The organism is Paracoccus sp. KR1-242, assembly GCF_049446195.1.
Classification (GTDB): domain Bacteria; phylum Pseudomonadota; class Alphaproteobacteria; order Rhodobacterales; family Rhodobacteraceae; genus Paracoccus; species Paracoccus broussonetiae.
Genome location: NZ_JBMSED010000018.1, coordinates 1 through 56,185 on the forward strand (window position 1 = coordinate 1; position 56,185 = coordinate 56,185).

Sequence of the window (56,185 nt, forward strand, 5' to 3'; positions counted from 1 at the left end):
AGTTCCGCCAGATCGCCCGCTGGATCGTCGAGGTCGTCGACGGCCTTGCCGCCAATGGCGAGACCGGCAATGCCGAGGTCGAAGCCAAGGTCAAGGCCGAGGTCGAGGCCCTTTGCGCCCGCTTCCCCCTCTACCAGGGCATGTGAACAAAACCGCAGCGCGGGACTATAAAAGCCCGCGCTGCGTCATCCGGCAAGCTGGGCGGGGACGAGACCGCGCAGCGAATTTCCAATCCACAGCCGGGCGCGGGCCAGATCCGCGCGTGGCAGGATCGCCTCGGCACATTGGCCGGTTTCCAGCAATTCCGCGCGAAGCGTGCCCGGCAGCAGCCCGCAATGCAGGGGTGGCGTGCGCATGCCCTGGCCGAGATCGAAGAAGACATTCGTGATCGTGCCTTCGCAGACCTCGTCCCGTTCGTTTGCCAAAAGGAATTCGTCGATCCCGGCGGGCAACGCGGCCCGCGCGGCGTCATGAACGGGTCGGCGCGTCGACTTGACCCGCAACCAGGGATCGCCGGAATAGAGGTGCCGGTCCGACAGGGCGACCCGCCAAACCGTCAGCGCCGGGGGCAAGTTGGCGGCGACGACCTCCATCCGGCCGGTTTCGTCCATCGTCAAGCGCATCCGCGCCGGACCATCCGGCGTCGCCGCCAGAAGTGCCGCACGCGCCCCTTGCAAATCGCAACGCCAGCCGAGACGCGCGGCCGAGGCGGCCAACCGCTCAAGGTGCCGGGGCAGGTGGGACAGATCACGGCCGTCCCACAGCAACGTCTCGATCAGCCGCAGATCCGGGCCGGATCCGCGAAGCGCGCCTTCCATAGCGCCTCCTCCCATTCACCATCGGCGGTGGAATCGTGGATCACGCCACCACCCACGTTCACCATCAGCCGGCCGTCGTCGAACAGCCGCAGCGTGCGGATCGCGACGTTGAAGGCCGCGCGGCCATCCGGCGCCATCCATCCGATCGAGCCGCAATAGACGCTCCGCGCATGTGGTTCCAACTCGGCAATGATTTCCATCGCGCGGATCTTTGGGGCACCGGTGACGGACCCGCAGGGAAACAGCGCCTGCATCAGGGCTGACAGGCGTGGTCTTTCACTCAACTGGCCGATGATGCGCGAGGTCATCTGATGGACGGTCCGCAGGGTCTGGACGTGGAACAGCTCGGTGACGCGCACCGAGCCCACACGGGCGATGCGCGCGATATCATTCCGCAGCAGGTCCACGATCATCAGGTTTTCGGCGCGGGTCTTTTCATCTGCGGCCAGCGCGCGGGCCAAGGCATGATCGCGCGCCGGGTCGGGGTCGCGGGGGGCCGTGCCCTTCATCGGCCGGGTCTCGATCATGCCGTCGGCATCCAGCGCAAAGAATAACTCGGGTGAGCGCGACAGGATCGCGGGTCCACGACCCAGATCGACAAATGCGCCGTGCCCGACCGGCTGGACGCGGGCCAGAGCGCCGTAAAGCCCCGCTGCGCTGCCCTGCAAAAGCTGGCCCTGCATCGGGAATGTCAGGTTCACCTGATAACAGTCGCCCTGCGCGATATAATCGGCAAGGCGGGCAAAGCTGGCCCGATACTCCTGCTGGCCGATCAACGGCTGAAAAGGGGCAATGCGGACCCCGGCAGCCTGAGCGTCTGCCTGGGTATGGAATTCCCGCGCGGACAGGGGCTGTCGATAGACGCCGAAAGCCAGCAAGGGTTCATCCTGTGGCTGGCGCAGCAGCGGGCGCAGGCGCGATTCCAGCGCCATCCCAGCCTCATACCCGGCCCATCCGGCGATCCACGCGCCTTCGGCATGGGCGCGGTCCAGTTCCTCAAGCGCTGGCAGAACTTCGTCAGGGGTTTCGGCCAGGATCAGCCGGTCGGCGTCCCGAAAGATCGCGGGCCGGCCTTCAGGCCCGTTTTCCACAAGGATCATCGCCGTTCCCGATCTCGTTTGCCCCGAAATGCGCTTATCCCACCGGAAGCACCTGCTTTTCAAGCGCCGCCGATGGGCCTTTGGATCAATCAATTGACGCACTAGTATTTTAGTGTAACTTGACCTCGCGCCGTGACGACATCGCCGATGCAAGGCGCGATGCGAGGAGACGGCATGAACATCCAGAACCTGGCGAGGCTTGCCCGCGCTGCCCTGCCGGCTTCAAATCCGTCTTGCCGGGTTTGCCGCGACGGTCATGCCGCACAGCATGACGGGAGCATCTGAAATGGCGGGACAGCGCAGGATGGCGGTTCTGGCGATCCTGCTCGCGACCGTTCTGGCGGGGCTGGATGCCGTGATCGTGCGGACGCTGGCGGGCGGAGTCCATCCATTCATGATCGCCTTCTTTCGCGCCTTGTTCGGCCTGATCGCGGTCCTGCCCTGGATTCTGCGGCGGGTGGATCTGCGCGCCTCGCCCTATCGCGGATTGCATGTGCTGCGCGCGGCGCTGAAACAGGCCTCGCTTGTGTCGCTGTTCCTGGCTTTTACCCATGCGCCGCTGGCCGATGCGACCGCGATCACCTTTACCGCTCCGATCTTTCTGACCCTGGGGGCCGTGCTTTTCCTGGGCGAAAAGATCGGTCCTGCGCGCATCGCTGCCGTAGCGATTGGATTTCTGGGCATCCTGGTGCTGATCCGTCCCGGCGCGGCCGGGTTCGATCCCTGGCTGCTTTGCGCGCTGGCTGGGGCGATGCTGACCGCGACGATCCAGCTGGTCCTGCGCGGAATGACCCGCCACGACACCGCCGAAAGACTGGTTGCCTGGAACCTGCTTGCGATGGTGCCGCTGGGACTGGTGGCAGCCCTGCCGGTCTGGCAGATGCCGACATCGACGCAACTTCTGCTGCTGGTCCTGCAAGGGGTGCTGGGGGCCGCCAACATGTCGCTGGTCACGCGCGCCTTTTCGCTGGCCGAGGCCTCGTTCCTGGCGCCGTTCGATTTTCTGCGCCTGCCGGTGGTGGCGGTACTGGCATTTCTGTTCTTCGATCAGCTTCCCGCCTGGACCACCTGGGCAGGGGCGGCGGTGATCGTCCTTGCAACCCTGATCGGCAGCATCGGCGGGCGCGAGCCGAAGCGCGAGAAATAAGGTTCACAAGAATTCTAGATATACTAATATATCACATAACGGGTTCCGATTCGGGACCCCGCTGAAGAGCGACGGAGGGCGCTCTTCGCTGCCACAGAGCCGAAAGGCGATGCCGCAAAAGCGGAGGCGGCTCCTGCAAGGGACCGCCGCCACCCGAAGGGAGGAGGGTGCCCCATGAATTCATTCATCGGCAAACGAGCATTGGCCAGCGGGGTGTCGCTGGTCGGGCTTGTGATCCTGGTGTTTTTCCTGTCGCGCCTGACCGGCGATCCGACGAACCTATACCTGCCGCTGGACGCGACGACCGAGATGCGCGACCAGTTCCGGGAATTGCACGGCTTCAATGATCCGCTCGTCGTGCAGTTCGGCCGCTATGTCGGCGACTTGGTGCGCGGGGATTTCGGCGACTCGATCCGACAGGCGCGGCCGGCGATGGACGTCGTGCTGCAAGCCTTCACCTGGACCCTGTGGCTGGCCTTCATCACCATGAGCCTCGTTACGGTCGCGGCCATCGTCATTGGCTCGCTGGCCGCGTTCAAGGTCGGGGGGGTGTTCGACAGGATCGCGACCTTCTTTTCGCTGATCGGGGCCTCGGCGCCCGATTTCTGGATCGCAATCGTCGCGATCGTCATTTTCGCCGTGAACCTGCACTGGCTGCCGACATCCGGGACGGGAACGGCGCTGCATTGGGTGCTGCCGGTCGCGGTGCTGTTCATCCGTCCCTTCGGCCTGATCCTGCAGGTCGTGCGCGGCTCGATGATCACGGTGCTGTCCTCGGCCTATGTCAAGACGGCGAAGGCCAAGGGCGTGCGCACGCGGCCGATCATCTTTGTGCACGCCCTGCGCAATGCGATGCTGCCGGTCATCACCGTGATCGGCGATCAGGCGGCGGCGATCCTGAACGGCGCCGTGGTGATCGAGACGATCTTCGGCTTTCCCGGCATCGGCAAGCTGATGATCGATTCGATCCTGCTGCGCGACTTCTCGGTGGTGCTGGCCGCGATCATGGTTTCGGCGCTGGCGATCTTCATCATGAACTTGCTGATCGACCTGGCCTATGCCGCGCTCGATCCCCGCATCCGGTATTGAGCGATGTCCATGTCAGAAACACAGACTTTGACCGAATCCAAGGAACGCGGTGCTTTCTCGCGCTGGATCTCGATGCTCTGGGCCGACAAGCTGGCCTTCTTCGCGGCGTTGTTCCTGCTGATCGTGGTGCTGTGCGCGCTGTTCGGCCCCCTGCTGATGGAGACGCTGGCGACCAAGCAGAACCTGCGTGGCCGCAATGCCATGCCCTTCGATCTCAGCCGGGGCTGGGCCTATGTGCTGGGGGCCGACGCGCTTGGCCGACCGCTGCTGGCCCGCATCGTCGTTGCAGCGCAGAACACCATCATGGTCGCGGCAGGCGCGGTACTTGGCTCGGCGGTGATCGGCTGCGGGCTTGGCCTGATCGCCGGCTACAGCCGCAAGCGCGCCGCGCAATGGATCATGCGGCTGGGCGACGTCATCATGTCGTTCCCGTCGCTGCTGCTGGCGGTGATCGTGCTTTACATGCTGGAGCCTTCTGTCGGGAATATCGTGCTGGTTCTGGCGATCACGCGCATCCCCGTCTATCTGCGGACGACCCGCGCCGAGGTGCTGGAGATCCGCGAGCGGATGTTCGTGCAGGCCGCGAAGGTGATGGGCGCCTCCGACCGGCGTATCGTGTTCCGCCATATCCTGCCGGTGGTGCTGCCGACGCTGGTGACCATTGCCACGCTCGACTTCGCCTTCGTCATGCTCGCCGAAAGCTCGCTTTCATTCCTGGGGATCGGCATTCAGGCGCCTGAGATCACCTGGGGCCTGATGGTCAGCCAGGGTCGGCAATACCTGACGACGGCGTGGTGGCTGTCCTTCTGGCCGGGCCTTGCGATCATCCTGACCACCCTGTCGCTGAACCTGCTGTCGAACTGGTTGCGCATTGCGCTGGACCCCGCCCAACGCTGGCGGCTGGAGATGAGGGGCCGCAAGAATGGCTGAGCACCTGTTGGAAGTCCGCGACCTCTCGGTCGAATTCCACACCGCCGCGGGCACGGTGAAGGCGGTCCAGAATGTCAGCTGGCATCTGGACCGGGGCGAGACGCTGGCGATCCTGGGCGAAAGCGGATCGGGAAAATCGGTGTCTGCCTCGGCGGTGATGAACCTGATCGACATGCCCCCCGGACGGATCACCAGCGGCCAGATCCTGCTGAACGGCCGCGACATGCTGAAGATGACAGACGAGCAGCGCCGCCAGATCAACGGTGCCAAGATCGCGATGATCTTTCAGGATCCACTGGCGCATCTGAATCCGGTCTATACCGTCGGCTGGCAGATCGCCGAGATGGTGACGACGCATGGCGGTGCGCGTGACAAGGCTCAGGCCCGCGCGTTGGAGCTGCTGCGCCGCGTCGGCATTCCCGAAGCCGAACTGGCGATGGCGAAATATCCGCACCAGTTCTCGGGCGGGCAGCGCCAGCGGCTGATGATCGCGATGGCGCTGGCCTGCAAGCCCGATATCCTGATCGCGGACGAGCCGACCACCGCGCTTGATGTCACCGTCCAGGCGCAGGTGCTGGAACTGCTGAGCGAGCTTCAGGACGAAACCGGCATGGGGATCCTGATCATCACCCATGACCTTGGCGTCGTGGCCGAGATCGCGGACCGCGTCGTGGTGATGAATTCGGGCTGTATCGTCGAAACGGGCAATGCGCTTGAAGTCTATCGCAACCCCAAGAACCCCTATACGCGCAAGCTGATCGACGCGGCCCCCGGCAAGGGAGAGATGCCGGACGAACGCGACCGCTCGGGGCAGCCCCTGCTGCGCGCGGTCGGGCTGCACAAGCATTACGGGGCCTTCCATGCGCTGAAGGGCGTCGACCTGACCATCATGCCGGGCGAGACGGTGGCGGTGGTGGGTGAATCCGGGTCGGGAAAATCCACGCTGGCGCGAGCGATCCTGCGCTTGGACGACCCCGATCAGGGCCAGATCCTGTATCGTGGACAAGACCTGATGCGCATGTCCCCGCGCGAGATTTTTGGGTTGCGCCGCGATCTGCAGATGGTGTTCCAGGATCCCACGCAATCGCTGAACCCGCGCATGACCGTGTTCCAGCTGATCTCGGAAGCGTGGGTTATCCATCCCGACATCCTGCCGAAAGCCCGCTGGAAGGAACGCGTGGCCGAACTGCTGACCAAGGTCGGACTGCATCCCGATCACGCAAGACGCTATCCGCACCAGTTCTCGGGTGGGCAGCGCCAGCGCATCGCCATTGCCCGCGCGCTGGCGATGGAGCCCAAGCTGATCGTCTGCGACGAGGCGGTTTCGGCGCTGGACGTGTCCATCCAGGCGCAGGTGATCCAGTTGCTGGACGGGCTTCGGCGCGAATTCGGCCTGTCCTATCTGTTCATCGCCCATGACCTGCCGGTTGTGCGCGATTTCGCGGACCGCGTCATCGTGATGAAATCCGGCACCATCGTCGAGGAAGGGCCGGTGCGACAGATCTTCGAGGCGCCCCGCCAGCCCTATACCCAGGCCCTGCTGTCAGCCAGCCTTGACCCCGATCCCGAGGTTCAAGCCGCCCGCCGTCAATCCCGCGAAGAAACTGAAAGAGTCCCTGCATGAAGCCCGACGTTCTGGTCGCCTATCCCCTGCGTTCCCCGTTCATGGAGGAGCTTGGCCAGCGCTATACGCTGCATCGCCTGGATCAGGCCGACGACCGTGATGCCCTGTTGGAAAAGGCGGGGCCGGTCTGCACGGCGATGGTCGTCAACGGGCATGTCACCGTGGACAAGGCGCTGCTGGACCGGCTGCCCGCGTTGCGGCTGGCCGCGTGCTCATCGGCGGGGTTCGACCAGATGGATCTGGTCGAGATGACGCGCCGAGGTATCGCGCTGACCAACACTTCGGATGCGCTGGTCGACGAGGTGGCGAACATGGCCGTCCTGCTGGCACTCGCCTGTCAGCGGCGGCTGGTCGAGGCGGATGCCTATGTCCGTTCCGGCGAATGGGGGCGCAAGGGCATGTTCCCGCTGACCCCCTCGACCGTCGGGCGGCGCACCGGGATTGTCGGGCTGGGCAATATCGGCCATTCGATCGCCCGGCGCTGCGAGGCGTTGGGGCATGAGATCGGCTATTTCGGACGCAGCCGCAAACCCGTCGACTACCGCTTCTTCGACGATCTGGTCCGGCTGGCCGACTGGGCGGATATCCTGATCGTGGCGACTCCGGGCGGGGCAGGGACCGAGGGGCTGGTTTCGGCCGAGGTCATCCGCGCGCTCGGGCCAGACGGCACGCTCGTCAATGTGGCGCGTGGCACCGTGGTTGACGAACCGGCACTGATTGCAGCCCTGCAAGGCGGCAAGCTTGGCTCGGCCGGGATCGACGTCTACCTGAACGAGCCAACCCCCGACCCGGCGCTGGCGGCATTGTCGAACGTCATCCTGTATCCGCATCACGCGAGTGGCACGGTCGAGACCCGCGACCGCATGGCGCGCATGGCGCTGGACAACGTGGATGCTTTCTTTGCCGGCCAGCCGCTGCTGACGCCGGTCAACTGATCACCTGCGCCAGTTCAGGCGAAATAGTCCGGATAGAGCTGGCGCAGGTCTTCGATCTTGGCGATCGTGCGGCTCAGGTGGTCGCGCATCGCATCGACCGCACCCCGTGCCGAACGATCGGCAAGCGCATCGACGATCGCCACGTGACCGGCGATGGTGCCCTGCGCCTTGCCCTTTTCGGGCAGATGCAGGCGACGGATGCGGTCAAGATGGCCGGACCTGCCGCGCACCAGCATGTGCAGCCCGCTGCGGTCGACCCCGGCGAAGAGGGTCTGGTGGAAAAGCTCGTCCAGTTCCTGAAACACCACCAGCTGCTCGGGATCGTCGGCGACCGCTTGCTGCATGCGGATCAGCGTGCGCGAGCGGTTCACCACCGTCGCATTGTCCGTGTCCGCAAGCCTGCGCACGACCTCGGTTTCCAGCGCCACGCGCAGGAAATGCGCCTCGTGGATCTGGGGAATGTCGATCCGCGTCACAACCGTGCGCGACTGGGGATAGATGCGGACCAGACCTTCCTGCTTGAGAAGCTGCATCGCTTCGCGGATCGGTGTCTGGCTGACCTCATAGGTCTCGGTCAGGTCGGACCGCGTCAGCGTGGTGTCCGGCGGCAATTGCAGCGAGATGATCCGTCGCCGCAGGTCGTCATAGACACGCTGAACCGTTCCGCCTGCGAGCGTCCCCGCATGAGGTTCGGAAAAGCCGAAGGTCGAGGCGAGCGAAGAGTTCATGGCGTGGTCCTTTGCAACAAAATTCTAGGCGAGGACAGGCTGATATACAAGAATTCAAATAGCCGTTGATATAGGAGGGCAACTAAAATATTAGTATGAATGAGGAGCGCGCCATCATGATTCTGGCGCGGAAGGAGGGAAAATGGCAGCCAAGACACCCAGCGAGCTTCGTTCTGCCCGGTGGTTTGCGCCCGACGACCTGCGCAGCTTCGGGCACCGCTCGCGCATGATGCAGCTCGGCTATTCCGAGGCGGATTTCCGGGACAAACCGGTCATCGGGATCCTGAATACCTGGTCGGAACTGAACACCTGCCATTCGCATTTCCGCGAACGCGCCAAGGACGTCGCGCGCGGCGTGCTGCAAGGGGGCGGCTTACCGGTCGAGATGCCCTCGCTTTCCGTGGACGAAAGCTTCACCAAGCCGACCTCGATGCTTTATCGCAACATGTTGGCGATGGAGACCGAAGAGATGATCCGCAGCCACCCGCTGGACGGTGTGGTGCTGATGGGCGGTTGTGACAAGACCACGCCGGGGCTGGTCATGGGCGCGATTTCGGCCGGTGTGCCGATGATCTATCTGCCTGCGGGCCCGATGCTGCGCGGCAATTACGCGGGCAAGATTCTTGGCTCGGGCTCGGACGCCTGGAAATACTGGGACGAACGCCGCGCCGGGAACATCTCGGACAAGGAATGGCAGGGGGTCGAAGGCGGCATCGCGCGTTCGGCCGGGGTCTGCATGACGATGGGCACGGCCTCGACCATGACGGCGATCGCCGACGCGATGGGGATCACGCTGCCTGGCGCGTCCTCGATCCCGGCGGTGGACAGCAACCACCAACGCATGGGCGCCGATTGCGGGCGCCGCATCGTGGATATGGTGTGGGAAGACCTGACGCCCGACCGGATCATTACCGAGGCCGCATGCCGCAACGCCGCGGTGGTGGCGATGGCGACGGGCTGTTCGACCAATGCCGTCGTCCACCTGATCGCGATGGCGCGGCGCGCTGGCGTCGACCTGACGCTGGATGACCTTGATGCGCTGGGACGCATCACGCCGCTGATCGCCAATGTGCGGCCTGCGGGCAAGGACTACCTGATGGAGGACTTCTACTATGCCGGGGGCCTCCGTGCGCTGATGAAGCAGATCGAGGATCGGCTGGACCTGTCCTGCTTGACCGTCACGGGCAAGACCATGGGCGAGAACCTGGAAGGCGCGCAGGTCTATAACGACGACGTCATCCGGCCCTTGTCCAACCCGGTCTATGCCGAAGGCTCGCTTGCGGTCTTGCGGGGCAACCTGTGCCCGGATGGCGCGGTCATCAAGCCCGCTGCCTGCGACCCGAAATACCATGTCCATCAGGGGCCCGCGCTGGTCTTTGACAGCTACCCCGAGATGAAGAAGGCGATCGACGACGAGCATCTGGACGTGACGCCCGACACGGTGATGGTCCTGCGCAATGCGGGGCCGCAAGGCGGGCCGGGCTTTCCGGAATGGGGAATGCTGCCGATCCCCAAGGCCCTGATCAAGCAGGGGCATCGCGACATGCTGCGGATTTCGGACGCGCGGATGTCGGGGACGTCATATGGCGCCTGCGTGCTGCACGTCGCTCCGGAAAGCTATGTCGGCGGGCCGCTGGCGTTGCTGCGGACCGGCGATATCGTGCGGCTGGACCTGCCGAACCGGACGCTCGACATGCTGGTGACCGAGGATGAGCTGGCCACGCGCCGTGCCGCCTGGCAGGCGCCCGAGCCGCGCTTCGACCGCGGTTACGGCTGGATGTTCCAGCGCCACGTCACGCAGGCCGACCAGGGCTGCGACTTCGACTTCCTGCAATCGGATTTCGGCCGCACTGCCGGCGAACCCGACATTTTCTGAGGATCCCATGACAGAGCACAGCCTTTCGGACGCGACCCGCGCGAAACTGAAGAAGGTCTCGACCGCCTCGGTCGCCACGGCACTGTTCAAGCGTGGCCTGCGCAACCAGTTCATCCAGGGCGTCGGCCCGGTCTCGCCCAAGGATGAGAATATGGTCGGCCCGGCCTTCACGCTGCGCTATATCCCTGCGCGCGAGGACCGCAACCCGATCACCGTGTTCCGCAATCCCGATCACCCGCAGCGCGTCGCGATCGAGACTTGCCCGGCAGGACATGTGCTGGTGATGGACGGGCGCAAGGATGCACGCGCGGCGACCGCCGGCTCGATCCTGATCACCCGGCTGGCGCTGCGCGGTGCGGCGGGTGTCGTTACCGATGCGGGGATGCGCGACGCGGAAGGTATCGGCAAGCTGGACATGCCGGCCTATTTCGCCAAATCCTCGGCGCCCACGAACCTGACCCTCCACGAGGCGCTGGACATCAATGTCCCGATTTCCTGCGGTGACGCGCCGGTCTTTCCGGGCGATGTGATCGTTGGCGACAAGGACGGCGTGATGGTGATCCCCGCGCATCTGGCCGACGAGATCGCCGATGAATGCACCGGCATGGAAAGCTTTGAGGATTTCGTGCTGGAGCAGGTGAAGGATGGCGCCGCCATCATCGGCCTTTATCCCTGCACCAAGGACGAAAACCAGAAGAAATACGAAGAGTGGCGCGCCCGGACCGGCCGGTAACGTCGGGCGCCCTGACCGGGCCGCAGCCTTCCCTGGCGGCCCGGTCATCAGGCCGGACCGCAGGGTTGACAGGTACCGGAGGCCTCCGGACCGGCCTCTTGCTTAGCGGATTTCGCCGGTCGCTTTCCCGCTCAGACAAGAAACGTCGCAGAACCGTTAATTGAAATATTAGCGTTCATGCGTATAAGATAAATGCAGCAGTCCGGGGAATCACACGGTTGAGGAGCCGCCCCCGGCGCCAATCGCCCCGCAGCCGGGGCCCATAGGGAGGAATAGCATGACCATCCACAAGGCCGCCTTCTGGCTTTCGGGCACGATCCTTGCCGCGGGCCTCAGCCCCGCCTTCGCCCAGCAGGGCAATGATGTCACCGTGGTCCTGGCCGAAACCGTCGATGTCGTCGAACCCTGCATGGCCGCCCGCCAGGACGTGGGCCGAGTCATCTCGGAAAACGTGAACGAGATGCTGGTCGAGTTCGATTACGTGAATGGCGGGCTGAAGCCGCGCCTTGCGACCGAATGGAGCCAGGTCGACAACGACACCTGGGAATTCAAGCTGCGGCCCGGCGTCAAATGGCATGACGGCACCCCCCTGACGGCCAAGGACGTTCAGTTCACCATCGAGCGGAACAAGAACCCGAAGCTGTCCTGCGAGACCGGAGGCAAGTATTTCGGCGGGACCGAGTTCAGCTTTGAAATTCCCGACGACAACACCATCCGCATCACCACCAACCCGCCGCAACCGATCCTGCCGCTGCTGATGACAGTGATGCCGGTGCAGTCGGCGGCGACCACGCCCCCGGACGAATTCGACCGCAAGCCCGTGGGTACCGGTCCCTATGTCTTCAGCGACTGGCAGGTCGGGCAATCGATCACCGTAAGCCGCAATCCCGATTACTGGGGCGAGCAGCCGCAAGTCGAGAAGGCGACGTATCTGTTCCGTTCCGACAGCGCCGTCGCTGCTGCGATGGTCGAGGCGGGCGAGGCCGATATTGTGCCCTCGATCGCGCTGCAGGATGCGAACAACAAGGAAACCGATTTCTCCTATCCGAACTCGGAAACCACCTCGCTGCGCATCGATACCCGCGTCGCGCCGACCAATGACCGCCGCATCCGCGAGGCGATGAACCTTGCCATCGACCGCGAGGCGATGGTGGGCACGCTGTTCCCGGCGGATGCCCAGATCGCGACGCACTTGGTTGTGCCGACGACCATCGGCTACAACCCCGACGTTCCGGTCTGGCCCTTCGATCCCGAGAAGGCCAAGGAACTGGTGGCCGAGGCCAAGGCCGACGGCGTTCCCGTCGACACCCAGATCCGCATCATCGGCCGCAACGGGCAATACCCGAACGCGACCGAGGCAATGGAAGCGATCATGGCCATGCTTCAGGATGTCGGCCTGAACGTGAAGCTCGACATGTATGACGTCTCGGTCTGGAACAACTACTTCGTCTCGCCCTTCGTTGCAGATGCCGGCCCGACCCTGACGCAGTCCCAGCATGACAACGCGACCGGTGACCCGGTGTTTACCGCCTTCGTGAAATATGCGTCGGAAGGCAGCCACTCGATGCTGCGCGACCCGGCCGTCGACGAGCTGATCGCCAAGGCCACCGCGGCCACCGGGGAGGAACGGACGAAGCTGTGGCAGGAGCTTTTCGCCAAGGTGAACACCGACATCATCGCGGACATTCCAATGTTCCACATGGTCGGCTTCACCCGCGTCTCGCCGCGCCTCGACTTCAAGCCGACCATCGCGACCAACTCGGAACTGCAGCTTTCGCAGATCAAGTTCAAGTGACGCATCTGCGGGCCGGGGGCTTTCCCGGCCCGCATCTTTGACAAGAGGATCCCATGCCCAGATTTGACCGCGCCGCGTTGCTGAGCTTTGCCGAAACCCTGCTGATCCGGGGCGGGATGGAGGCAGACAAGGCCTCTGCCACCGCCGAAGTGCTGGTTGAGGGCGACATGATCGGCCACGAAACCCACGGTCTGCAACTGATGCACTGGTATCTGGAATGCCTTGCGGATGGCAGCCTGAACGGCAAGGGCAACTATGAGGTCGTGGCCGACAAGGGCGCTGGTTTCGTCTGGGACGGTCGGCTTCTGCCCGGTGCCTGGCTGATGTCGCAGGCGATCGAGCAGGCAATGGAGCGGGTTGGTGACCACGGCATCGTCGGTGCCGCGATCCGCAACTCGCATCATACCTGCGCGCTTTCAGCCTATATGCGCAAGGCGACCGATCGGGGATTGATCGTGCAGATCTCGGTTTCGAACCCGGCCGCGGCACGGGTCGCGCCCTATGGTGGGACCAAGCCTGTGCTGACGCCCAACCCGCTCGCCATGGGGTTCCCGACCTCGGGAGATCCGATCCTGGTCGATGTCTCGGCCTCGATCACGACGACGACGATGACGCAGCTTATGGCCAAGCGGGGCGAGCGCTACCCCGAAAAATGGGGCCTGACCGCCGAAGGCGAGCCGACCGACGACCCGCGCGAGATTACCGAGCACGGCGGCACCATGATGCCGCTGGGCGGCGCGCTGAAAGGGCACAAAGGCTATGGGATGGCGTTGATCGTCGATCTGCTGGGGCAGGGGCTGTCGGGCAAGGGGCGGGCCAATACCGCCCAACCCGGGCCGCTGGCGCAAAGCGCCTTCATCCAGGTGATCGACCCGGACTTCTTCGCGGGGCTTGGCGCATTTACCGAGCAATCGGATTGGCTGGCCGAGGCTTGCCGCAGCAATCCCCCTGCGCCCTGGAACAAGGGGCCGGTCCGGGTGCCAGGTGATAGTGCCACGCGCAAGCGGGCCGAGGCGCTGCGGGACGGCGTGCCCGTTGCCGAGAATGACATCGCGCGCATGGCCCGCCACGCCGAGCGGCTTGGCGTTCCGCTTCCGCAGCCGCTGTCCGCCTGACGGGACGACCATAATCGAACCGGCCCCTGCGTCCTGCGGGGGCCGTGTCGTTTTCAGACCACCTTTACCGAGATTTCCGCGACACCGGCGACCCGGCCGGTGATGAGATCCCCCCGAACCACGGGGCTGACGCCCGCGGGCGTCCCGGCAAATATCACGTCGCCCGGCTGCAATTCGAACAGCCGCGACAGGTACGAGATCATTTCCGGCACCTTCCAGATCATCTGGTTCAGGTCGCCGCGCTGCCGCGTCTCGCCGTTCACCTCGACTTCGACAGAGCCTTCGGCCGGATGCCCGACCTCGGAAACCGGATGAAGGGCCGAGCAGGGCGCAGAGGCTTCAAAGGATTTCGCGGTCTCCCACGGGCGTCCCATCTTTTTCGATACCGCCTGCAAATCGCGCCGCGTCATGTCCAGGCCCACGCCATAGCCGAAGACGCAGTCCAGAGCCTTGTCCAGCGGGATGTCCGTGCCGCCAGATTTCAGCGCGACGACCAACTCGATCTCGTGGTGAACGTCACTGGATTCGGTCGGATAGGGGAAGTCCCCGCCCGGAGGGACAATGGCGTCGGGGTTCTTCTGGAAGAAGAAAGGAGGCTCGCGGTCGGGATCGTGCCCCATCTCGATCGCGTGTTCCGCAAAGTTCCGTCCCACGCAATAGATGCGGCGCACGGGAAAAAGCTTGTCGCTGCCGGCAACCGGAATCGTGGGCGTCGGGGCGGGTGCGAAAACATAGTCACCAACCGTTGTCATGTCGTTCATCATCTTGCTCCTGCGTAATATTCAATGCGTTTCTCTGCCCGTTCCACGATCGACGACAGCACCATCGCCGCCGCGAAAAGGACGAAGGTCAATGCCCAGAAGCGCTCCATGTCGAAGCTTCTGGAGTAAAGTTCGAAAAGCTCGCCATAGCCGATCACGGCGACCAGGATCTGGCCGATCACGACGCCCTTGACGCCGCGGATCAACCCGATGCGGATGCCGGCCAGGATCTCGGGCAGGGCCGACAGGAAGACGATCTTGCGCATGATCGTCGCGGGGGACGCGCCATAGGATGCCGCCATCTCGATCAGCGAGGGCGGGATCTGCATCACACCTGCCCGCGTGTCCAGCACGATGATCCAGACCGCGAACAGGAAGACGGTGACGACGATGGTCGTCTCTCCCATGCCGAACAGGATCATCAGCACCGGCACCAGCGCCGAGAGCGGTGCGCTGACAAACATGTTGACCCAGAGGCCAAGGATATTGTCGATGATCTTCACCCGGCCCATCAACATGCCCACCGGCACGCCCACCGCGATGGCCAGCGCCATTCCGATCGTGAACGAACGTATGGTGATGACCGTGGCCTTTTGCCATGAGACGGTCTGGACCAGATCGATGCCCGCACCAAGGATTGCGCTGATCGGCGGCATCAGGAAGACAAGGTCCAAGCGCCCGACAATTTCCCAGACCAGCGCCCAGACCAGAAGCGAGGCCATCATCGGAATGCGGAAACCCAAGATGGTCATGCTGCTTCACTCCGCATAGTGGCGCAGGCCCTGCCAGATTTCCTGGACCGCGTCGAGATAGCGGGGGTCACGACGGATATCGTCGGGATCCGCGGTGCGGTCGATGCGGGGGTCGATGATGTTGGAAACCCGCCCTGGCCGGGGTGACAGCAGGATGATGCGGTCCGAGACATAGACCGCTTCTTCGATCGAATGGGTGACGAAGATGAAGGTCTTGCCCTCCAGTTCGACCAGCCGCAGCAGATCTTCCTGGAACTTGCGCCGGTTCTGCTCGTCCACCGCCGAGAACGGTTCGTCCAGCAGCAGCACATCGGCATTCACGGCAAAGGCGCGGGCAATGCCGACACGTTGGCGCATCCCCCCGGACAACTCGTGCGGATAGCGGTCCTCGAAACCTTGCAGGCCGACCTGCTCGATATAGTTGCGCGCGATCCGGTTCCGTTCGGCCTGAGCCACGCCCTTCAGCTCCAACCCGAAAGCGACGTTGCGCAGAACCGTGGCCCAGGGCATCAGGGCAAAATCCTGAAAGACGAAGGCGCGTTCCGGCCCCGGCCCGGTCACGGCGCGGTCATTGATGACGATCCGCCCCGATGTTGCCGGAACCAGACCCGCGATGATCTTCAGCAGCGTGGTCTTGCCGCAGCCTGATGGCCCGAGCAGGGTCGTCAGCTTGCCACGTTCAAATTGCAGGTCGATGTCACGCAGGGCTTCGACCGCGCCATAACGCTTGCAAATTCCTTCGACCCTGACGACCGGATCTCGGGTTTCGACCAGTGCAGGGTCGAATGCTTCGGGGGCGGGGGCGGCGACAGCCATCCTATTTCCTCCTCTTTTCGGGGCGCAGGACGTTCGTCTCGACATATTGCAGGCCCGCGAGCGTCAGCGTTGAGGCCGCGATGATCGCTGCGACCGAGGCATACATGTGGGCATAATTGGCCACCGAGCGGTGGTAGGTGATCAGGTCGCCGATCCCCGTGGGCGTGATGAGCAGTTCGGCCAACATCACCCCGATGAAACCGGCGGCCACCCCAAGCCGCAACCCAGCGAAAAGCACGGGTGCGGCATCGGGGATGATGATCTTGAAGATCTGCTGTCGCCTGTTGCCCTGAAAGGATCGGCACATGTCGATCAGTGACGGATTGACGTGCCGCACGGCTTTGTAGGAGTTCAGCACGATCACTGGCAGCGCCAGCATGATGACCGCCAGCGTCTTCGACGTCAGACCGATGCCATAGATGAACGTCACCAGCGGAACCAGCGCGGCCATCGGCGCGGCCTGCAGGACAATGAAGACGGGGGCGAGCAGCCATTCCAGCCTGTCGGAAAGTCCCATCCCGATCCCAAGCGCGATCCCAAGCACGGCCGAAATGGCGACGCCCATGACCAGGGGCTGAAGCGTCAGGAAGAAGGCATAGGGCAGCGTGCCGTCCAGCATCATCTCGACAAAGGCGGCAAGCGTGTCGAGGAAGGTCGGAAAGGCAAAGCTGATCGGGATGCGGCCCGCGATCTCCCATGCGCCGAACAGACAGGCCAGCGACAGTACAACCCAGAAGGAACGCCGGTTCTCGGCGAAAAGACGCAGCGCCTCGCGCGGGGTGACCGCCGGGGCGGCCACCTTGCTTTCCTCGGTCATCACGCTCATCTCACTGTGTCCCGGTGCGGGCCAGGACCGCGTTCAGAACGGACAGATCCCAGAAATCCTCGACCTTCAAACTTGCCGGATCGCCCTGCAAGGCGCCCGATACCGTATAGAAGGCGAAATCGTTCCGGGCTGCTTCCTCGCCCCCGCCATTCAAAGGCATGGCATCCTTCATGCCCGCATAGAATGGCTCGATCTCGGCCACCATTTCGGGGGTGGCGTCGGGCAGCAGGGCATATTTCTCGCGCAGCTTCAGCGGCGCGGCGGGATCGGCCGCAATCTCGCGCCAGGTCGTCACGATTGCTTCGACCAGGACCTCTGCCTCTTTCGCATGGTCTTTGAGATAGTCGGTATTGGCAAACAGCGCCTCGTCCGTGGCCGAGATGTCGCCTAGCGGAAGAAAGGCGAAGCGGTCCGGGGCCTCTGCCTCAAGCACGCGCTTGCCCGAGGAGTCGACGATAGAGGCCTTGATATTGCCCTGCAGCAGTGCGCCGGTCCGCACCTCGGCCCCCGGAACATAGGTGATGTTGGAATATTTGATGCCCTTTTCCGCAGCGAGCAGCTGCATGATCGCCTCGGTCCCCGATCCGCGCGAATGGACCGCGACCTCTTGCCCGTCAAGATCGGCCCAATCCTTGTAGAACTCGGTGTTCACGACAGGATACATCTGCAGCTCGCTCAGCTGCATGAAGATGCGGATCGGCGCCTTGACCTTCTGCAGCAGGGCATATGGTCCACCGATCCCGATATCGGCCTGCCCGCTGACCACGGCCTGGGCTGCAATATCTTCGCTTTTCAGAAAGACCGGCTCGATTTCGACGCCCTGTTCCTTCGCGCGTTCCAGCGCGATCAGCAGGCCCAGCGTCTCGATTGTGGCAATGTCGCCAAAGGCGACGCGCATCGGTTCGGACTGTGCTGCGCCTGGAAGCGCGACTGTCATTCCCAGTGCGGCGATGACGGCGAGAGGCCGCATCTTGTCGGCAAGATATCCCATCTTCTCCTCCCATCAATCGAGCTCCCTCCAGCCCAATTAAAACCAATGCTGAACTTGATTCTGCATTGAGTCAACATTGTCGTGGGATTTGTGATCCAGCCAAGTGCTGTATTAATGCTAACATGCGGATTAATAGCAATTAATCTATGTTTGACTTCTTCACCGCCTGTGGACGATAATAAACCAATTGCAAATTGGTTTCAAAAATGAAGCAGATTGACGAGACTCAGCCCCTTGAACGGCTGCGCACCTTTCTAGAGACGGCCGATCTGGGCGAAGACGGCCGGTTGCCGCCCGAACGCGAACTGGCCGAAGCCCTGGGAATGGGCCGCGCGGTTCTGCGCAAGGCCCTGGCGACGTTGCAGGCGCAGGGTGTCCTGTGGCGTCATGTCGGAAAGGGCACCTTCATGGGCGACCGGCCCATTGGCACCCAGGCCGATATCAACGCGCTTGTCCAAGGCACAAACCCGATGGAGGTGATGGCGGCCCGCATCGCCTTTGAACCAGAGATCGCGCGGCTGGCTGCCGGAAACGCCACCGCCGCGCAGCTGTCGGAATTGCGGAGTTGCGCCCAGAAATGCCGCGCTGCGACGAGCTGGCGTCAATACGAACATTGGGACAACCGCCTGCACCGCAGCCTGGGCGAGGCCGCGCAGAACACCTTGCTGCTGGGATTGCTGGATACGCTGACCGCCGTCCGGCGCGCAATCACCTGGAGCAGGCGGAGAAGCCATCCCGACCGTCCGCCGCGGGATCATCACAGCTTTGGCGAACATGACGTGATCGTGGATGCGGTCGCCGCGCGGGACGGGCCCGCGGCGGCGGATGCGATGCGGCGACATTTGCGCACGGTGGAACAGAAACTGCGCGAAAGCCTTGGGTGCTGAGGGGCCGAAGGCATCGGCCCCCGCAAGACCGGGTCAGCCGAGGCCCAACTTGCCGCGCAGCGTCGACAGGTCTTCGGCCAGGGTATTGACCTTGGCGGACAGGACGTTCCGGTCGGCGTCGGTCAGTTCCTCATACGAAACATAGCCGCCTTCGGCGGTACGATATTTGGTCAGGACATCGTCCACCGCCTTGAAGTTTCCATCGACCTTCTGGACGAAGTCGGCGTCTTTCTCGACCAGCGGGCGCAGCAGAGTATAGATCTTCTGAGCGCCTTCGAAGTTCGCGTCGAAATCCCACAGGTCGGTACGGCTGTAGCGGTCTTCCTCGCCCGAGATCTTGGTGGCCGCGACCTCTTCCATCAGGACGGCCGCGCCGCCCACGACCACTTCCGGCGGGAAGGTCAGGTCGTTGATGCGCTGGTCCAGCGTCTTGACGTCTGCCAGAAGACGGTCGGCATATTCGTCCAGCCCTTCGGTCGAGCCCTTTTCCCAAAGCCCGTACTCAAGCCGGTGGAAGCCGGTAAAGGCGGGGTCCTGCTCGGCCTTTTCATAGTCGTCGGCGCGGGCATCGATCGAGACGTCAAGGTCCGAGAACAGCTCGGCGATCGGTTCGATCCGTTCATAGCTGGTGCGGGTCGCGGCAAAAAGCGCCTTGGCCTTGTCGACATCCCCTGCCTTGACCGCGCCCGTGAACGCCTCGACATCCGTGACGAGCTTCGCGGTATTTTCGGCCACGAAGATCTTGTAGTCGGACAGCGGCCCGACAAGATCCAGCGAGGGGTCGGCGGCAAGGGCGACATGCCCCCAGCCGCCAAGCGCCAGGGCAATGGCAGTCGTCTTCAGAAAGTTTCCGGTCATGGTCACGCTCCCCGTGTCTTCCGGTTCGATTGGCGGCTTGGCGGTTCAGACCCGCCTGGCTTCAGAAATCAGGCCCGCGCCAAGGTAATCCTCGGCCCCCGCGACGCCGGGCGGGGCGAAGAAATAGCCGCCGCCGACGGGCTTCACGTATTCTTCAAGCGGTTCGCCGTTCAGGCGTTCCTGCACGGTGATGAATCCCCGCCGCAGGTCAGCCTGGTAGCAGATGAACAGCAGCCCTTGATCAAGCTGACCGTTCATCACCGCGCCGCGGGTATAGTTGAAGGGTCGCCGCAGGATCTGGTTCTGTGCGCTGTCCTTGGCACGCGGATTGGCCAGCCGGATATGGGCGTCCATCGCCGTCCATTGGCCGTCGGGATCGGCCGCATAATCGGGCAGGTGATGCTCGGTCGCGCCGGGGCCGCCATCCAGCGGGGCGCCACTGATCTTGGAACGGCCAAAGATCCGCTCCTGCTCAGACAGGGGCGTGCGGTCCCAGCGTTCGACGAAATTGCGGATGATGCGGACCGCCTGATAGCTGCCGCCCCTGGCCCAGCCCGGCTCTGACGGGTCCGAGACCCAGACCAGTCGATCCATCAAGTCTGCATCGGTCGAGTCCGGATTGGCCGAACCGTCGCGGAAGCCAAGGAAGTTGCGCGCACTTGGGGTCGAACCATCCGCCGCCGGCGTCACCGGGGGTACCGAACCTTCGATCATCCAGCGCAGGACGAGGAACTCGGACATGTTCTTCAGCACGTCGCGCAAAGCGTGGACGTTGGTGTCCTGCACGTTGGCACAGAATTGCAACGAGATGTCGCCGTGGCATTCTGCGGCGTTCAGCGCATCGTTCGGGAATTGGACCATCCGTTCAAGCCGCGCCGGTTTCAGGGACTGCAACTCGGGCAATTTCTCGAAAAAGGAGGCTCCAAAACCCAGGGTGATGGTCAGGTTGTCGGGCGCGATGACCGGACCCAGCAGCCCGGAATCGGTCGGGGGCAGCTTCGGGTCACGCTGCGGAACCTCGCCACCCTGTGTCAGGAAAGCCGCGCGTTCGGTCAGCAGGCGCAGCATCCGTTCGATATCGTCCAGTGAACCCGCGACCACGTCGAAAGCGGCGATGATCCCGGTCGCAGGACGCGGCGTCGTGATCCCGGCCTGGTGGGGGCCGTGAAATGCCACGCGGCGCGCAGCGACCTCGGCCTCTTGCGCGGGGGCGTCGACGACCTGCGGTGTAGCGGCCGGGGCAGGCGTTTCGGCATGGGCCGCGACCGCTAATCCCACCGGTGCAAGGCCAAGGCCCAATAGGACGTTCCTGCGGCTGGTGCCGGGGTGCATGGGGCATTTCGACATGTCAGTTCATCCCGATCACGGGTTTCAAGCGCGCCAGGTTGTCAGCCAGGCGCGAGAAGTCGTTGGCCAGCGCGGTGCGCGCATCCGCCGGCACATCGCCATAAGCGGCGCCCTTGGCCTGCAGCGTGGCAAGCGCGTCGCGGCTGTCCTGCAATGCCTTGGCGATGTCCTTGTCCAAGGCGGGGTCGACGGCGCCGGCCACCTGGCCCAGCAGACCCGCCAGCTTGCCGATCCCGTCCAGGCTGGCCTGAAGTTCATCCGCGTCGTTTCCGGCATAGGCGTTGTCGCCTTGCGGGATCTGGCCGGTCGCGATCTGCTCGGCCATTTCGCCGGGCAATGAGATCAGCAGTTGCGGATCAAGCGGCGTTTCCTGAAGCCGCTGTGCCAGCGCGGTCAAATCCGCGACCAGCCGGTCGGCCACGGGCTGCAGCCCATCCGTGCTGTTCTGATCGAAAAGTCCGTATTCAATGCGGTGATAGCCGGTAAAGGCGGGATCCTTTTCGCGCCCCTCAAGATAGGCGGCGCGGGGATCGATCGCGTTTTCCAGGTCGGACAGCCGATAGGCCAGCGGCTCGATCCGACGATAGGGCAGGCGAGCCTGCCGCCAGGCATCCTGCGCCGCGGCAAGATCGCCCGCGGCAATGGCGTCGCGCAGGGTCTCGGCCGATTTCACCGCCTGCTTGCCTTGCATGACAAGATAGACGCGGTACTCCGAAAGCGGCCCCAGGAACTTGCGCAGCGTCACCTCGGATGCCGCGGCGCTTGCTTCGTCCGAGGCAGTGACGACCAGCTTGCCGCGTGGGTTCGACAACAGGCCGCAGGTCATCTCGTATTCGCCGGGCGCAAGGTCCGCAGACAGCGAGGTGCGGAAGCCGGGGGCGATGTTCTCGCGCTCGGCCACGACCATCACGCCATTCAGGATTTCCCATTCGATGGGGCGGTCAGAGCTGTTCACGATCTCGAAGCTGCGGCGACCGCCGGGCAGGGTAATCTCGTTCGGCTGGCAGCTTTGGGCGTCGACGGTGACGACCTGATCCGCCGCGCCGCCGCGTGCGGTGGCTTGCTGCGAGGCATACCAGAAGGCGGCTCCCCCGAGGATGACCAGCCCCCCGGCGCCGGCGATGGCCAGATAGATGGCGCGTGACGGGCTGCTCATTTCGAGACCTCCATCCCTGAACGCAGGGGCGGCGCCGAGGCGGGGCGCAGAAACAGCGTCAGAGTGACGGCCAGGAAGCCCGCCCAGGCGATGAATTCGCTGAGCGAGGGCGCATCGCGATAGCCGATCAGGCCGGACAGGATGCTGCCGACAAGGCCGGTTTCGGGCAAAGTGCCGCTCAGGTCATAGACGGGCGACTGCAACGCGTTCCACAGGCCGGCCTCGTGCAGTGCCCGCAGCGCGCCCGAAAACAGTCCCGCCGCAACGAAAAGGATGAAGATACCGGTCCAGCGGAAGAACCTGCGCAGGTCGATCCTGAGCGCCCCGGCATAGATGGCCCATCCCGCGCCCAGCGAGACGAGAAGCCCCAGCGCGGCCCCGATTGGCGCAGCCGCGTCGCGGCTTTGCTGGAAGATCGCAAGCAGGAAGAAAACCGACTCGAGCCCTTCGCGCGCCACGGCCAGAAAGACCATCCCGATCAGGCCCCAGGTGGCCATGCTGCCCTTGTGCTTCAGGGCCTCGTCCACGGAATGCTGCAGCTCAGCCTTGATCGAGCGGGCGGCGCGGCGCATCCAGAAGACCATTCCGACCAGCACCGTGACGGCGACCAGCGCGATCACGGCCTCGATCAGCTCCTGCGTTCTTTGCGGAAAACTGGCGCTGGCCAGTTGCAGGCCGGCGCCGACGAAAAGCGAAACGGCGACAGCCAGAAGCACGCCAAGCCAGATGGCGGGCAGCCAGCCCCGGCGGCCGGTCTGGCGCAGATAGCCGGCAATGATGCCGACGATCAGGGCCGCCTCCAGCCCCTCGCGCAGCATGATCAGAAACGGTGCTAGCATCCCCCGGTCCCAGTTCTTGTCGTGGTGCGGGTCCGTCGCAGGGAAGCTGCGCCAGAAGGGCATCGCGGCGTTGATCTCGCGCCAGACTGGCGCCTTTTCGCAGATGAAACCTGTCGCCCCGCGAATGTCAATCCAGACGGAAACTGTCAGACGCACGATGGCTTGATCCACCCCTGAAGTGGCCGTTCAGAAGGTGGCGTTAAGCCCGCCCGACTCGGGCGCGCGAAGGGCCGCAGATCAAGGCAGTGCAGGCAGGATGCGGCCTGCGCAAGGGCCGAAACCGATCCGATAGCCATCCCCTTGGGCACGGGCGAAAAGGTCGATCTCATCCCCGTCCTGAATGAAGCAGCGACTTTCCCCGTTCACAAGGATCGGGTTCTGTCCGTTTTCGGTCATTTCCAACAGGGCGCCGCGGGCATTCCGCTCGGGGCCGGAAATTGTGCCGCTGCCCAGCAGATCACCGACGCGCATCGGGCAGCCAGAGCCGGTATGATGGGCGAGTTGCTGCGCGCTTGAGTAATACATCTGCGCGTAATTGGTCTGCGCCATGTCCTGACCGTTCATCCGCCAGCCGACGGTCAGATCATAGAATCCCGGCCGCGCCTCGTGCAGATAGGGCAGCAGCGGGTTGCTGCGTGGCGCGCCGGGACATCGGAACGGCTCCAGTGCCGCCTGGGTCACGATCCACGGGCTGATCGTGGTCGCGAAGGCCTTGGACTGGAACGGTCCCAACGGCTGGTATTCCCAGGTCTGGATGTCGCGCGCAGACCAGTCATTCAGCAGGACATAGCCGAAGATCATCTGCTCGGCGCGCTCGACATCCACCCTTTCCCCCATGGCGCTGTCGGCGCCGATTATGGCACCCAGTTCCAGCTCAAGATCCAGGCGGCGCGAGGGGCCCCATTCAGGTCCGTGATCGCCCAGGATCTGACCCATCGGGCGCCTGATCGGCGTCCCGGAAACCACCACGGATGAGGCACGCCCGTTATAGCCGATGGGCATATGCGTCCATTGCGCGGGCAGCGCGTTCGCGGCCCCGCGAAACATCGCGCCGACATTGAAGGCGTGGTGGCGAGAAGCGTAGAAGTCGGTGAACTCGCTGACCTTGATCGGCAAATGCAGCCGGGCGGCGGTCATCGGGACAAGGGGCAGGCGCGCATCGCCGCCCTCGGCCAGCAATTCGGTCAGAAGGCTGCGGGTATGGTCCCAGTTCGCCCGGCCCAAGGCCATGAAATCGTTCAGCTGCGGCTGCGCGAACGCTCTACCAGTTTCGAACACGCCGCTATCTTCGCAGGCGGCAAGATCAAGGATCATCTCTCCAATCGCGACACCGCAGCGTCGCGCCGTTCCGTCCGTGGAGAAGACGCCATAGGGAAGGTTCTGGATCGGGAATTCGCATCCCACCCTGTTTGCCGAGGCAACCCAGCTTTTGGCCAGACCGGTCATGCGCCCCCCCGCGATCCCTGTTTCCGCATTCCTAGCAGATTTCGTTTCACTGGCAACGATCATGCCAGGATCCTCCATTGGGGAACATTCCTGGCCGGGACCGGTTGTCTTGCCGGGCGGACGGCGACCGCCTTGCGAGGCACGGAGCAGGATCATGGCCCCCCGTTCGTTCTGGAAAGGCTATCTCAAGCTGTCGCTGGTGACCTGTCCGGTCTCGATGATGCCCGCCACAACCGAGAGCGAAAAAGTGCGCTTCCACACTCTGAACGCGCGCACCGGGCATCGTGTCGTCAGCCGCTATGTCGATGCCGTGACGGGCAAACCGGTCGCGTCCGAGGATGAGGTCAAGGGTTATGCCAGGGGCGAGGACGACTATATCCTGCTGGAAGATGACGAGATCGAGGCCGTTGGCCTGGAAAGCACGCGCACGATCGATATCGACATGTTCGTCCCGTCCGACAGCATCGAATGGATCTGGTATGACCGTCCGCACTATCTGACCCCAGCCGACAATATGGGAGAGGAGGCGTTCTCGGTCATCCGGGATGCGATGGTGGCGACGCGTATGGTCGGGATCTCGAGCCTTGTGCTGTATCGCCGCGAACGCGCCGTCATGCTTGAGCCGCATGGCAAGGGGATCATCCTTTGGACCCTGCGCTATGGTGACGAGGTGCGGGACGAGGCGGATTATTTCGCGGGGATCGGCAAGGCAAAGCCCGATGCCGCCGCCATGAAGCTGGTTACGCGCCTGATCGGCGAGCGCAGCAAGGACTGGACCCCGGAAATGGTTCACGACCCGGTTCAAGAGAACCTGCTTGCCCTGATCGCGAACCGGAAAAAGGGACGCAAACCGAAGAAAGCCGCAGGCGCGAAAGCCCAGGAAACATCAGGAAACGTCGTCAACATCATGGATGCGCTGAAGAAAAGCCTTGCGGCAGAGGGCAAGGGGAAGGCTCGTTAGCCCGGATTCTTGGCCTTGCGCCCCGCGCCCGGCAGGACCACCGCCTCGGACCTGAAACCGTCCCAGGGATCCGACGACAGCGCGGCAAGCCGCGTCGGCATGTTCTCGACAGTGAAGTAGTTCGAGCGGATGTCCGGACCAAGCTCATCCCAAGCCAAAGGGGCAGAAACCGGCGCGCCTTCGCGGGCACGCGTCGAGTAGGCCGCGACGGCCGTCGCGCCGCGCTGGTTGCGCAGATAATCGACCAGGATCTTGCCGCGCCGCCGGGACTTGGCAATGGTGGCGACGAAGCGATCGGGCGCGTCCGCGGCCATCGCCTCGGCCATGGCCTTGGTGAAGGCCTTGACGGCAGGCCAGTCCGCCGCCGGTTTCAAGGGGGCGACGACGTGCAGGCCCTTGCCGCCCGAAGTCTTGACAAAGCTGGCAAGGCCCGCGTCCTGCATCCGCTGCCGCACCTCTTGCGCCGCATCAACGATGGTCGGCCAATCGATGCCTTCGCCGGGGTCGAGGTCCATGATGATCGTGTCGGGGCGCTCCCAATCCGCGATGGTCGAGCCCCAGGGGTGGATCTCAAGCGTCGCGGACTGGACCAGTGCGATCAGCCCGTCGAGGTCGCTGATGCTGATGAGCGCCTGGCCGGACTTGTCGCGGGGATCCTTGACCAGGTCGATTTTGGGGTTCAGCCCCTTCCAAGCGTGCTTCTGGAAGAACTGTTCGCCCGTGATCCCGTTCGGACAGCGCAGCAGCGCAAGCGCGCGACCGGTGACAAAGGGCGCGATGTGGCGCCAGACCTGCGCATAGTAATCGGCCAGCCCTTCCTTGGTGACGCCCGTTTCGGGCCAATAAAGGCGGTCAGGATGGGTCAGAGGTACCGTACGTTTTTGCGCAGCGGCGGGCTTCACGGCTGATTTTGGGCTTTCGCGCATGACGCTTTCCGCCTCCTTGTCTTCTCGCAGTCCCCGGAATGAGGCATGGCGCAGATGCCCGTCTGCGGTCCAGGCGCGAAACTCGACCTCGGCCACCAGATCGGGACGGACGAAGACGGCGCCGCGTGTTTCGTCCGCTGTCAGCTTGCCCGCGAAGTCCGGGGCAGGCTGGCGCATCTGGTCAAGTCGTGCGAACAGATCTTCGGCTACGGTGCGGCTGAAGCCGGTTCCGACGCGGCCGACATGGTGCAGTGCACCATCCTCGTAGACGCCCAGGATCAGCGAACCGATCGCCTTGCGCGAGGTGGTCGAGGGCACGAAGCCGCCGATGACGAATTCCTGTCGGGCCGAGCATTTCGACTTGACCCAAGATCGCCCGCGTCCCGCCCGATAGGGAGAATTGCGCAGCTTTGACACCACCCCCTCAAGGCTGAGACGGCAGGCATGGCGCAGGACCATGCTGCCGCTGGCCTCGAAATGCTCGCTGAAGCGCAAGATCGCCTGGGTGCCGGGCAGCAGGGGGCGCAGCAGGTCCTTGCGGTCGACCAGAGGCACAGATTGCAGGTCGAACCCGTCAAGAAACATCAGATCAAAGACATAAAGGCGAAACCTGTCGCTGCGCCCGGCGCTGAGATCGGCCTGCAGCGCAGAAAAATCCGACGCGCCGCTGTCATTTTCGACGACAAGTTCGGTGTCAAGGATGGCGCTTCCGACCGGCAGATCCCGCAAGGCCTCGACCAAGGGCTTACCGAAGCGCTCGGTCCAGTCCAGACCGCTGCGCGTCAGCAGCTTGACCCGCCCCGCCTCGATCCGGGCCTGCAGGCGGTAGCCGTCGAACTTGATTTCGTGCAGCCAGCGATCATCCGCGGGAGCCGAGGTGACCAGCGTCGCCAACATCGGCTGGATGAACGCAGGCATCGCCGCCTTCTTCGCGCCCTTGATCCGGGTCAGGTCGGTTGTCGACGACTCTAGCAGGGCAGAGGAGTTGCGCGCCGGCTTGCGCTTCAAGGGCGGGGTGTCGCGGGCAACTTCGGCCAAATCGCGACCGGTCTTGGCCGATTCCGGGCGCTCTGCAAGGATATCCGGGCCGTCGGGGCGGGCAAAGTCGTCGTCGCCCTTGATAAGTAGCCAGTTCTCGCGCTTTTCGCCGGGCTTGTGCTGCATGCGCACAAGATGCCAGCGTCCACGCAGCTTTTCGCCCTGGAGTTCGAATTCCAGATGCCCCTTGGCATAGGCCTTTTCGGGATCTCCCAGGGGCTTCCACTCTCCCTTGTCCCAGACAATGACGGTTCCGCCGCCATATTGGCCCTTCGGAATGGTGCCCTCGAAATCGCCATAGTCCAGCGGATGATCCTCGACATGGACCGCCAGGCGCTTTTCGCCCGGATCCAGGCTGGGTCCCCTGGTCACGGCCCAGCTTTTCAGGACACCCTGCATCTCCAGCCGAAAATCATAATGCAGACGTGTCGCATCGTGTTTCTGGATTACGAAGCTGTGGCCATGCTTGCGTGTCTTTGCGCCCTTCGGTTCCGAGGTCGCCTTGAAGTCGCGCTTGCTGCGATAGGCTTCCAGCGCCATGGCCTAGCCCGATTTCCGGCGCGTGCCGGTGCTGGCAGGCTTGCGCGCGGGTTTGGCGGCCATCCCCGCGCTTTCGCGTAGCGCCGCCATCAGGTCGACAACCTTGCCGGCGCGGTTGGGCTGTTTGCGCGCGATCTTGCGCCCCTCGGCCTTGGCCTTGACCAGATCGGCAAGCGCGCCTTCATATCGATCTTCGAAGGCGGTGGGATCGAAGCTGCCTTTCTTGGTGTCGATGATGTGGCGGGCCAGATCCAGCATCTCGCCCTTGATCTTCAGGTCGGGGATGTCATGGAACGCCTCGACGGCCGAGCGGACCTCGTAGTCGAAGTTTAACGTATTGGCGATCATGCCATCGTCATGGGCGCGGATCAGGACGGTCCGTACCCGACGAAACAGGACCGTCTGGGCCAGGGCGGCGACACCCTTCCGGCGCATTCCGTCGCGGATCAGCGCGAAGGCCTCGGCCGCGGTTTGTTGAGCCGGGCTCAGATAATAGGGCTTGTCGAAATAGACCTTGTCGATCTCGCCACATCCGACAAAGGCCGAAACGGCCAGCGTCTTGTCGCTGTCGGGCACGGCGGCGGCGATTTCGTCGGGCTCAAGGATGACGTAGTCGTCCGGGCCGATCTCATATCCCTTGACCTGATCGTCGCGTTCAACAGGCTTGCCGCTGTCGCTGTCGACGAACTCCCGCCGGACGCGATGCCCTGTCGCGCGGTTGATCGTGTGAAAGGCGATCCGGTCCGAGGTCGATGCCGCCGTGTAAAGCGCCACCGGACAGGTCAGTTCGGCGACTTGCAGGATACCCTTCCAATTGGCGCGGGGTGCCATACCGATCCTCGCTGGGACGAGTGGGAGTGTTGGTCGCTCAACCTTTCAGCGCCCCGATTGTTCCGGCTGACAGTCAGCCAAGCCGCTTGATCATTGCCATTGCGGCCTGCGGGTTATGTGCCTTGTGGCCGCTGATCACGAACAGAAAGACGTCGCGTGGCGCCCCCGGCTTTGGCGTTGCGACGTAGTCCAGATCCTTGGGGATGCCACCATCGGCCCAAGTTCGGGCGCGCTCCGTCCACGCATCCAGTTGGGCCGATGTGTAGCCCAATGGCTCGCTTTCCGTCGTTCCCATGATCCGGGCATAGATGAATGATGCGGTCGGATCCGCGATCTGGGGAAACTCTCCATCGGCCGAAATAATCGCCGCCACATCATGCGCCCGCACCAGATCCAGAAACTCGGGGTGGCGAAAGCTGTCATGGCGAACTTCGACCGCGTGGCGCAGATGCAGTCCTTCGACCGTTTTGGGAAGCAGTTTCAGGAAAGCTCCGAAATCCTCGGGATCGAACTTCTTTGTCGCCATGAATTGCCAGTTGATCGGTCCCAGCTTGTTTCCAAGCCTTGCGATGCCGCCGGTAACGAAACGCTCGATGGACTCGCCGGATTCAGCCAGAACCTTGCGGTTGGTGGCGAAACGAGGTGCCTTCAGCGCAAAGACGAAATCGTCTGGCGTTTCGTCATGCCATTTCTGGTAACTGTCCGGGCTTTGGCTGCGGTAATATGTCCCGTTCACCTCGATCGCAGTCAGGTAGCGGCTGGCATATTCCAGTTCGCGTTTCTGGGGCAGGTCGTCCGGATAGAAACTTCCCCGCCATGGTTCAAATGTCCATCCACCGATTCCGATCCGGATTTTCCCGGCTCCAGTATTTTTCATTCCGCCCTCATATTTTCAGCAAAGGTTGGTGCAGAAAGAGCACATCGGCATCCGGGTTCCTGCTGTCAAAGCCGATGGCTGTGTCGCCGCAATGCACGAGCGATGACACAGAAAGAATGAATATTAAAATTAATGAAATCAAGATTAATGGCTTGCGAAGATTTGGCTATGGCGGAAACGCGCCATACGCGCTCGCGCCATGCTTTCTTCTGAGATCGGTAAAGACAGTCTGAGGAAATTTCAGAGAGATAAATTCCAAGTTGTGGCGAATCACACGACTCGCGTCAGGGTGTAGTTGACGTAACGGAAGCGCGAGCGGACGTGATGTCGAACCATCCAGCGAACTGTCGCCTTTAAGGCGCATTCTGAAAAGGATTGTGCAATGCCCTATGTTACAGCAATGCCAGACGCCACCATCGACCTGACGGCGGACACTCCCGTCGTTTCCCTGGGCGATAACCTGGTCCTGAACGACCTGAGCGCATCACAGGAATTCGATCTTTACGACATTCAGGAAACCTCTGGCGCGACGGTCGATCCCGGCGACCAATTCGATGCCGTGCAAAGCGACGGAACCCCCGTCGTGAGTGGACAATATGCGGGCGATGCGACGATCTCGACCGCATCCTCGACCGTCAACGTGCTCGGCGCTCTGGGCGTCAACCTTGGCAGCCTGACCCTCGATGTAAACTCGATCTCGGGCGAGATGATGATCGATGGCTCCGGCAACGCCTATTTCGTTTCCGACGATCCGCTTGACGAAGACCACATGCAGGTGACGGTGAACTTTGCGCTGTTGGGCATCAACACACCTTCGATCACCGTGCCGATTTCCGGTCTGGCCGATGCGCTGGCTGCGAACCCGCTTCTGGCCGGGATCATCGGCCCGGTGACCACAGCCGCGACCAATGCCGTGCAGGGCATCCTGGATACCGCCATTGTCAACGTCGACTACGACCCGGACGCCACTCTGACACTGGCGGATGATCAGGTCTTCTGCTTCGTCGCCGGCACGATGATCCAGACCGAGACGGGTCCGGTCGCGGTCGAGACGCTGGTGGCGGGCGACATGGTGCTGACACGGGATCGCGGCTATCAACCCATCCTGTGGGTCGGCAGCGTCCGTCTGGCCGATGCGTCGCTGCGCCGCAATCCCCGCCTGCGCCCGATCCGGATCAAGGCCGGGGCGCTGGGGATGGGTACGCCCGAGGCTGATCTGCTGGTCTCGCCACAGCACCGCGTCCTTGTCCGCTCGAAGATCGCGGTAAAGATGTTCGGCACCAGTGAGGTGCTGATCGCGGCCAAGCAGCTTCTTCAGGTCGACGGCATCGATTACGCCGATGACGTGAACGAGGTCCTGTATGTCCACTTCACCTTTGACCGCCACGAGGTCGTACTGTCGAACGGCGCGGAGACCGAAAGTTTCTATACCGGTGAACAGGCGCTCAAATCCGTGGACAAGGCCGCGCGGGAAGAGATCTATTCCTTGTTCCCGATGTTGAGGGACCCGGCTTTCGTGCCTGAACCGGCGCGCCTTGTTCCCTCGGGGCGGCGTTCGCGCAAGATGGTCACGCGCCACGTTCAGCACGGTCGCGAACTGGTCGGCTAAGGTTTGGGGCTGACGGGACGGGCCGCGATTGCGGCCCGTTCTTCGTCGTCTTGTCAGGTGGCTGCCGGTCCTTCGGCACGCAGCACGCAGCGGAAGCTGAGATGGCTGGTCGATGTGTCCACCGCCTCGGCGTGGCGCGCGGCGGGGCGATAGCGGCGGCAATAGTTCGGTGCGCAAAGATGCGAGCCGCCCTTGATGACGCGGCGCGGAATGCGGATCGTCGGTTGCAGGGGATCAAAGCTGCCGTCCATCGCGGCGCCGCGGGGGTTTTCGGGGATGCAGCAAGCCTTTGCGGCGTCGGCCGGGTGCTTGCTGGAAAACCAGTCCTGCGTCCATTCCCAGCAATTGCCGATCATGTCCTGCAGCCCATAGCCATTGGCCGGAAAGGCCGTCACGGGCGAGGTGCGGTCAAAGCCGTCCAGGGACAGGTTCTCGACCGGGAAATTGCCCTGCCAGGTATTGGCCATCTGGCGCCCCTCGGGGTTGAGTTCGTCCCCCCAGGCGAACTCAGCGCCATCAAGCCCCGCGCGCGCCGCAAATTCCCATTCTGCCTCGGTCGGAAGATCCTTGCCCGCCCAGGCGGCATAGGCCAGCGCGTCGGCATAGGCGACATGGACCACCGGATGGTCGTCCAGCCCGTGGATATGGCTGCCTTTGCCATAGGGGTGCCGCCAATCCGCGCCCTTCATGAAGTTCCACCATTGCGACCAGTCGCGCAGGTCGGTGATGCCGGGCCGGGGCAGAAAGACCAGCGAACCCGCATAAAGCATCTCGGGCAGGGCGCCCGGATATTGCTTTGGGTCGGGCCTGCGCTCGGCCTGGGTGACATGGCCGGTGGCCTTTACGAAGCGCTTGAACTGCCCGTTGGTGACCGGAGTCGTGTCCATCCAGAAGCCATCGACCTTGACGCGGTGGCTGGGCGCTTCTTCGGGGTAATGGTCGTCAGACCCCATGCGGAAGGTTCCGCCCGGCACCCAGGTCATGCCCCGTTGCGCCCGCTCGGCCTTGCCGTCGGGGCGGGTCGCGGCGGAACGGGTTGCGGTCTGGTCGTTCATCCGTTTCTCCTTTTGGCCGGGCGGGCGGCTGTCATGCCCGGCGCCGGTCAGTCTGCATCTTTTGCATCGCGCTTGGCAATCGCGGGCAGATCGGTCGCTTTACCAAGGGTTCAGCGGCGGAAGTGCCGGGGCGCTTTCCGCTTTTCGCCGGTGCAGCAGGTCGTGCCGCGCGGCACGCAATGCCTCGGCCAAGGCCCGTCTGGAGGCGTCCGAGGGATGGGTCCGTGTTCCCTCCGGTCCCCAGATCTCACGGTCGGCCAGGGTCAGGGCGTCAGCAACGCCCGCGGGGGTGCCAGTTGCCCCGATGCGGTCAAGCCAGTCGGCCAGGGCGGCGCGGATCGCGCCCGGATCACCCCGACGCGTCTGGCGGCGCAGGCGGTGGAACACCACAGGCTCCGACCGGGACAGGCGGACCAGCGCTGCCCGCGCGGGACGCCGCCCCAGCCATAGCAGGGCCAGGACCAACGCGCCAATGCCCGCGGCCCAGCTGAGCGCCCGCAGTCTTGGATCAGGGGTGCCGGGCGGATGCCAGCCGGGCGGCGCCGGGATCGAGAAGGAGATGCCCTTTGCTGTCGCGCTTTCGACCTGCGCGGCAGGGCTGTTCCACCAGTCCAGCCGGACCTCGGGCAAGGTATAATCCCCCGGTGCCTCGGCGACATAGGTGATGCTTTCGACACGCCGCGCGATGTCGGGCCCGCCCCTTTGGCCCGGCTCGTCCGAAAGCTCGGGTTCCCGGGGATAAGCGCGCAGGCCGGGGGGAGGATCGCCGCCCAGCAGAGCGGGCAGCAGCATGGACTGCGTTCCCTCCGCCTCGATCGTCAGCGTCCGGGTCACGGCCGAGCCGGGGCGGGCATCGTCGCCGGGCCCCTCGACGGTCTGGGTCATCGTCAGCGCATCCGCGGCAACAAAGGGCGACAGTCCCTCGGCCCCCTTCGGAACGCTGGCCGTGAACGAGATCGCGGGAATTTCAACCGTGGCCGGAACGGGCTGGTTGGTTTGCGGATCGGCATAGGTCAGCGTGATCTGGTGGGGCTCCAGCGCGTAATCGGCGGCGCGCTGCGCGGTGATCTCATAGATGCGCGAGACGACAGTCCAGGTCTGCCCGCCGATACGGCGTGATGCCGGCCGCGCGGCATTCGCGGGCGTGCGCGTAATTGCATCCGCAATCTGCATGTCCGGCCAGTCTGGCGGCTGCACCAGATAGTTGGGGGTCAGTACGCTTAGCGTGATCCGCACGGGCGTGCCCACCGTGACCCCATCGGTCGGATCAAGCGTCACTTCGACCTGCGGAGCATCGGCCGCATCCTGGGCAAAGGCCGAAGGGGCCAGAAACGTCAGCAGAAGCATGGCCAGAAGGATGCGCGGCAAGGTCATTCCTGGCCTCCGGACGAGGGCGTCGCGGGTGCGGCCGGGGGAGCGTTGGCGCGCGTCGCATCTTCGACCGCGAAGCGAGAACGCAGGAAGTCGGCAGGCTTGGTCTGGACCTGCTTCATCCATTGCTCGGCCGCGTCCTCGGACAATTGCGTATCGCCAGTGATGCGCATCATCTTTCCCTGGTCCCCGGTCAGATCCTCGACGGTGCCATCGGCAGCATTGTCCTTGTCGTCGGCTTGGGGATCCTCGTCCGCGCGGGTCTCGGCCAGATAGGCAATGATGCGCTTGGCGAGATCCAGGTTTTCCTGAGCCTGGCGGTCCGTTGGGTCAAGGGCGACGGTGGCGGTGAATGCCTCGACCGCGCCCTGGTAATCGCGACCATGGACCAGTGCGACACCACGGTTGAACTGGGCGTCGCGGTTCTGGATCGGCTCTAGCAGCTTCGCGGCATCCGTGTACTTGCCTGCCCGCATCAAGGCCACCGCCTTCCAGGCGGGTATGGTGAAATGCTCGGCAGCAGTGGGGAAGTCGCGCGCGGCATAGGCTCTGGCTCCCTGCTGATCGGGTGTCCAGAACAGGTCCGCCAGCGGTCCGGCATGGGCGTCGGGGGTCGCCGCCAGCAGGGCCAACGCCGCGATCGCCCAGTGCATGGTCGTGCCGCGCCGGAACCACAGCAGAAGCAGCAGCGCGGCCGGGATGGCCAGAAGCCAGCCATCGTCCTGCAGTTGGCCCTGTTCCCCGGCCGCCCGCGCCAGGTTCGAAGATACCGCCCGGTTGACCGCGCGCAGGTCGCTGTCATCGACGGTGACGGCGACGGTCGTGACATCGGCTTCCCGCGCCCAACGGTCAAGCTCGGCCCCGCCGCCGTCTGCGGCGACGACCAGAGCCACGCGGCCCGGCCCGTCCTTGGGGAAGTTCGCGATGTCGGTCGGATCGACCCCGTCGGTGACAAAAAGGACGGTGCCCGCCTGATCCTCGGTCGAAAGCAGCGTCGCGGCGAGGTGCATCGCCTCGGACGGGCGTTGTCCCGCACGCGGCATGACTCCCGGCGCCAGCCCCTCAAGGAAGCTTTGCAGAACCGTCGGATCCTCGGTCGGGGGCATGACCAGATGTGCGCTGCCGGCATAGGCGATCAGGCCGGTCCGCCCCCCGGCGCGCAGGGCGATCAGGTCCCGGATCTTCTGCTTGGCGCGTTCCAGTCGCGAGGGCGGGACATCGCCATTCGCCATCCCGTCGGACAGGTCCAGCGCAATGACCAGAGGCGCAGTCTCGGTCACGAAGGGCGAGGGGGCAGGGCGAAAGGCCGGACCCGCCGCCGCGATCGCCATCAGCGCCGCCGCGCCAAGGATCAGCTGTGCCGCACGGGTCCGGCCCGCCTCGCCCCCGCCGATGATAAGTGCAGCCAGAAGATGGGGCGCGATCTGCGGCAAGCTTGGCCGTTCAGCGACCTCGCGCCGGCGCAGACCCCACCAAAGCAGCGCCAGGATCGGCAAAGCCAGCAGCCAAAGTGGTCGCAGCAAGGTCAGGTGGGCAAAATCCTGCAGGATGTTCATGCCGCGGCCTCGTCACTTGACCCGGCTCGCGCCTTTTCGTGTTGCCCGCCGGTCCGTCTGTGCCAGCCACGCCTTGCCAGCATCCAGGCATAGCCCAGCACGGTCAGCAGGACGAAGGCTGCGGTCGTCCACTGACCCAAAGGCAGGCGTGGACGCCACGACACCGACTTTGCCTCGACCGGGTGCAGGGTGTCGATCTGCTCATAGATCCGGGTCAGCCCGGCCGCATCCTCGGCCCGGTTGAACGTGCCCCCGGCGGTGGTGGCGATGGATTGCAGCGTGGCCAGGTCGACGCGGTCCTGCTCATCCTTGCCATTGGGATCGCCGACTGCGATCGTGTGGATGGTGACGTTGTTCTTTGCCGCGATATCGGCGGCCTTGGCCGGAGCCATGCGAGACGAGGTGTCCGAGCCATCCGACAGCAGGATCAGCACGCGCTCGTCGACATTGCTGGCTGCGAAGGACTGGATCGCAAGGCCGATCGCGTCACCCAGCACGGTGTTCTGCCCCGCCATGCCTGGCGAGAGCGTGGCCAGCAATTGGCGCGCTGCCGTCGTGTCGCGCGTGAACGGAACCAGCACATAGGCGGCCGAGCCAAAGGCGATCATTCCCACCCGATCATCCTTGCGCGCTGCGATGAAGCCGTCCAGCACCTGCTTGACTCCGTCCATCCGAGTGCCGCGCTGCCCGTCCGACCCGATGAAATCACCCGTTTCCATCGAACCCGAGATGTCGACGGCCAGCATGATGTCTCGCGCGGCCTCGGTCCGGGTGACGGGATCACCCAAGCGGATGGGACGGGCGATGGTGGTGATGGCCAGCGCCCAAAGCAAGGCGACGAACACGATCTGCACGGCGCGCCGGGCCGGAACCACCGCGCCTTCGCCGGTGGGCAGCCCGGCGCTGACCCGTTCGAAAAACGGCAGGCGGATGGCCTGCACCCGCTGACGCCGCGGCGGCGTCAGCCACCAGACGAGGATCGGCAAGGGCAGGGCCAGAAAGGCAAGGGGGGCGTCGAATTCAAGCATGATGATGCCGGATCCAGTGCCGCGCCAATTCGGCCAGCCGTGCGCCCTGAACATCACCGGGTTGCCGCATATAGGGCGTATCGGCGAGCGAAGGCGAAAGCTCGCGGAAACCACCATGCGGCAGCTCCGGATCGGTATGGTCCAGGTAATCCGCCCAGGCTGGGCCGGTCAGCGCAGCGACATCCTTGCGCGGGAATGCGGCCAGCGCAGTTCGTCGCAACAGCAGGTCAAGCTGCGCCAGCGCCGGGACGTCACCGCGGGCCAGCGCCGGTTCGATCGCACGCAGCGCCGCCAGCGCCGCCCGCCGATAGGCATTTGCCCGGCGCCGTTGCCGCCAGCGCCAGGCGACGAACAGAAGCAGCAGTGTCACAGCGGCGGCCAGAACCCACCAGATTGGAGTCGCCGGCCACATCGACACCGCCGCCGGCTCGCGCAGCTCGTGAAGCTGCGAGATCAGCGAGACCAGGTCGTCGGCCTTCGCGGCGGGCGCGGCTGCGTCGTCCGGGTTCACGACATGTCCCCCTTGACCATGGCGTCGTCGGGCAAGCTCAGGCCACGGGGTGCGCGGCCCGACCCGAACAGACGCAGGACCTGGGGCAGGGTCTCCTCGGCCGCGGTGATCGGCAGGATGGCGGCGTCCAGCCGCTCTTGCCAAGCCAGCAGACGCCGCAGGCGTTTACCGCCGGTTTCGGCCAGGTTTTTCTGGACCTTGCGCGCCGACAGGTCCAGTTCAACCTGCAGGCGCCCGTTTCCGACCACAAGCCTCCCTTCGGCCGGTAGTTCATGGGCCATCGGGTCAAAGACCAGACCCAGCACCAGGTCGTTGTTCCGCGAAAGCCGCGACAGCGCATGGAAGGTCTCGTCATCGGCGCCGTCGAAATCCGACAGGATCACCACCAGCCAGTCATGCTTGACGATCCTTGCTGCCTGCTCAAGCGCAAGGTTCAGCATCCCCGGCGCATCGTCGACCACCGGAGCCTCGGCCGACAGCGCGGCGTTTCGCTGGGCGATCAGCGACAGCAGGCGCAGAACCGCGCCGCGGCTGCGGGCGGGACGCTGATCCTCGATCCCGCTGTCCGACAGGACAAGCCCTCCGACCCTGTCCCCTGCGGCGAGAATGCGCCAGGCGGTCAGCGCCGCCAGTTCGGCGGCCGAGACGGATTTCATGTTGAGCCGTGTGCCGAAGAACATCGCCTGTCGCTGGTCCACGATGATCAGGGCGGGGCGGTCGCGTTCCTCGCGCGTTACCCGGACATGCGGGCTGCCGGTCCGGGCGGTGACGCGCCAGTCCATGCTGCGGGGGTCATCGCCGGGCAGATAGGCGCGGATTTCTTCGAACTCCAACCCGCGACCGCGCAGGCGCGAGGCGCGCCGGCCCGACAGAACGCTGCCCACCGGCTGGCGCGGCAGAAAGTCAAAGCGCCGTGCCCGTCCCTCCAGCGCGACAAGGTGCTGCAGGGTGGTGTGAACCCGCGGGTCGCCGCCCGCCAGCTGGGGCGTCTGACCCGCTGACAGGGACGGCTTTCGCATCACTTGGCGTCCGGATAGACGCGCGACCAGTCTTTGGCCATGTCGACCAGCAGCCAGCCGCGTTCCGGGGCGGCGTCCAGCGCCTTGTCCAGCTTGCCGAAATGGCTGTCGCGGTCATAGGCATATTCGCGCTCGGCATCCGTGTGATGGACAATGACGCCCAGCCGCGGACCTTCGCCGGAGGTCGTATATTCCAGCATCTGGAAATCGCCATCGGAATTGCCGAAGGCCATGACCGGACGCCTGCCGATATGGCGGTCGATGCCCACCGGCTTTCCGGCACCGTCATCGATGAAGAAGATGTCGGGCTTGCGCATGAATTGCGGCTTGCCGTCGATCACTTCGTAATCCTTGGCGATCTGCGAGCCGACCACCTGCTGCGGGGGAATGCCATAGGCCTTTTCCGCCCAGGGTCGCATGAAGTCGATGCCGCCGCCCGACACGATCCAGGTCTGGAACCCGTTCGCGCGCAGGTAATCAAGCATCTCCACCATCGGGGCGTAGATCATCTCGGTATAGGGGCGCTGGCTTTTGGGATGGCGTGCCTCGGCGAGCCATTTTTCAAGTATGTCGTTGAAGCCTTCGTCGGTCATCCCGGCATGGGTCGCGGCCAGAAGCTCCATCAGCCCCTTCTCGCCCGAGGAGGCCAACCCGGCCATATCGTTTTCCAGCACGTATTTGAACGGGGGCTGCTCTTTCCATTCGGGGTGGCGCGGGGCCATTTCCTTGACCCGGTCGAACACGAAGAAGGCCTGGAAATAGGCCGGCTGCTCGGTCCACAGCGTGCCGTCATTGTCGAAGACGGCGATCCGATCCTCGGGCGCGATCCAGCCCGGTCCGCCCTCGGTCGTGGCGGCCTTGACGAAGTCGACGATGGCGGTCTTGGTCGCGCCGTCATTCCAGCTGGCCAGATCCTGCGCAAGGGCGGCGACGGGCAGCACCACGGCAAGGGCCGCGGCACGGGCAAGGGCAAGAATACGATCCATGTCCGGTCTCCTCAGGGAATTGCGACAAGGCGAAGCAGGTCTGCGATGACGTCGTCGGCTGGGCGGCCCGCACCCTGCGCTTCGTAACTCAGCGCGATGCGGTGGCGCAGCACGTCCGGCGCGATGGCCTGGACGTCGCCCGGCGATACGAAGTCCTGTCCCCGCAACCAGGCATAGGCGCGGGCACAGCGATCAAGGGCGATGCCGCCGCGCGGACTGGCCCCCAACTCGATCATCCGGCCGAGGTCGTCGGACAGCTTGGCGGGTTGGCGTGTCGCGGTGATGATGTCGATGATGTAACGCTCGATCCCCTCCGCAACATGGATGTCCGCAATTTCGGCGCGCGCCGCGTCCAGCGCCGCACGCGCTACGCCGTGCGCGTCGGACGCCTGCCCCGCAGCAGGCTCGCCGGTCGGGGCCGCGGGCGGATCCAGCGCCGCCTTTTCCTCGGATCGGACGAGGCGCAGGACATTGCGTTCATCCTCTGGGGCGGGATAGTCGACCAGCACCTTCATCAGGAAGCGGTCGGTCTGCGCTTCGGGAAGGGGATAAGTCCCTTCCTGTTCGATGGGGTTCTGGGTTGCCAGCACCATGAAGGGCGACGGCAGCGGATGGCTTGCTTCGCCCACGGTGACCTGCCGTTCTTCCATCGCCTCCAGCAGCGCGGCCTGCACCTTGGCCGGCGCGCGGTTGATCTCGTCGGCAAGAAGGATGTTGCCAAAGACCGGGCCGGGCTGGAAACGAAACTCTCCCGCGCCGTCCTTGGAAAAATAGACATCCGAACCGGTCACGTCCGCAGGCAGCAGGTCCGGCGTGAACTGGATCCGGGTGAAGTCGAAATCCAGCGCCTGCGCCATCGCCTTGACCGCGCGTGTCTTGGCAAGGCCGGGCAGGCCCTCGATCAGGACATGGCCATCGGCAAGCAGGCCGACCACCATCCGTTCCACCAGGCGTTCCTGCCCGATGACGGATTTGTTCATGGTCGCCATCAATGCCGTGAAGGAGTCGCGCGCAGGCATCAGAAATCCCTCAGGAAAACATGAAATAAAAAACCGGAGGCGCGGTTTCGCGCCTCCGGCAATCACAGATTACTGACCGCTCATTCCGGCCTCGATCTGCTTGTTCAACTCCTCTTGGATCTGGTCGATCGAGAAGCTGTCGGGTCGCTGAGCCGGCGGGAAGTCCTTGAACGTTGCCAGGAACTTTCCGACTTCGGCTTGCGCCGGGCCAAGCAGGAATACGCGGTCAATCAGCCAGTCGTAATAGGTGTTCGAAGTGATGTCGGCGCGTTCATAGGGATCGGCGCGCAGATCGAACAGCTTCGGCACACGCAGCTTGGTGAAGGGCTCTGCCCAGATACGCAGAGTACCGGTCGCGCGCTGCTCGGAGAAAACAACTTTCCAGTTCTCGTAGCGCAAGGCGACGACTTCGCCATCATCGTTGAAATAGAAGAACTCCCTGCGCGGGCCCTTGTCGGTCTTGCCCGTCAGATAGTCGAGTTGGTTATACCCATCCAGGTGGTTCTTGTATTCCTTGCCATCGATGGTCGTGCCTTGCAGCAGGCGATCCTTGATGTCGGTGTCTCCGGCCGCGGCCAGCAGCGTCGGGAACCAATCGAGGCCCGAGAAAATCTCGTTCGACGTGGAGTCCGGGGCGATATGTCCGGGCCAGCGGATCATCGCGGGAACACGGAATGCGCCTTCCCAGTTGGTGTTCTTTTCGCTGCGGAAAGGAGTCGTGCCTGCATCCGGCCACGAGTTCTGGTGCGGCCCGTTGTCGGTCGTGTAGATGACGATCGTGTTGTCTGCGATCCCCATGTCGTCCAGCGACTTCAGCAGGGTCCCGATCACGTTGTCATGTTCGATCATGCCATCCGCGTATTCGGTCAGCGCCGTCAGGCCGGGCTCGCTGCGATGCTCGGGGCGGACATGGGTGCGGAAGTGCATCCGGGTCGTGTTCATCCAGGTGAAGAACGGCTTCCCGGCATCATGCTGGCGTTTCATGAAGTCGATCGCGGCGGACGAAGTTTCGTCGTCGATCGTCTCCATCCGCTTGCGGGTCAGCGGCCCGGTATCCTCGATCTTGCCATCGGCCGAGGACTTGATGACCCCTCGCGGCCCGAATCTTTGCGCGAAAGCCGGATCTTTCGGATAGTTGAAGTTCTCGGGCTCTTCCTCGGCGTTCAGGTGATAAAGGTTGCCGAAGAATTCGTCGAAACCATGTGCGGTGGGCAGCATCTCATCTTTGTCGCCCAGGTGGTTCTTGCCGAATTGACCGGTCGCATAACCTTCGTCCTTCAGCGCAGAGGCCAGCGTGGCGTCGACCGCCTGCATCCCGGCGTTTGCCCCCGGCAAGCCGACTTTCGAAAGGCCGGTGCGCAGCGTCGACTGTCCGGTGATGAAGGTTGACCGGCCTGCCGTGCAGCTTTGCTCGGCATAGTAATCGGTAAAGATCATCCCTTCATTGGCGATGCGGTCGATATTCGGGGTGCGATACCCCATCACGCCCTTGGTATAGGCGGAAATATTGCCCTGTCCGATATCGTCACCGAAAATGACCAGGATGTTCGGCTTTGAAGTATCGGGCGCGCTTTGGGCCATCGCTAGGCCGCTTGCACAGAATGTCAGTGCGGCCGCCAGTCCGATCTTTCGTAGCATGGGTCTCTCCACTCTGAATTATCACCGCGGTCGTGCGAATATCGCACCCTTCGGTCCATCAGGATGGAAAGGCCTCTTGCTGCCCGCGTTCGGTCGGGGCGCGTTCAGACGATGCATTCCCTTCACGATGGCGTCAGGGCTTCCGCCCCCGCGGAATTGACTATGAGCAGGATAGGAAGCCTCACGCAAGACCTTATCGCGCTTGGTAAAAATTCGGCGGCATTCTATTGCCTATCGCGGAAAAATGGGAATCGGTGTCCGGCCGAATCTCTCGGAGGCTCGCGTCAATGCGAGCAGTTGACGCGGTCAGTTTCATGGCACGCCATGCGGAAAGTCGGATCCAAATAGCGTTATCGCGCGCGATGTTCTTTTGCTTGACGCTTCGGCAAACCGATCACTACTAATGGGAACAGGAACGTCGGCATTTGTTGAAATGCCTGTGGTTCAACGCGATGAAGGAAGGTTCTCGATGCTGAAGCATCTGTTCATGACTTCTTCGGTTGCGATCCTGCTGATGACATCCCAGGGTCACGCCCAAACGGCACCGGCCACGACGCCGCCGCCGCAGAAGCCTGCTGCAACGCCCGCTGCCGCCACCGACCCGGCCTTTACCCAGGCCGAGCTGGAGACGATGGTCGCGCCGGTCGCGCTTTATCCGGACACCCTGCTTATGCAGATTTTGGTGTCCTCGACCGAGCCGCTCGACGTGATGAAGGCGGATCAATACCTGCTCAGCAACGACGCCGATGATGCCACCCGAAAGCAATATGCCGAGTCCCAGGATTGGGATGAAAGCGTCAAGGTTCTGACCAGCGCATTTCCCGACGTGGTCGAGGATATGGCAGATCACATCGACTGGACCGAAAACATGGGCAACGCGATGCTGACGCAAAGCGATGACGTCATGAGCGCGGTGCAGACCATGCGCCGTCTTGCGGTGGACAACGGAACCCTGACCAGCGGCGATCAGCAAAAGGTGGACGTGCAACAGGCACCGGGCAGCAGCGACAGTGCGGCCCGGACGGTGGTGGTCACACCAACGGATCCGCAAACGGTCTATGTCCCGCAATATAATCCCAGCACCGTCTATTCCAACAACCTTGGAAATATCGTCGCGACGACCGCGGTGGCTTTTGGAACTGCGGCGCTTATCAATGACATCTTCGACGATGACGATGATTGGGGTCATTATTGGGGATGTCATGACTGCGGTGGGTGGAACGGCCAGCCGATCATCCGCGACCCGAATGTCAATCTGAATGTCGACGGCAATGTCCGGATTGGCAACCGGGTCGATATTGATCGCGACAAGCTGGCCTGGAAGCCAGACCGCAACAAGGTCCAGACGGCCCGCACTCGCATCGACTCGGAGCGTCGCAACAACAACGGGCGACTGACCGCGATCAACAAGAACGCCTCGGTCCAGGACGACCTGCGCAACCGCCTGCAGGCCCGGCCCGGTCGCGGGGATCTTGGCGGCGCGCGCGCGGGCATCCCCTCGGGGGCGGCAAAGGCTCGGCTGGACCATCGGCCGGATATCGACCGAACTTCGCATTTCAGCGCGGCCGACAAGGCCAAGGCCATCAACCGGACCAAGGTGGCGCATCATGGTCAGCCGGGGGCCGGGGCCAATCGTGCCGCCGTCGCAGCGAAGAAGCCGGTCGCCCATAGGGCCCAGCACCCCAAGAAGCCCGCGGTGCACCAGGCGAGCCACAAGAAACCGACCGCGATCAAACGTCAGGCCTCGGGGTCGCGCACCAAGATGGCGTCCCAGCGCGGCCATGCCAGCCGCGGTCACCATGCGCATCGGAGGTGACATGAGCAGCCTGCGCAAGTTCCGCATCGCCACCGTCCTTGCATTCCTGCCTTTTGCGGCCCATGCCGCGCCCGAGGTCTTTGCGACCGGGCAGGACGCACTGGACGCCATGATTGCCGCCACCAAAGGACAGGACCGTGACGGCCTGCTGAAAGTCTTTGGCCCCGAGGCCGAGGATCTGATCTTTTCCGGCGACCCTGACGAGGACAAGCAGAACCGCGAACAAGTCCTGACGATGTATCAGCAGGGCTTTCGCCTGACACCCCAAGAGGACGGCTCACTGCAGATCGAATTGGGCGAGGATGACTGGCCCTTTCCGATCCCGCTGGTGAAGGGGGCGGACGGGTGGAGCTTCGATATCGCGGCGGGCCGGGAAGAGGTCACCAGCCGCACCGTCGGCCTGAATGAGATCGAAGTGCTGACCCTGATGGACGCCTATGGCGACCTTCAGGCCAAGTTCCGCCTGACCGATCAGGACGGCGATGGGGTGATGGAATTCGCGAAATCCGTGATCTCGACCAGCGAGGAACGCAGCGGCCTTTACTGGCCGGGTGGCGACAGCCCGCTGGGCGAGGCTGCGGCCCGCGCCTCACTGGACGGCTATAGCGACGGGGATGCCGATCAAGAGGCCGAGCCGTTCGACGGCTATTTCTTCCGGGTGCTCGACCAGCAGGGCGAACATGCGCCGGGCGGGGCGATGAACTATGTCATCAACGGAAACATGGTCGGCGGTCATGCCTTGCTGGCGGTTCCCGCCGAATATGGCGTGACGGGGGTGCACAGCTTCATGGTGTCCGAAAACGGCATCATTTTGCAGGCCGACCTGGGGCCGGACAGCCTGACAAATGGGTTCGACATCGTCAGCTATGACCCTGACGATGCCTGGACCCCCGCCGAAGTGCCGGCCGAAGGAGATGACGCACCCTAGCGGGACAACCGCCAGAGCCGCCCTTCGCTGGTATCCTCGATGGCCCAGATTGCGCCGTCTGCCGCGACGGCCACGTCCCGGACGCGGCCGCCGATGCTCCAGCGGTTACCTTCGGTCACACCGCCCTTGTCATCGAAAGCGAGCCTGACCAGCAGCTCGGAGGCGAGCCCGCCGACAAATGCCGATCCCTTCCATTCGGGGAACATGTCACCCTGATAAAAGGCCATTCCGGTGGGGGCGATGATGGGGGACCAATACAGCAGCGGAGGCGTAAATTCCGGCCGGGTGGCGTGGCGCGGGATCGGCGTGCCATCGTAATTGTCTCCCTCGGAGACGTCTGGCCAACCATAGTTCTTGCCGGGTTCGATCAGGTTGACCTCATCCCCGCCAAACGGTCCCATCTCGATCGACCAGAGCTTGCCGTTGGCGTCAAAGGCCAGGCCATAGGGATTGCGATGCCCGGTCGTCCAGGTCTGGGCGCGGACGCCGCCGCTGGCGAATTGCGGATTGTCCTCGGGTGTCGTTCCATCCAGGTTCAGCCGCAGGATCTTGCCGCGGGCCTCATCAGGGTTCTGAGCGCTTTCCGCAGTCATCCGATCCCCAAGCGCCAGGAACAGGTGCCGTCCGTCCGGGTCGAAGGCGATAACCCCGCCGGGCTGTTCGCCGCCATTGGGAGGAGTCTGCGTCCAGATTTTCCTGAAATCCTCCAGCCTTGCCCCTGTGGCGTCCTCGACCAGCCGTGCCTTGGCCAGAACCAGCATCCCGCGCTGGTCTCCGGGCTGCAGATAGGTGATGTAGAATTCGTTGCTGGACGCAAAGTCGGGGGCCAGCGCCACATCCAGCAGACCGTTCTGGCCCACGAACTCGACCTTTGGCACGTTGTCGAGCGGGGTTTTCTTGCCCTCTGGCGTGACGATGAACATGCGTCCCGGTTTTTCGGTGATCAGCATCCTTCCGTCCGGCATCATCGCGATGGCCCATGGCGTGTCGAGCGTGGCCACCGCCGTGATCGTGAAGGGCATCGGCGCTTCGACATAGGGAACTTCCCCGACATGGACCGGTGCGGCCTGTGCCATCGTCGCGGTCAGTGCGATCAGGGTCAGTCCCAGGAAGGTGTTGCGGCGGGGCGACATCGTGTTCTCCGTTCAGGTGGGGAGGAAGGCGGGTCGTCATCGGGAAGCTGTCCAGCCCATTGTTAAGCCACCCGGGCTTTGCCGCAATGCCCCGCGTCGTCCGCCGCGCAAATGCACGATGCCGAAGCAGGCCGACTTCATCGGAAGATCCGGGAAAAGCGCGCGGAAATCATTGCAAAAGCGGGTGGCCTGTCAGATGCTGCACTGCGGAATGCCGATCCGGACCATAGCGGAGCGACAGATGACCGACGCTGAACTTCCGATCAATCTTGCACTCCAGGGCGGAGGGGCGCATGGCGCGCTCGCCTGGGGCGTGCTGGACCGCCTGCTGGAGGAGCCGCGCCTGCGGATCACCGAAATCAGCGGCGCCAGCGCCGGGGCCATGAACGCGGTCGTCCTGGCCCAGGGCATGGAGGTCGGCGGGCGGCAGGGCGCACGCGACGCGCTGTCGGCGTTCTGGAAGGCGGTCAGCCGGGCCGCGCGATTTTCTCCGATCCAGCGCAGTTATTGGGACCGGGTCAGGGGCAGTTTCTCGCTGGACGCTTCGCCGGGTTACCTGATCTCGGAAACGCTCAGCCGGATCTTTTCGCCCTATCAACTCAACCCGTTCGACATCAATCCCCTTCGCGCGGTGCTGAAGCAGGCAGTGGATTTCGACGCTGTCAACCGCTCGCAGGTCAGGTTGCATGTGACGGCCACTAATGTGCGCACCGGCCAGCCTCGCATCTTTAGCAGCGGTGAAATCACGGTCGAGGCGGTCATGGCCTCGGCCTGCCTGCCGCTGATGTATCACGCGGTCGAAATTGACGGCGAGGCCTATTGGGATGGCGGCTTTTCGGCAAACCCGGCTTTGACGCCGCTGATCCTGGACAGCAAGGTCGTGGATGTCCTGATCGTGCAGCTCAATCCCCTGCGGCGCGAGGAATTGCCCCGCACCGCGCGCGAGATCATCAACCGCATGAACGAGATCAGCTTCAACACCAGTCTCGTCAAGGAATTGCGCGCGCTAAGCACCTTGGGCCGGATGATCGACGAGGGCATCGTCACCCTGACCGAGGGCAATGACCTGCGCCTGCATCTGATCCACGGAGAGGCGGATCTGCAGGAGCTTTCGGCCTCAAGCAAGCTGAATGCCGAATGGGCCTATCTTCAGGATTTGTTCGCGCGGGGTCGTATCTGGGCCGACGACTGGCTGGCGAAGAACCTCGACCAGGTGGGCAAGCGTTCGACCTTTTCCGTCGATGAATTGATGTCGATCCCGCAAAGACCTGCGGGGCTGGCCCCGTTGCGTGACAAATGACACGAAGAAAGGGCCGGAAATGTATGATATTGCGGTGATCCTTTCCTGCCTTTGCCTGTTGATGCTGCTGGCTTTTCGCGGCGGGAACATGGTGTTGCTGGCCCCGGTCATGGCGACCCTTGCCGTCCTTGCGGCGGAACAGGGTCGACTGCTTGCAAGCTTCACCCAGATATTCATGCCCGCAATGGGCGAGTTCATCATCTCGTTCTTTCCACTGTTCCTGCTGGGAGCGGTGTTCGGCAAACTGATGGATACGACGGGTTCGGCCCGTGCGCTGGCCCATGGCATCGTGCGCTGGCTGGGATCAGAGCGGGCGATCCTTGCGGTCGTGCTGTCCTGCGCGGTGATGACCTTTGGCGGCGTGTCGCTGTTCGTCGTGGCCTTTGCCACCTATCCGGTTGCGGTCGGGCTGTTCCGGCAGGCCGACATTCCCCGCCGGTTGATGCCTGCGACCATCGGGCTGGGCGCCTTTACGTTCACAATGTCGGCGCTGCCGGGATCTCCCTCGATCCAGAACGCGATCCCGATGCCGTTCTTCGGAACCACGCCCTTTGCCGCGCCGGGATTGGGGTTGATCGCGGCGGCGATCATGTTCCTTGGCGGTTGGCGCTGGCTGGAATGGAAGGCCGGCCGCATGTCCGAGGGTTTCGGAGCAAGCGATCCGCAAGAGGACGGCGAAGCGCGACCGAACCCGCCGCTTGTCCTTGCTGCCTTGCCTTTGGTGCTGGTGCTGATCCTGAACGCGCTGTTCACCTGGGTCCTGATCCCCCGGATGGATACCTCGTATCTGGCGCTCCCGGTCTATGGGGAGACGACGGTCGAGGATCTACGGGGGATCTGGTCGGTGATCGCGGCGCTTGGCATTTCCATCCTGACCCTTCTTGCGATGAACCTGCGGCATCGCAAGCTGGTCGTCGCCGCGCTTTATCAGGGGGCGGACGATTCACTTCAGCCGATCTTCAACACTGCAAGCCTTGTCGGTTTCGGCGCCGTGGTCGCCTCGCTGTCCGGGTTCCGGTTGATAACCGAACGAATGATGGAACTGGGAACCGAAAATATCCTGGTCTCTCTGGCACTTGCGGCCAGCTTCCTTGCCGGTCTGACCGGATCGGCCTCGGGCGGAATGTCGATCGCGCTGTCGACGCTGGGTGACAATTACCTGGCGCTGGCCGACGCGCGGGGCGTGGCGCCCGAGCTGCTTCACCGCGTCACGACGCTGGCGACCGGCAGCCTTGACACGCTTCCCCATAACGGCGCGGTCATCACGCTGCTGACCATCTGCGGGGTGACCCATCGCCAGGCCTATGGCGCGATGGCGATGGTCTGTATTCTATTCCCGGTATTGGCCTTGCTGGCGGTGATCCTGCTGGGTTCGGTCTTTGGCAGCTTCTGAGCCGCTAAAGATCGGCGCCAAATTCCTCGATCAGATGCATGACGACCGCGCGATGCGCCTCGTCACGGCTGGCGCCGGCGGTGACCGCGGCGTTGAAGATCGCGCGCTGGCGGTCGGAGGAATTTCCAAGCGCCACGATGTCGCGGACGCGCGCGGCTGCGGGCTGGCAGTTCAGGCGGTCGGCATCTTCGGCGATCATGGCAAGCCAATCCTCGGCAATCTGGGTGAACGGCTGGATGCGCCCGGCTCCGAAATCGATCAGCCCCTCGGACAGGCCATAGCGCAGTGCGCGCCAGCGGTTCTCTCCGATCAGGAAGTTGTCATATTGGCGCCAACGCTGGTTTCGGCGCGACAGGCGCAGCAACATGCGCAGGGTGGTCTGGATCAGCGCGGCCATTGTGATCGTGTCGGAAAGACGTGGGCAGGCATCGCAGATCCGGGTTTCCAGCGTCGGAAACCGCGCCGATGGGCGCAGATCCCACCAGATCTCACTGCTGTCCTTGATGATGCCCAGATCGGTCAATGTCTGCGAAGCGCGTTCGAATTCGTGCCAGCTGGTGAAATGCGGCGGCAGGCCGGTGCGGGGATAGCCACCAAAGACGGTCGTTCGATACGAGGCAAGGCCCGTATCCTCGCCCTGCCAAAAGGGGCTGGATGCGGAAAGCGCAAGAAGATGCGGCAGGAAGTAGCTGAACTGGTTCATCAAATCGATACGCGTCGCCGCGTCGGGCAGGCCGACATGGACATGCATCCCGCAGATCAGCATGCGCCGGGCCATGCCGCGCATCTGGTGCGACAGGCGGTGATAACGCTCCTTGTCGGTGCGGCCTTGTTCGCGCCAGTCGGCCGAGGGGTGACACGCGACCGAAATCGGGGCCAGTCCGAATTCCCCGGCGTGACGGGAGATGGCGCGGCGCAGTGTCGCCAATTGCGCCCGCGCCTCGGTGATGTCCGCCGCGACCGGGGTGCCGATCTCGATCTGGCAGCGCAGGAACTCCGGGCTGACCTGATCGCTCAACTCGGCCTTGCAGGCCTGCATCAGGGCGTCGGGCGCGTCGCTGAGATCGCCCGTCGCGGCATCGACCAGCAGATACTCTTCTTCGATGCCAAGGGTCAGGTCGGGAAGGTCGTCCATATTGCCTCCATCCGTCAGGTACACTGGGACAAGGCAGATCAGGGCGTCTTCGTTCCCGCCGCGTCAGGCCAGCCAGTCCAGGAAACGGCGCTCTCCCTCGGCCGAAAAGCGCAGCACGCGCGATCCGGGAAGGCGCTTTGCCCAGCCCAGATCCAGGACCCGCTGCAGGATCATCTTGCCAACGGTTCCCGCCAGATGTGGACGGCGCTCGCTCCAATCCAGGCAGGCGCGACATGGCGGCCGATTGCTGCGCGGCAGATCGTCCCGGCGCAGTCCGATCACCGCCAGCCGGTGCCAGCCCTGCTCGGTCACGTCGGGCTGGCCCGATGCCTGCGACAGCGCGCCTTCGGCGCCAAGCCGGTCGAACATGGCGACGCCCAGCTCTCCGGCAAGGTGGTCATAGCACAGGCGCGCTCGTCGCAATGCGGGATCGTTCGGCCCGGTGCGCAAGGGCGGCGCGGCGTCCGAAGAAAACACCATCAGCGCCTCAAGCAGCTGAGCGACATGCGCGCCTGCAAGACTGAAATACCTGTGCCGCCCCTGGGTGCGCAGGACCAGCACCTCGGCATCGGTCAGTTGGGACAGGTGGCTGCTGGCTGTCTGGCGGGTGACGCCGGCGATCGCTGCAAGCTCGGTCGCCGTCAGCGCACGGCCATCCATCAAGGCCAGCAGCATCATACTGCGGGCGGGATCGCCGACCAAAGCGGCAATGCGGGCAATGTCCGGACCTTCGCGCATGGTTCGATGCTAATCGAAGCATCGGGCCCGGGCAATCGGCTAGGCTGTGGCATCAACAGGAAAGGCCAACCATGATCACCTGCATCATCACCTATGACATCGACCCGAACCGACGCGAACTTTTCGACGAATATGCCCGGAACTGGGGGCAGGCGATTCCGCGAAGCGGCGCGGATCTTTTCGGATATTTTTCCCCCCATGAGGGCTGCGCGAGCACCGCCTATGGGATCTACTCGCTTCCCTCGCTTGCCGATTACGAAGCCTATCGCGCGCGTCTGGCTGCCGACCCGCTGGGGCGCGAGAATTACGACTTTGCCCGGCGCGAGGGATTCATCCGGCGTGAGAGCAGGCTGTTCCTGCGCCGAAGCTCGACCCCACATGGAAAGCAAGCAGCATGATTGCGGTAATCTTCGAGGTCGTCATCAAGGACGGCCACCGCGACGAGTATCTGGATTTCGCCGCCGCCTTGCGACCCGAGCTTGAGCAGATCGACGGCTTCCTGTCGATCGAACGGTTCCAAAGCCTGGCGACGCCCGGCAAGCTGCTGTCGCTTTCGTTCTGGAGGGACGAGGATGCGGTCGCCCGCTGGCGCGCCTTGCCGCAGCATCGTGCCGCTCAGGCGGCCGGGCGCGATCATGTGTTCCAGGACTATCGTCTTCGGGTTGCCGCCGTGCAGCGGGATTATGGCATGGCGCGGCGGGACGAAGCGCCTGAAGACAGCAGACAGGCCCATCAGGCCCACTGATCTGGTCCGCAGAACTTGAAAGGGGCCGGCATTACTGCCGGCCCCAAGGGCATCAGGCTGCGTTGGCGCGAACTGCGCCCGGCAGTTTCGACCAGTTGGCATACCAGGTGTCGAACAGCTTCAGCTGCGCTTCGGCATAGCCGCGCTGGCTGTCGGTCAGGGCATCGTCCTCGTTGAAGTGCAGGACGTATTCCGGGTTCCCCTTCAGCACCATCATGTGCTTGAAATACAGGACCAGGTCCGGGCCTTCGTCGAACGAGGACAGGATGGCGAGGGCGGCCTCAAGCTCCAGCGCGCGCTGACGTGCCTCGACATCGCCCTGTGCGGCGGCCTTGCTCAGCGCCACCAGATGCAGCACTTCGCGCGGCAGCACGCAGCCGATGCCGGTGATCGCGCCGCTGGCGCCGCAATTGACGTAGCCGTGGAAGACGCAGGTATCGACGCCGACCATCAGTGCGACTTCATCATCGCGGCTGGTGATGTTTTCGGCTGCATAGCGCAGATCGTCCGGCCCGCCGAATTCCTTGAAACCGACAAGGTTCGGATGTTCGGCGCGCAGGGCGAAGAACAGGTCGGCACGCGTGGCGAAGCCGTAATAGGGGCTGTTATAGATGACCGCAGGCAGGTCCGGCGCCGCAGCAAGCACGGCCTTGAAGTGGTTGCGCTGCGCCGTGATCGACGGGCCACGCGACAGAACGCGCGGGATTACCATCAGGCCCTGTGCGCCGACTTTCTGGGCATGGGCGGCCAGAGCGACAGCCTTGGCCGTATTGATCGCGCCGGTTCCGACGATCACCGGAACGCCAGCGGCGACCAGGCGGGCAACGCCTTCCATCCGCTCTTCGTCCGAGATCAGCGGCCAGTCGCCCATCGAACCGCAATAGATCACCGCCGACATCCCGGTGGCGATCAGTTCCTTGCCCTTGCGGACCAGCGCATCGAAGTCGGGACGGCGATCCGCGGTGCAGGGGGTCATCAGCGCCGGCATGCAGCCGGAAAAGATCTGGGCGTTCATCAGGGACTCCTGTTGGCTATGGCATCGAACGGCGGCAGGGCGCGACAATGCGTCCCGAATCGCTTCCGGTCGACTGTTAGAATACCGTTTGTATTTTTTATGTCGACAACTTTTCGGCGCATGCGGAAACTCGGCGCATCCCTGCCATTGATGGGGTCAAAGAGAGATCTGTTGGCGTCGGTCGCGCGAGAACATCTGCTGGATCTGCAGCACAATCTGGTCGGCATGCTGCTTGGCCAACCGGTCCGCGGTGGCAATGTCACGCGCCTCGATTGCGCCGATGATGTCCTCGTGCTCGTCGACGAAACGCTGGGGCAAGCGATCGTTATAGGATGAGTAATAGATCCGCAGGATCCGGCGTCCCTCGTCCAGCAGGCGGCAGAACAGCCCCGTATAATAGGGGTTGCGCCCGGCCTCGGCGATGGCTGCGTGGAATTCTCGGTTGGTGGCGATCATGGCCAGGGCATCCTGGGCGTCGACCGCGGCAGCGAACTCGGCCTGGCGCGCGCGGATGATCTCAAGATCCGAGGCGCTGCGATACTCGGCCGCCAGCCGCGTCGTCACCCGATACATCAGCGTCAACGCATCGAAGAATGTGTGCAGGTTCAAGACATCGATATTCGACACCACGGTCGAGCGGTTCGGCAGCGTCGTGACCAGCCCCTCGCCGGCCAGCCTGACCAATGCCTCGCGGATGGGTGTGCGCGACATCGACAGGCGCTCGGCCAGCTGGATCTCGTCGATCGGGCTGCCCGGAGGCAGCACCAATCCCAGAATGTCGTCGCGCAGGATGTCGTAGACCAGCTTGGCGCCTTCGCCGCGCTTGCGTTCGGAAAGGGCGCTCGATGCGGGTTTCTTTGTCATTTTGGGCACTTTCATGGCGACGAATATGCTGGTCGAAAACTGGCTAAACCAAGGTCGCAGCCGCTAGCGCGCGCCCCAGCTGTCCGTCAAGCGATATCCTTCGGGCCAGGGGTCCGAGGGGTCCAGCATGTGTTGGTGAATTCCCGTGATCCAGCCCCGGCCCGAGATTTCGGGAAGGATCGCCGGGGTGTCCCCGACCGAGGTGGTGCCAAGGATCCGGCCGCCGAAGGTCGATCCGATCAGCGACACCGTGGTCAGGCGGTCGTCCAAGCCCATCTGGCCCCGCGCGTGCAGCACCGCCATGCGGGCCGAAAGCGCGGTCCCGGTGGGCGAGCGGTCAACTTTGCCCGGCTGGATCGCAACCGCCGCACCCGCGCGCAGATCGTTTCCGTCGCGCTGGACCGGCCCCGCGAACAGGCAGAACGAGAAATGCCGCCAGTCAGGCAGGGTCGGGTGGCGGAAGGCCAGGGCCTTGTTCGCCGCATCCGTGATACGCACGCCAAGCCGGGCAATGTCATGGGCTTCATCAGCCTGCAAGGAAAAGCCCATCGCGGCCGCGTCGACGATGACAAAGCTGTCGCCGCCAAAGGCCGTGTCCACGGTCAGCGTTCCCAGGCCCTCGACCTCAAGCGCCTGGTCCAGCGGCCCGGCGAAGCTGGGCAGGTTCTGGACAAAAATCCGCTCGGCCTTGCCATTGCGGCACTCGGCGCGGACCCGAACCAGCCCGCCGGGCGCTTCAAGGACCAGATGCGTCTCGGGCTCCTGCATCGGGATCAGGCCGCCATCGAGCAGCACTGTCGATACGCAGATCGAGTTCGAGCCGGACATGGGCGGGGTGTCCTCGGGCTCCATGATGATGAAGGCGGCATCGGCCTCGGGGTGGCGGGGGGGAACCAGCAGGTTCACGTGCCGAAAGACGCCGCCGCGCGGCTCGTTCAGAACAAAGTTGCGCAGGCGCCCGTCGCGGGCGATCCACCGGCTTTGTTCCCACACCGTTTCTCCGGGAGGGGGCATGACGCCGCCCACGATGACGTCGCCGACTTCGCCTTCTGCATGGGCAGAGATAACATGGATTGTCTTTGTGCTGCGCATGGTTGCTGTTTCTTCCTAGAAAGATTCAAATGAATTTCCGCGATGCCCGCCAAGCCATTCTGGCGGTTCCGCAGGCGCCCATCCTGTCAGGGCGACCGCCGCGCATTCGGCCATGCTGCCAAAGCGGAGGGCGCGGCCGGACAAGCCGGGTCCGTAATGGGCGTATTTGCCGGAGGTGGTCATGACGGTCCGGGCGGCGGGCGGAAAGACCGGCTCGGTGATCGAGCACCAGCACAGATCCGGGATCACCTGAACGCCCGCCGTCTCAAGCCGTGCCAGCGTCCCGTCAAGGCGGAGTTCTTCGATGATCTGGCGTCCGGCGGTGACGATGACCGGGATCGAGGGACGATCTCCGTCCAGCGCCCTCGCCAATGCGCGGCATTCCGTGGCCGAGGCATGGGGACTGCCGATGGCGATCAGGTCCACGTCCTGTGGCCCCTGATTCAGCAGGTACCATGCCCGCGCCAGATCCTCGGGACCGATGTGGCACTGGTCCGCATCGGCGGCAAAAGGGCCGGCCTCGGGCGTGACACCGTCGATATGCAGCATGGGCGCAGCGGAAGTGGTGCCAAAGGCCGCGCAAAGCGCCTTCAGATCGTCGGACGTCGGAGACAGCGCCGCAAGTCCTCGCAAAAGCGGGATACGGTCAGGAGAGGTCAGCCCGGCCAGATAGCCCAGCAGCGGCCAGATCGCGTCGTCATGGTCCGGGGGCGGCGCGATGTCGATCACGCGGCGGGGCAGGCGGCCTTCGTCCAGATAGACGCCCGTCAGCGGCGCGCGCCCGGTGACCGCCATGCACAGGTCCAGAAAGTCTGGATGCTTGGGCGAACGCGCGCCCAGCACGCTATTGGCATAGACGACTGCGTTCGACTCGGCCCATGCGATGGGTTCGGCAAGTCCGGGCCGATCCTCCAGCAGATAGGGTGCGCAGGTAAAGCTGGGCCGGCAACCCATGCGGACATAGGCATCCGCCAGCCGCGAGGCCTGGTTGCCAAAAACCGGCGGGACGCCTTGTTCCTGCCAATGCTGTCGGTCGACCGAAATAGCGTTGATCGTGGTGGGGACCCGGACCCTTGCGCCCAACTCGTCCATCTTTTCGGCGAAGATCAGGTTCGCCGGATGGGCCAGAATGCAGCCGTCGATATGCCCTCGGGAAATGTCGGTCAGCCGCGTTGCACCCTGCTGCCGCGCCATTGCGCAAATGATGCGCATGGAAAGCGCCGCCGCCTTGCCGTCGCGCCCGTCAAGGATCGCGCGGTCATCCTCGGTCAGGCTCAGTGAGGTATCGCGCGGCGCCAGGATGGGCATGCGGGTTCCGTCCGCGACGATTTCCTCTTCGCGGATCGACAGCCGGGGCTGCGCAGCCAGCCGGGCAAAGTCACCCTCGGCAACACGCAGGACCGGAAAGCTGCGCCCGAACATCTCGGCCCCGATCAGGCTGCCGAGCGTCAGGATGTCCTCGGGTTCGGAAAAGATCAGCGCAGCCGGGGCATTGCCCTTCAACAGCAGGTCCAGCACCACGCCAGAGCCGGAGCAGGAGCCCCGGCTGGTCGGCATCATCACCACCGCGCCCGCAAGGCAGGCACCGTGCAGCGGATGATGGGCATCGATCACCCGCGCGGTCGCCGGGTCCACCCCGCCCCAGAAGCTGAGCCCCTCGGTCATCGCGAGGACGGGCCCCTCGGCATTGCCGGGCAGGATGGACAGGGCCGCGGTCATTTCACGACGAAGCCATGCGCAAAGGGATCGCGCTCGTCGATGAAAATGGTGTTGTAGCCGGTCATCCGCGCCCAGCCCGCGATCGAGGGGATGATTGCGGGGCGGCCCGCCACGGTGGTCTCGGCCTCGACCCGACCCTTGAAGATCGAGCCGATGATGGATTCGTGCCAGAACTCGTCCCCGGCCTTCAGCTTGCCCTTGGCGGCCAACTGCGCCATCCGGGCCGAGGTGCCGGTCCCGCAGGGGCTGCGGTCGATGGCCTTTTCGCCATAGAACACAGCGTTGCGGGCATGGGCCCCTTCGACCGTCGGTGCGCCGGTCCATTGGATATGGGACAGGCCGTTGATCTCGGGATGCTCGGGATGGACGAATTCGTATTTCGCGTTCAGCGCCGCGCGCAGCTTCGGCGACCAGCCGACCAGTTCGGTTGCGGTGTGATCTGCCATGTCGCGGAAGTTCTTCTGCGGCTCGACGATGGCGTAGAAATTGCCGCCATAGGCCACGTCGACGACAATCTCGCCCAGCCCCTCGACCTCGGCGGTCAGGCCCTCGGCGTAAAGGAAGCCGGGGACATTGGTCAGGCGGACTTCCTCGACGAAGCGTCCTTCCTGACGATAGGTGATGTCGACCTTGCCCGCGGGTGCGTCGATCGACAGCTTACCCGGTTCGCGCGGCTGGATCAGCCCGTTCTCGATCCCCATGGTGATGGTGCCGATGGTGCCATGGCCGCACATCGGCAGGCAGCCCGAGGTCTCGATGAACAGGACCGCGAC

General features: G+C 64.0%; 51 protein-coding genes and 1 pseudogene (1 of these 52 cut by a window edge). 19 read left to right on the forward strand and 33 right to left on the reverse strand.

Features of this window, described 5'->3' with window-relative positions:
• A pseudogene (gene glyA / locus ACO2Q4_RS22005) lies at positions 1-146 on the forward strand (serine hydroxymethyltransferase); the annotation flags it as partial.
• A 39-nt stretch (positions 147-185) separates the two neighbouring features.
• Here glyA and ACO2Q4_RS22010 read toward each other — a convergent pair.
• Both ACO2Q4_RS22010 and ACO2Q4_RS22015 read right to left on the reverse strand, forming a co-directional pair.
• Positions 186-818: an aminotransferase class IV family protein gene (locus tag ACO2Q4_RS22010; RefSeq protein ID WP_423321952.1), complete on the reverse strand. Its 633-nt coding sequence runs from the start codon at positions 816-818 to the stop codon at positions 186-188.
• Positions 776-1,918, reverse strand: coding sequence for an aminodeoxychorismate synthase component I (locus ACO2Q4_RS22015; RefSeq protein ID WP_311761344.1), 1,143 nt, complete (start codon positions 1,916-1,918; stop codon positions 776-778). Before ACO2Q4_RS22015 ends, ACO2Q4_RS22010 begins: the two co-directional genes overlap by 43 nt.
• A gap of 286 nt (positions 1,919-2,204) precedes the next feature.
• Between ACO2Q4_RS22015 and ACO2Q4_RS22020 the strand changes: the two genes are divergently transcribed.
• The 5 genes from ACO2Q4_RS22020 to ACO2Q4_RS22040 all read left to right on the forward strand — a co-directional run bounded on the left by ACO2Q4_RS22020 (position 2,205) and on the right by ACO2Q4_RS22040 (position 7,643).
• On the forward strand, positions 2,205-3,065 hold the full coding sequence (locus ACO2Q4_RS22020) for a DMT family transporter (protein WP_423321953.1): 861 nt from the start codon (positions 2,205-2,207) through the stop codon (positions 3,063-3,065).
• 174 nt (positions 3,066-3,239) lie between these two features.
• On the forward strand, positions 3,240-4,154 hold the full coding sequence (locus tag ACO2Q4_RS22025) for an ABC transporter permease (protein ID WP_395135612.1): 915 nt from the start codon (positions 3,240-3,242) through the stop codon (positions 4,152-4,154).
• Positions 4,155-4,163: 9 nt separating this feature from the next.
• Positions 4,164-5,084, forward strand: coding sequence for an ABC transporter permease (locus tag ACO2Q4_RS22030; RefSeq protein WP_395135614.1), 921 nt, complete (start codon positions 4,164-4,166; stop codon positions 5,082-5,084).
• Positions 5,077-6,708, forward strand: a complete 1,632-nt coding sequence (locus ACO2Q4_RS22035; protein ID WP_311761348.1) for an ABC transporter ATP-binding protein — start codon at positions 5,077-5,079, stop codon at positions 6,706-6,708. The genes ACO2Q4_RS22030 and ACO2Q4_RS22035 overlap by 8 nt, the downstream gene beginning before the upstream one ends.
• Positions 6,705-7,643, forward strand: coding sequence for a 2-hydroxyacid dehydrogenase (locus ACO2Q4_RS22040; protein ID WP_423321954.1), 939 nt, complete (start codon positions 6,705-6,707; stop codon positions 7,641-7,643). The genes ACO2Q4_RS22035 and ACO2Q4_RS22040 overlap by 4 nt, the downstream gene beginning before the upstream one ends.
• A 14-nt stretch (positions 7,644-7,657) precedes the next feature.
• On the opposite strand, the gene ACO2Q4_RS22045 is transcribed toward ACO2Q4_RS22040, so the two are convergent.
• The gene (locus ACO2Q4_RS22045; protein ID WP_395135616.1) at positions 7,658-8,371 is read right to left on the reverse strand and encodes a GntR family transcriptional regulator; all 714 of its coding nucleotides are present in this window, start codon (positions 8,369-8,371) and stop codon (positions 7,658-7,660) included.
• 142 nt (positions 8,372-8,513) lie between these two features.
• Here ACO2Q4_RS22045 and araD point away from each other — a divergent pair, with 142 nt between their 5' ends.
• From araD to ACO2Q4_RS22065, 4 genes are all read left to right on the forward strand, one after another.
• Positions 8,514-10,247, forward strand: coding sequence for an L-arabinonate dehydratase (gene araD, locus ACO2Q4_RS22050; protein ID WP_423321955.1), 1,734 nt, complete (start codon positions 8,514-8,516; stop codon positions 10,245-10,247).
• 7 nt (positions 10,248-10,254) lie between these two features.
• Entirely contained in the window at positions 10,255-10,980 is a 726-nt protein-coding gene (locus ACO2Q4_RS22055) for a ribonuclease activity regulator RraA (RefSeq protein ID WP_311761352.1), read from the forward strand.
• Between the two features lie 277 nt (positions 10,981-11,257).
• The gene (locus tag ACO2Q4_RS22060; protein ID WP_311761353.1) at positions 11,258-12,775 is read left to right on the forward strand and encodes an ABC transporter substrate-binding protein; all 1,518 of its coding nucleotides are present in this window, start codon (positions 11,258-11,260) and stop codon (positions 12,773-12,775) included.
• A 53-nt stretch (positions 12,776-12,828) separates the two neighbouring features.
• Complete coding sequence (locus ACO2Q4_RS22065) at positions 12,829-13,890, forward strand: Ldh family oxidoreductase (RefSeq protein ID WP_423321956.1); 1,062 nt, start codon at positions 12,829-12,831, stop codon at positions 13,888-13,890.
• A 53-nt stretch (positions 13,891-13,943) separates the two neighbouring features.
• Here the strand turns inward: ACO2Q4_RS22065 and ACO2Q4_RS22070 are convergent, their stop codons facing one another.
• From ACO2Q4_RS22070 to ACO2Q4_RS22090, 5 genes are read right to left on the reverse strand one after another with little or no spacing between them, the layout of a single operon-like run.
• Entirely contained in the window at positions 13,944-14,654 is a 711-nt protein-coding gene (locus tag ACO2Q4_RS22070) for a fumarylacetoacetate hydrolase family protein (protein ID WP_395135622.1), read from the reverse strand.
• Positions 14,651-15,403, reverse strand: coding sequence for an ABC transporter permease (locus ACO2Q4_RS22075; protein WP_311761356.1), 753 nt, complete (start codon positions 15,401-15,403; stop codon positions 14,651-14,653). Before ACO2Q4_RS22075 ends, ACO2Q4_RS22070 begins: the two co-directional genes overlap by 4 nt.
• A gap of 6 nt (positions 15,404-15,409) precedes the next feature.
• On the reverse strand, positions 15,410-16,219 hold the full coding sequence (locus ACO2Q4_RS22080) for an ABC transporter ATP-binding protein (RefSeq protein ID WP_423321957.1): 810 nt from the start codon (positions 16,217-16,219) through the stop codon (positions 15,410-15,412).
• A 1-nt stretch (position 16,220) separates the two neighbouring features.
• Positions 16,221-17,045, reverse strand: a complete 825-nt coding sequence (locus tag ACO2Q4_RS22085) for an ABC transporter permease (protein ID WP_311761358.1) — start codon at positions 17,043-17,045, stop codon at positions 16,221-16,223.
• 1 nt (position 17,046) lies between these two features.
• A complete protein-coding gene (locus ACO2Q4_RS22090) occupies positions 17,047-18,036 on the reverse strand; it encodes an ABC transporter substrate-binding protein (RefSeq protein WP_395135625.1) in 990 nt (329 codons plus the stop codon).
• A 206-nt stretch (positions 18,037-18,242) separates the two neighbouring features.
• Here ACO2Q4_RS22090 and ACO2Q4_RS22095 point away from each other — a divergent pair, with 206 nt between their 5' ends.
• A complete protein-coding gene (locus tag ACO2Q4_RS22095; protein WP_423321958.1) occupies positions 18,243-18,923 on the forward strand; it encodes a FadR/GntR family transcriptional regulator in 681 nt (226 codons plus the stop codon).
• A 33-nt stretch (positions 18,924-18,956) separates the two neighbouring features.
• Here ACO2Q4_RS22095 and efeO (ACO2Q4_RS22100) read toward each other — a convergent pair whose 3' ends face one another.
• The 5 genes from efeO (ACO2Q4_RS22100) to fahA all read right to left on the reverse strand — a co-directional run bounded on the left by efeO (ACO2Q4_RS22100) (position 18,957) and on the right by fahA (position 24,569).
• Positions 18,957-19,781 (reverse strand): iron uptake system protein EfeO, encoded by an 825-nt coding sequence (gene efeO, locus ACO2Q4_RS22100; protein ID WP_423321959.1) that lies wholly within the window; start codon positions 19,779-19,781, stop codon positions 18,957-18,959.
• 45 nt (positions 19,782-19,826) lie between these two features.
• Positions 19,827-21,128 (reverse strand): iron uptake transporter deferrochelatase/peroxidase subunit, encoded by a 1,302-nt coding sequence (efeB, locus tag ACO2Q4_RS22105; protein ID WP_423321960.1) that lies wholly within the window; start codon positions 21,126-21,128, stop codon positions 19,827-19,829.
• Position 21,129: 1 nt separating this feature from the next.
• Entirely contained in the window at positions 21,130-22,284 is a 1,155-nt protein-coding gene (gene efeO, locus ACO2Q4_RS22110) for an iron uptake system protein EfeO (protein WP_423321961.1), read from the reverse strand.
• Complete coding sequence (efeU, locus tag ACO2Q4_RS22115) at positions 22,281-23,279, reverse strand: iron uptake transporter permease EfeU (protein ID WP_423321962.1); 999 nt, start codon at positions 23,277-23,279, stop codon at positions 22,281-22,283. The genes efeO (ACO2Q4_RS22110) and efeU overlap by 4 nt, the downstream gene beginning before the upstream one ends.
• A gap of 81 nt (positions 23,280-23,360) precedes the next feature.
• Entirely contained in the window at positions 23,361-24,569 is a 1,209-nt protein-coding gene (gene fahA / locus ACO2Q4_RS22120) for a fumarylacetoacetase (protein WP_423322002.1), read from the reverse strand.
• Between the two features lie 154 nt (positions 24,570-24,723).
• Here fahA and ACO2Q4_RS22125 point away from each other — a divergent pair, with 154 nt between their 5' ends.
• Positions 24,724-25,530 carry a Ku protein gene (locus tag ACO2Q4_RS22125; RefSeq protein WP_423321963.1) on the forward strand — a complete coding sequence of 269 codons (807 nt, stop codon included), beginning with the start codon at positions 24,724-24,726 and terminating at the stop codon, positions 25,528-25,530.
• Here the strand turns inward: ACO2Q4_RS22125 and ligD are convergent.
• The 3 genes from ligD to ACO2Q4_RS22140 form a co-directional block, all read right to left on the reverse strand.
• A complete protein-coding gene (ligD, locus tag ACO2Q4_RS22130; protein WP_423321964.1) occupies positions 25,527-28,034 on the reverse strand; it encodes a DNA ligase D in 2,508 nt (835 codons plus the stop codon). The genes ACO2Q4_RS22125 and ligD overlap by 4 nt on opposite strands.
• Before the next feature lie 3 nt (positions 28,035-28,037).
• Positions 28,038-28,865, reverse strand: a complete 828-nt coding sequence (locus tag ACO2Q4_RS22135) for a Ku protein (RefSeq protein ID WP_423321965.1) — start codon at positions 28,863-28,865, stop codon at positions 28,038-28,040.
• A gap of 73 nt (positions 28,866-28,938) precedes the next feature.
• Positions 28,939-29,742, reverse strand: a complete 804-nt coding sequence (locus tag ACO2Q4_RS22140; protein WP_423321966.1) for a DUF72 domain-containing protein — start codon at positions 29,740-29,742, stop codon at positions 28,939-28,941.
• 382 nt (positions 29,743-30,124) lie between these two features.
• On the opposite strand from ACO2Q4_RS22140, the gene ACO2Q4_RS22145 reads away from it, so the two are divergent.
• Positions 30,125-31,351, forward strand: a complete 1,227-nt coding sequence (locus tag ACO2Q4_RS22145; protein WP_423321967.1) for a Hint domain-containing protein — start codon at positions 30,125-30,127, stop codon at positions 31,349-31,351.
• 53 nt (positions 31,352-31,404) lie between these two features.
• Here ACO2Q4_RS22145 and ACO2Q4_RS22150 read toward each other — a convergent pair whose 3' ends face one another.
• The 9 genes from ACO2Q4_RS22150 to ACO2Q4_RS22190 all read right to left on the reverse strand — a co-directional run bounded on the left by ACO2Q4_RS22150 (position 31,405) and on the right by ACO2Q4_RS22190 (position 41,534).
• Complete coding sequence (locus ACO2Q4_RS22150; RefSeq protein WP_423321968.1) at positions 31,405-32,406, reverse strand: formylglycine-generating enzyme family protein; 1,002 nt, start codon at positions 32,404-32,406, stop codon at positions 31,405-31,407.
• 99 nt (positions 32,407-32,505) lie between these two features.
• Complete coding sequence (locus ACO2Q4_RS22155) at positions 32,506-33,780, reverse strand: hypothetical protein (RefSeq protein WP_423321969.1); 1,275 nt, start codon at positions 33,778-33,780, stop codon at positions 32,506-32,508.
• Positions 33,777-35,333, reverse strand: coding sequence for a VWA domain-containing protein (locus ACO2Q4_RS22160; protein WP_423321970.1), 1,557 nt, complete (start codon positions 35,331-35,333; stop codon positions 33,777-33,779). Before ACO2Q4_RS22160 ends, ACO2Q4_RS22155 begins: the two co-directional genes overlap by 4 nt.
• Entirely contained in the window at positions 35,330-36,361 is a 1,032-nt protein-coding gene (locus tag ACO2Q4_RS22165) for a vWA domain-containing protein (RefSeq protein ID WP_423321971.1), read from the reverse strand. Before ACO2Q4_RS22165 ends, ACO2Q4_RS22160 begins: the two co-directional genes overlap by 4 nt.
• Positions 36,354-36,872: a DUF4381 domain-containing protein gene (locus ACO2Q4_RS22170; protein WP_423321972.1), complete on the reverse strand. Its 519-nt coding sequence runs from the start codon at positions 36,870-36,872 to the stop codon at positions 36,354-36,356. Before ACO2Q4_RS22170 ends, ACO2Q4_RS22165 begins: the two co-directional genes overlap by 8 nt.
• The gene (locus ACO2Q4_RS22175) at positions 36,869-37,891 is read right to left on the reverse strand and encodes a DUF58 domain-containing protein (protein ID WP_423321973.1); all 1,023 of its coding nucleotides are present in this window, start codon (positions 37,889-37,891) and stop codon (positions 36,869-36,871) included. The genes ACO2Q4_RS22170 and ACO2Q4_RS22175 overlap by 4 nt, the downstream gene beginning before the upstream one ends.
• Entirely contained in the window at positions 37,891-38,877 is a 987-nt protein-coding gene (locus tag ACO2Q4_RS22180; protein WP_423321974.1) for an HAD family hydrolase, read from the reverse strand. The genes ACO2Q4_RS22175 and ACO2Q4_RS22180 overlap by 1 nt, the downstream gene beginning before the upstream one ends.
• A gap of 11 nt (positions 38,878-38,888) precedes the next feature.
• Complete coding sequence (locus ACO2Q4_RS22185) at positions 38,889-39,896, reverse strand: AAA family ATPase (protein ID WP_423321975.1); 1,008 nt, start codon at positions 39,894-39,896, stop codon at positions 38,889-38,891.
• A gap of 69 nt (positions 39,897-39,965) precedes the next feature.
• On the reverse strand, positions 39,966-41,534 hold the full coding sequence (locus ACO2Q4_RS22190; protein WP_395135648.1) for an arylsulfatase: 1,569 nt from the start codon (positions 41,532-41,534) through the stop codon (positions 39,966-39,968).
• A gap of 469 nt (positions 41,535-42,003) precedes the next feature.
• On the opposite strand from ACO2Q4_RS22190, the gene ACO2Q4_RS22195 reads away from it, so the two are divergent.
• Both ACO2Q4_RS22195 and ACO2Q4_RS22200 read left to right on the forward strand, forming a co-directional pair.
• The gene (locus ACO2Q4_RS22195; protein ID WP_423321976.1) at positions 42,004-43,350 is read left to right on the forward strand and encodes a DUF3300 domain-containing protein; all 1,347 of its coding nucleotides are present in this window, start codon (positions 42,004-42,006) and stop codon (positions 43,348-43,350) included.
• Between the two features lies 1 nt (position 43,351).
• Positions 43,352-44,278 carry a DUF2950 family protein gene (locus ACO2Q4_RS22200; protein WP_423321977.1) on the forward strand — a complete coding sequence of 309 codons (927 nt, stop codon included), beginning with the start codon at positions 43,352-43,354 and terminating at the stop codon, positions 44,276-44,278.
• Here ACO2Q4_RS22200 and ACO2Q4_RS22205 read toward each other — a convergent pair.
• The gene (locus ACO2Q4_RS22205) at positions 44,275-45,411 is read right to left on the reverse strand and encodes a PQQ-dependent sugar dehydrogenase (protein ID WP_423321978.1); all 1,137 of its coding nucleotides are present in this window, start codon (positions 45,409-45,411) and stop codon (positions 44,275-44,277) included. The two genes, ACO2Q4_RS22200 and ACO2Q4_RS22205, sit on opposite strands and share 4 nt — an antisense overlap.
• Positions 45,412-45,652: 241 nt before the next feature.
• Here ACO2Q4_RS22205 and ACO2Q4_RS22210 point away from each other — a divergent pair, with 241 nt between their 5' ends.
• Positions 45,653-46,711: a patatin-like phospholipase family protein gene (locus ACO2Q4_RS22210; RefSeq protein WP_311761382.1), complete on the forward strand. Its 1,059-nt coding sequence runs from the start codon at positions 45,653-45,655 to the stop codon at positions 46,709-46,711.
• 19 nt (positions 46,712-46,730) lie between these two features.
• Positions 46,731-48,104, forward strand: a complete 1,374-nt coding sequence (locus ACO2Q4_RS22215) for a GntP family permease (protein WP_423321979.1) — start codon at positions 46,731-46,733, stop codon at positions 48,102-48,104.
• 4 nt (positions 48,105-48,108) lie between these two features.
• Here the strand turns inward: ACO2Q4_RS22215 and ACO2Q4_RS22220 are convergent, their stop codons facing one another.
• Positions 48,109-49,239, reverse strand: a complete 1,131-nt coding sequence (locus ACO2Q4_RS22220) for a carboxylate-amine ligase (RefSeq protein WP_423321980.1) — start codon at positions 49,237-49,239, stop codon at positions 48,109-48,111.
• 63 nt (positions 49,240-49,302) lie between these two features.
• A complete protein-coding gene (locus ACO2Q4_RS22225; protein WP_423321981.1) occupies positions 49,303-49,977 on the reverse strand; it encodes an ArsR/SmtB family transcription factor in 675 nt (224 codons plus the stop codon).
• A 71-nt stretch (positions 49,978-50,048) separates the two neighbouring features.
• Between ACO2Q4_RS22225 and ACO2Q4_RS22230 the strand changes: the two genes are divergently transcribed.
• Positions 50,049-50,375, forward strand: coding sequence for an NIPSNAP family protein (locus tag ACO2Q4_RS22230; RefSeq protein ID WP_423321982.1), 327 nt, complete (start codon positions 50,049-50,051; stop codon positions 50,373-50,375).
• Positions 50,372-50,722, forward strand: a complete 351-nt coding sequence (locus ACO2Q4_RS22235) for an antibiotic biosynthesis monooxygenase family protein (RefSeq protein WP_423321983.1) — start codon at positions 50,372-50,374, stop codon at positions 50,720-50,722. Before ACO2Q4_RS22230 ends, ACO2Q4_RS22235 begins: the two co-directional genes overlap by 4 nt.
• 52 nt (positions 50,723-50,774) lie before the next feature.
• Here the strand turns inward: ACO2Q4_RS22235 and ACO2Q4_RS22240 are convergent, their stop codons facing one another.
• The 5 genes from ACO2Q4_RS22240 to ACO2Q4_RS22260 all read right to left on the reverse strand — a co-directional run.
• Positions 50,775-51,737 carry a dihydrodipicolinate synthase family protein gene (locus ACO2Q4_RS22240; RefSeq protein ID WP_311761388.1) on the reverse strand — a complete coding sequence of 321 codons (963 nt, stop codon included), beginning with the start codon at positions 51,735-51,737 and terminating at the stop codon, positions 50,775-50,777.
• Positions 51,738-51,893: 156 nt separating this feature from the next.
• Positions 51,894-52,601, reverse strand: a complete 708-nt coding sequence (locus ACO2Q4_RS22245) for a GntR family transcriptional regulator (protein ID WP_423321984.1) — start codon at positions 52,599-52,601, stop codon at positions 51,894-51,896.
• Between the two features lie 63 nt (positions 52,602-52,664).
• A complete protein-coding gene (locus tag ACO2Q4_RS22250) occupies positions 52,665-53,693 on the reverse strand; it encodes a trans-3-hydroxy-L-proline dehydratase (protein WP_423321985.1) in 1,029 nt (342 codons plus the stop codon).
• Positions 53,694-53,708: 15 nt separating this feature from the next.
• Entirely contained in the window at positions 53,709-55,412 is a 1,704-nt protein-coding gene (locus tag ACO2Q4_RS22255) for an aconitase X (RefSeq protein WP_423321986.1), read from the reverse strand.
• Positions 55,409-56,185 carry the 3' portion of a 4-hydroxyproline epimerase gene (locus ACO2Q4_RS22260; protein ID WP_311761392.1) on the reverse strand. Its footprint extends 225 nt past the window's final position, so only the last 777 of its 1,002 coding nucleotides appear in the window; the start codon falls outside the window, past its right edge; it ends in the stop codon at positions 55,409-55,411. The genes ACO2Q4_RS22255 and ACO2Q4_RS22260 overlap by 4 nt, the downstream gene beginning before the upstream one ends.

Coding starts and splice junctions, on each gene's coding strand:
- ACO2Q4_RS22010 (WP_423321952.1), bottom strand. CDS start 818: ATGGAAGGCGCGCTTCGCGGATCCGGCCCGGATCTGCGGCTGATCGAG.
- ACO2Q4_RS22015 (WP_311761344.1), bottom strand. CDS start 1,918: ATGATCCTTGTGGAAAACGGGCCTGAAGGCCGGCCCGCGATCTTTCGG.
- ACO2Q4_RS22020 (WP_423321953.1), top strand. CDS start 2,205: ATGGCGGGACAGCGCAGGATGGCGGTTCTGGCGATCCTGCTCGCGACC.
- ACO2Q4_RS22025 (WP_395135612.1), top strand. CDS start 3,240: ATGAATTCATTCATCGGCAAACGAGCATTGGCCAGCGGGGTGTCGCTG.
- ACO2Q4_RS22030 (WP_395135614.1), top strand. CDS start 4,164: ATGTCAGAAACACAGACTTTGACCGAATCCAAGGAACGCGGTGCTTTC.
- ACO2Q4_RS22035 (WP_311761348.1), top strand. CDS start 5,077: ATGGCTGAGCACCTGTTGGAAGTCCGCGACCTCTCGGTCGAATTCCAC.
- ACO2Q4_RS22040 (WP_423321954.1), top strand. CDS start 6,705: ATGAAGCCCGACGTTCTGGTCGCCTATCCCCTGCGTTCCCCGTTCATG.
- ACO2Q4_RS22045 (WP_395135616.1), bottom strand. CDS start 8,371: ATGAACTCTTCGCTCGCCTCGACCTTCGGCTTTTCCGAACCTCATGCG.
- araD (WP_423321955.1), top strand. CDS start 8,514: ATGGCAGCCAAGACACCCAGCGAGCTTCGTTCTGCCCGGTGGTTTGCG.
- ACO2Q4_RS22055 (WP_311761352.1), top strand. CDS start 10,255: ATGACAGAGCACAGCCTTTCGGACGCGACCCGCGCGAAACTGAAGAAG.
- ACO2Q4_RS22060 (WP_311761353.1), top strand. CDS start 11,258: ATGACCATCCACAAGGCCGCCTTCTGGCTTTCGGGCACGATCCTTGCC.
- ACO2Q4_RS22065 (WP_423321956.1), top strand. CDS start 12,829: ATGCCCAGATTTGACCGCGCCGCGTTGCTGAGCTTTGCCGAAACCCTG.
- ACO2Q4_RS22070 (WP_395135622.1), bottom strand. CDS start 14,654: ATGATGAACGACATGACAACGGTTGGTGACTATGTTTTCGCACCCGCC.
- ACO2Q4_RS22075 (WP_311761356.1), bottom strand. CDS start 15,403: ATGACCATCTTGGGTTTCCGCATTCCGATGATGGCCTCGCTTCTGGTC.
- ACO2Q4_RS22080 (WP_423321957.1), bottom strand. CDS start 16,219: ATGGCTGTCGCCGCCCCCGCCCCCGAAGCATTCGACCCTGCACTGGTC.
- ACO2Q4_RS22085 (WP_311761358.1), bottom strand. CDS start 17,045: ATGAGCGTGATGACCGAGGAAAGCAAGGTGGCCGCCCCGGCGGTCACC.
- ACO2Q4_RS22090 (WP_395135625.1), bottom strand. CDS start 18,036: ATGGGATATCTTGCCGACAAGATGCGGCCTCTCGCCGTCATCGCCGCA.
- ACO2Q4_RS22095 (WP_423321958.1), top strand. CDS start 18,243: ATGAAGCAGATTGACGAGACTCAGCCCCTTGAACGGCTGCGCACCTTT.
- efeO (WP_423321959.1), bottom strand. CDS start 19,781: ATGACCGGAAACTTTCTGAAGACGACTGCCATTGCCCTGGCGCTTGGC.
- efeB (WP_423321960.1), bottom strand. CDS start 21,128: ATGTCGAAATGCCCCATGCACCCCGGCACCAGCCGCAGGAACGTCCTA.
- efeO (WP_423321961.1), bottom strand. CDS start 22,284: ATGAGCAGCCCGTCACGCGCCATCTATCTGGCCATCGCCGGCGCCGGG.
- fahA (WP_423322002.1), bottom strand. CDS start 24,569: ATGACCGGTCTGGCCAAAAGCTGGGTTGCCTCGGCAAACAGGGTGGGA.
- ACO2Q4_RS22125 (WP_423321963.1), top strand. CDS start 24,724: ATGGCCCCCCGTTCGTTCTGGAAAGGCTATCTCAAGCTGTCGCTGGTG.
- ligD (WP_423321964.1), bottom strand. CDS start 28,034: ATGGCGCTGGAAGCCTATCGCAGCAAGCGCGACTTCAAGGCGACCTCG.
- ACO2Q4_RS22135 (WP_423321965.1), bottom strand. CDS start 28,865: ATGGCACCCCGCGCCAATTGGAAGGGTATCCTGCAAGTCGCCGAACTG.
- ACO2Q4_RS22140 (WP_423321966.1), bottom strand. CDS start 29,742: ATGAAAAATACTGGAGCCGGGAAAATCCGGATCGGAATCGGTGGATGG.
- ACO2Q4_RS22145 (WP_423321967.1), top strand. CDS start 30,125: ATGCCCTATGTTACAGCAATGCCAGACGCCACCATCGACCTGACGGCG.
- ACO2Q4_RS22150 (WP_423321968.1), bottom strand. CDS start 32,406: ATGAACGACCAGACCGCAACCCGTTCCGCCGCGACCCGCCCCGACGGC.
- ACO2Q4_RS22155 (WP_423321969.1), bottom strand. CDS start 33,780: ATGACCTTGCCGCGCATCCTTCTGGCCATGCTTCTGCTGACGTTTCTG.
- ACO2Q4_RS22160 (WP_423321970.1), bottom strand. CDS start 35,333: ATGAACATCCTGCAGGATTTTGCCCACCTGACCTTGCTGCGACCACTT.
- ACO2Q4_RS22165 (WP_423321971.1), bottom strand. CDS start 36,361: ATGCTTGAATTCGACGCCCCCCTTGCCTTTCTGGCCCTGCCCTTGCCG.
- ACO2Q4_RS22175 (WP_423321973.1), bottom strand. CDS start 37,891: ATGCGAAAGCCGTCCCTGTCAGCGGGTCAGACGCCCCAGCTGGCGGGC.
- ACO2Q4_RS22180 (WP_423321974.1), bottom strand. CDS start 38,877: ATGGATCGTATTCTTGCCCTTGCCCGTGCCGCGGCCCTTGCCGTGGTG.
- ACO2Q4_RS22185 (WP_423321975.1), bottom strand. CDS start 39,896: ATGCCTGCGCGCGACTCCTTCACGGCATTGATGGCGACCATGAACAAA.
- ACO2Q4_RS22190 (WP_395135648.1), bottom strand. CDS start 41,534: ATGCTACGAAAGATCGGACTGGCGGCCGCACTGACATTCTGTGCAAGC.
- ACO2Q4_RS22195 (WP_423321976.1), top strand. CDS start 42,004: ATGCTGAAGCATCTGTTCATGACTTCTTCGGTTGCGATCCTGCTGATG.
- ACO2Q4_RS22200 (WP_423321977.1), top strand. CDS start 43,352: ATGAGCAGCCTGCGCAAGTTCCGCATCGCCACCGTCCTTGCATTCCTG.
- ACO2Q4_RS22205 (WP_423321978.1), bottom strand. CDS start 45,411: ATGTCGCCCCGCCGCAACACCTTCCTGGGACTGACCCTGATCGCACTG.
- ACO2Q4_RS22210 (WP_311761382.1), top strand. CDS start 45,653: ATGACCGACGCTGAACTTCCGATCAATCTTGCACTCCAGGGCGGAGGG.
- ACO2Q4_RS22215 (WP_423321979.1), top strand. CDS start 46,731: ATGTATGATATTGCGGTGATCCTTTCCTGCCTTTGCCTGTTGATGCTG.
- ACO2Q4_RS22220 (WP_423321980.1), bottom strand. CDS start 49,239: ATGGACGACCTTCCCGACCTGACCCTTGGCATCGAAGAAGAGTATCTG.
- ACO2Q4_RS22225 (WP_423321981.1), bottom strand. CDS start 49,977: ATGCGCGAAGGTCCGGACATTGCCCGCATTGCCGCTTTGGTCGGCGAT.
- ACO2Q4_RS22230 (WP_423321982.1), top strand. CDS start 50,049: ATGATCACCTGCATCATCACCTATGACATCGACCCGAACCGACGCGAA.
- ACO2Q4_RS22235 (WP_423321983.1), top strand. CDS start 50,372: ATGATTGCGGTAATCTTCGAGGTCGTCATCAAGGACGGCCACCGCGAC.
- ACO2Q4_RS22240 (WP_311761388.1), bottom strand. CDS start 51,737: ATGAACGCCCAGATCTTTTCCGGCTGCATGCCGGCGCTGATGACCCCC.
- ACO2Q4_RS22245 (WP_423321984.1), bottom strand. CDS start 52,601: ATGACAAAGAAACCCGCATCGAGCGCCCTTTCCGAACGCAAGCGCGGC.
- ACO2Q4_RS22250 (WP_423321985.1), bottom strand. CDS start 53,693: ATGCGCAGCACAAAGACAATCCATGTTATCTCTGCCCATGCAGAAGGC.
- ACO2Q4_RS22255 (WP_423321986.1), bottom strand. CDS start 55,412: ATGACCGCGGCCCTGTCCATCCTGCCCGGCAATGCCGAGGGGCCCGTC.